This window comes from Brevundimonas sp. Marseille-Q4549 (assembly GCF_976940555.1).
This window is the reverse complement of the sequence record NZ_CDRHXG010000001.1, coordinates 1,390,346-1,446,934: the sequence shown is the minus strand read 5'-3', so window position 1 is coordinate 1,446,934 and position 56,589 is coordinate 1,390,346. Positions and strand designations below refer to the sequence as shown.

Here is a 56,589-nt window from a genome sequence, read left to right as displayed (position 1 = left end):
GGCCGAAGGCGCTGATGGCGCAATAGACCACGCCGGGATTATAGGCGCGCACGGCGTCGTAGCCGACGCCCAGCCGGTCGGCCACGCCGGGACGGAAGGCCTCGACGATCACGTCGGCCTCGGCCGCCAGGGCGTGGAAGACGGCCAGACCCTCGGGCGTCTTCAGGTTCAGGCCCAGGCTGCGCTTGCCGCGATGGGTGTTGCGGAACCAGACCGAGGCGCCGTTCTTGACGTAACCGACATGGCGCGTCGGTTCGCCCTCGCCCGGCGGCTCGATCTTGATCACGTCGGCGCCGTGGTCCGCCATCATCAGCGTCAGCATCGGTCCCGGCAGGAACAGGGACAGGTCCAGAACCTTGACGCCTTCCAGCTTCATCAGGCCGCGCCTTCGTCCAGCAGTTCGGCGTTGTGCTCGCCCATGCGCGGAGCGCGCAGGCCCGGCGCCCGCTTGCCGTCGATCTTGATCGGACAGGCCAGCAGGTGCAGCCCGCCCGCGCGTTCCGGATGGTCGACCACGTCGCGCATGCCGACCTCGGCGACGTAAGGGTTGTCCAGCGCCTCCTTCAGGCCGCGCACCGGGGCGAAAGGAACCTGGCCGCCCAGCAGGATCAGCCATTCGTTGGTGGTCTTCGTCTGCATGACGGCGTCCAGCGCCTCGGTCAGGGCCTCGATGTTCGCGCGGCGTGTCGGGATATCGGCGAAGCGCGGGTCGGCCTTCAGGTCCGGGCGTTCGGCTATGGCGCAGAAGGCGTCCCAGAATTTGGGCGTCTGGCACATCAGCATGGCCCAGCCGTCGGCCGTCCGGACCAGTTGCGACGGAGCGATGGAGGGGTGGGCCGCGCGCGGCATCCGCTCGATCTCATAGCCTTCGTTCATGGCCCAGGTCGCCGGATAGGAGGTCTGGTGCAGGGCCACGTCGAACAGGGAGACGTCCACGTCGCAGCCCGCGCCTGTCCGCCGCGCGCCCAGGATGGCCGAGACGACGCCCAGGGCGAAGACCGAGCCGGTCATGAAGTCGACCATGGACAGGCCGAAGCGGATCGGCGGGCCGTCCGGCTCTCCGGTCAGGCTCATGAACCCGGCTTCCGCCTGCATCAGATAGTCGTAGCCGGGCCAGGTCTTGCGCGAATTGTCCCGGCCATAGGCCGACAGGTGGCCGCAGACGATGGAGGGCTTTATCGCCTTCAGGTCGTCATGGGCGATCTTCAGCTTGGCCGGCTGGTCTCCGCGCAGATTGTTGACCACGGCGTCGGCCGTGGCCACCAGGCGGTCGAAGGCGGCGCGGCCCTCGGGCGTCTTCAGTTCGATCGTCACCGACTTCTTGCCGCGCGAGAAGGTCTGGAAGAAGTGGCTGTCGTTCTCGCCCAGGAAGAAGGGGCCGGTGGCGCGGCTGACATCGCCGCCCATCGACACCGCCTCGATCTTGATGACCTCGGCGCCCAGTTCGCTGAGCAGCTGGGTGCCGTAGGGACCGGCGCCGTATTGTTCGACGGCGATGATACGCACGCCTTCCAGGGGACGGTTCATCAGATCTTGTTCCTGGCGATCAGCTGCTTGGCGATGATGATGCGCTGGATCTCGTTGGAGCCCTCGCCGATGCACATCAGGGGAGCGTCGCGGTACAGGCGCTCGACCACGAACTCCTTGGAATAGCCGTAGGCGCCGTGGATGCGCATGGCCTCGGTGGCGACTTCCAGCGCCGTCTCGGAGGCGAAGAACTTGGCCATGCCCGCCTCCATGTCCACACGCTCGCCCCGGTCGTAGAGGCGGGCAGCGTCCTCGACCAAAAGCTCCGACGCGCGAACCTTGGTCGCCATCTCGCCCAGCTTGGTCTGGATGGCCTGGTGTTCGCAGATGGGCTTGCCCATCGTCTTGCGCTCCTGGGAATAGCGCACCGCCTCCTTCAGGGCGCGGCGAGCCACGCCGACGCCGCGCGCGGCGACGTTGATGCGGCCGATCTCCAGCCCCCCGGTGGCCATGAAGAAGCCCTGCCCCTCCTCGCCGCCGATCAGGCACATCTCGGCGTCGCACTCATAGCCATCGAAGGCGATCTCGCCGGTGTCGACGCCCTTGTAGCCCAGCTTGGGCAGCTTGCGGCCCGCCTGCACGCCCGGCAGGGGCGCGCGGGTCTCGGGGTCGATCTTGGGCGTGATCAGCATGCTCATCCCCTTGTAGCGGGGATTGGCGTCGGGATCGGTCTTCACCAGCAGGGCCAGGCAGTGGCCGTTGACGACGTTGGTGATCCAGGTCTTCGCGCCGTTGACGACGTATTTTTCGCCGACCTTCTTCGCTGTGGTGCGGATGCCCTGAAGATCGGTGCCCGCGTCGGGTTCGGTCAGGCCCAGGCAGCCGCGCAGTTCGCCGGCCGCGAACTTCGGCAGCCAGTAGTCCTTCTGCTTCTGGGTGCCGAACTTCTGCACGACGATGCACATCATCAGGTGGGAGTTGAACACGCCGGTCAGGCTCATCCACTCCTCGCTGATCCGCGCCACGATGCGCGAATAGGTCGTCGCCGACAGGCCCAGGCCCCCGTATTCCGGATCGACCAAGGCGCCGAACAGGCCCAGGTCGATCATGTCCTGGACCAGCTCGGCCGGGTATTCGTCGTCATGCTCCAACTGCATGGCGACGGGGGCGACCTTCTGCTCCAGCCACTTGTCGATGGCGTCCAGGATGGCGCGCTCGTCGGCCTCTGTGATGTGGGATTCGCTCATCAGTAGTGGCCCACCTTGTCCTCGACGGCGTTGCCGCGCGCGGGGATCAGCAGATTGCGCTTGAAAGTGCAGACGACCTCGCCCCGCTGGTTCTTGCCTATGGTGTTGATTGTGACGATGCCCTGGCCGGGACGCGACTTGCTCTCGCGCTTCTCCAACACCTCGCTCTCGCCGTAGATGGTGTCGCCGGCGAAGACGGGGGCGGTGAACTTGACCTCGTCCATGCCCAGATTGGCGATGGCCTTCTGGCTGGTGTCGGTCACGCTCATGCCGATCAGCAGGGCCAGGGTGTAGGGGCTGACCACCAGGTTCTTCTTGAACTCCGAGGCCGCCGCGAACTCCGCGTCGAAATGCATCGGATGGGTGTTCAGCGTCAGCAGGGTGAAGAGGTGGTTGTCGTATTCCGTCACCGTCTTGCCGGGGCGGTGCTCATAGACGTCGCCGACGACGAAGTCCTCGAAATAGCGGCCGAAGGTCTCGCGGTAGCGTTGCGGACCGACCTGTTTGACGTTCTGGACCATGGTTCGTCTCTCAGCTTCTTTTTGCGGTGTCGAGGACGCGCTCGGCGGCCCTCAGGATGGGAAGGTCGATCAGCTTGCCGTTCAGCAGGGCCGGGCCGCCCTGGGCCGCCTCGAAGGTCTCGACGACCTTGTTCGCGTGTTCGACCTGGGCAGGGGTCGGGGTCAGGGCCTCGTGCACGCCCCTGACCTGATCGGGATGGATGCAGGCGCGGCCGGTGAAGCCCATGGCCCGCACCCGGCGCGTGGCGGCGATCAGGCCGTCCGGATCGCGCACATCGAGGAAGGGCACGTCCAGAAGCTGGACACCCGCCCGCGCGCAGGCGGCGACCAGCCGGCCCCGCGCATAGGCCAGCGCGTCCCATTCCATGTCCGAGCCGATGTCGACGGAATAGTCGGCGCCGCCGAACAGCACCCCCTCCAGCCCCGGAGCGGCGGCGATGTCCCAGGCGTTCTTGAGCCCCTCGGTCGATTCGATCACGACCCAGAGGGGGGCGTGGCCCGGCCCCAGCTTCTCGGACAACAGGGCGACCTGTTCGGCGCTCTCGGCCTTGGGCAGCATGATCAGGGTCAGGCCCGCGATCCCCTTCAGAGCCTCCACATCGGCCTCGAACCAGGGTGTGCCGACGCCGTTGATCCGCACCGCCGCCGGACGTTCGGCGACGAAGGCGGCGGTCGCGGCCCGCGCCTCGTCCTTGGACTGCGGCGGGGTGCCGTCCTCCAGGTCGATGCAGGTCACGTCGGCGCCGGCCGCCAGGGCCTTTTCGAAACGCTCGGGCCTGGCGCCGGGGACGAACAGAAGGGAACGGTGGATCATCGGACTCACGCTTAAATGTCCGGACAAACTAGAAGGCAGGATTTGTCCGGTCAAATGGATTTCGCACCGCTCAAGCCGAGGGCGGCGGTACGGCGGCGGCGAAGGCGGCGGCGATCTCCTCGCGCGAGGCGATCCAGACGTCGGGCCGGGTCTTCACGTGGTCGAGGAAGGCCTTGAAGGCGCCGATCCGGCCCGGCCGCCCGATGATCCGCAGGTGCAGGCCCAGGCTCATGTAGCGGGCGCCGATCTCGTTCGCCTCGGCATGCAGTTGCTCGAAAGTGTCGATGGCGTAGTCGGTCCAGTTCTGCGGCGTCAGGGACGGCGCCAGCCAGAACTTCATGTCGTTGGAATCGATGGCGTAGGGCAGCACCACCATCGGCGTCTTCGACCCGTCCGACATCTCGACCAGATCCCAGTAGGGAAAATCGTCAGAATAGTCGTCCATGTGATAGGTGAAGCCCTCCTCCACCAGCAGACGCCGCGTGACGTCGGTATGGAGATAGCGGGACAGCCATCCCGCCGGACGCTTTCCCGTGGTGCGCTCCAGGGAGTCGCGGCCTTTCCTGATATAGTCGCGCTCGGCCTCTTCCTTCATCCAGAACTGGTGCGCCCAGCGCCAACCGTGGCAGCAGACCTCGTCGCCGCGCGCGACGATGGCCTCGGCCAGCCAGGGCGCGCGCTCCAGCGCCAGGGCCGCCGCCGTCCACGTCGCCTTGATCCTCGCCCGATCCAGCTCGCGCAGCACGCGGGGCGCCCCGGCGCGGATGCCGTACTGGTAGTTGCTCTCGTTGCCGTGGACGCGCATCGCCCGCTTGGGCGAGGCCGACAGTTCGTCGACCGGCTCGGGGCCCTTGTCGCCGTCGACGATGTTCTGCTCGGCGCCCTCCTCGACATTGACGACGACAGACAGGGCCAGCTTGGCGCCGTTCGGCCAGGTGAAGCCCTCGGGCGGAACGGCGGGCGTGGCGGGCGGACGGTTCATCAGTGCGGTTCCTCTCCGCCCGAGACGTTGAGGCTCTCGGCGGTGATGTAGGCGGCCTCCTCCGAGCAGAGGAAGGCGACGGCGTTGGCGGTGTCCTGGGTCAGGCCGGGGCGCTGCATGGGGATGCGGGCCGCCATCTTCTTCAGATAGTCCTCGACCGAATCCGCCCCGGTGACCTTGGCGAAATATTTGTTCTGCCAGGCGCCCAGTCCCGTGGTGACATGGTTCGGGCAGACGTTGTTGACGGTGATCCCTAGCGGCCCCAGCTCGATCGCGGCCGAGCGGACCAGACCCACCAGCCCGTGCTTGGACGCGGTGTAGGCCTGGGCGTGGGGAAAGCCGGACTTGGCGGCCTGGCTGGCGATGTTGACGATACGCCCGCCTTTTCCTTGCGCCGCCATTACGCGGGCGGCGGCCTGAAGGCCGAAAAAGGCGCCGGTCAGGTTGACCCCGATCACCGCGTTCCAATCGTCCGGCGTCACCTCCAGCAGGGGCTTCATGATGTAGCCGATGCCGGCGTTGTTGACCCAGATGTCCAGCCCCCCGTGGGTCGCGACCGCATGGTCGGCCAGGGCGTTGACCTGGATGGGATCGCGCACGTCGCAGGCGAAGGTCGAGGCGGAAACGCCCAGGGCGCGCAGGTCGGCGGCGACGGCCTCCATCTCCTCGGTGGCGCCGATCATGGCGCCGGGCGTCGCCGCATCGCGCGAGGCGCCGATGTCGGAAACGACCACCGCAGCGCCTTCCGAGGCCAGTTGGACGGCGATGGCCTCGCCCAGGCCCTTGCGGCGGCCCGAGCCGGTGACGACGGCGACCTTGCCGGTGAAACGGCCCATCAAAGACGCTCGGTCAGAACGAAGACCACGTCGGCCATGCCCTGGAAGTCGCCGGCGATCTTCTGCATCAGGGGCGTCGCCACATCCTGACCGAAGGCCTCCATGTCGGCCACGTCGATGATCTCGAAATAGGCATAGGGCGGCGGCGCGTCCGACCCCAGGACGGCGGTGGAGCGAAACACCTCGAATCGCTCGATGGACGGCAGGCCGTTGACCGTGGGAACGTCCGTCGACCGGGCCCAGGCCTCATAGTCGGCGACCGAAACGCCGGGCTTCAGATTGAAATAGGCGATGATCCGCGTGCCGGCCATCTGCATCCTCCCCTATCGCTCGACAGCCTTGCGCCGCCGTGTCAGAATAAAGATATAAACATAGACCATTTGCTTGGAAAAGCCCGGAAGCGAGGTTTGCATGACCGCCTCCCCCTCTATCGCCAACGCCGGCCCCGCCCAGGCCTATGACGGACCGCCGGATTATCAGGCCGTGGGCCGTCACGCCGTCTTTCCGGAAACGGATCACGACGAGGTCGCACGCCTGAATTTCCTCGCCCACATGAACCGGCACCTGTCGACGCGGGTCATGCCGTTCGTGAAGACGGCGTGGGAACGGCGGGTCGAGCCGGAACTGGTCAAGACGTCCGGACAACCCAGGTCGCGCCACGAGGTGCGCAAGGCTCTGGCTCAGGACCCGATGTTCCAGACCTGGTCCGCCCTGCGCCGCCTGACCATGGAGCAGCGCCAGCAGGCCGGCCGCTGGACCGCCGCCCGCCAGGCCGAGGCGCTGGCCGCCAAGGTGCGCGACCTGACCCGGGACGATCCCCGGCTTCAACTGGACCCGAGCCTGCCGATCCCGCGCTATGTCTCGGCGGTCGATCACCACTGCATGCCCGGCAGCTATCATTCCGAACTGTTCGAGGGCGACGTGACCGTAGCGGCCAGTTACGACCACGGCATCTTCGCCACCACGGGCGGGATGCTGGGCCGCTATCTGGACGGCGGCGGTCAGGCCGTGGCCGCCTGGATGAAGAAGGCCCACCCGGATTTCCGGCCCCGCCGCATCCTGGATATCGGCTGCACCCTGGGCCACAACATCGTGCCCATCGCCCAGGCCTTCCCCGACGCCGAGGTGATCGCCATCGACGTGGGCGCGCCCATGCTGCGCTACGGTCTGGCGCGGGCCAGGTCGCTGGGCGTGGAGAACATCACCTTCGTCCAGGCCGACGGATCGGACCTGTCGCGCTGGGCCGACGGACATTTCGACTGGGTGCAGACCACCATGTTCCTGCACGAACTGTCCTACGCCTCGATGAAGGCGATCTTCGCCGAAAGCCATCGCGTCCTGGCGCCCGGCGGCTTCGTTCTGCACGTCGAACAGCCGCAGTACACGCCGGACATGCCCCTGTTCGAACAGGCGATGCGGGACTGGGACTGTTTCTACAACAACGAGCCCTTCTGGAGCACCTTGCATGAGATCGACCTGGACGGCTGGCTGGTCGAGGCGGGTTTCGCGCGCGACAAGCTGCTGCACGTCGGCGTGACGGCCGTGGTCGACCGGGACCTCTTCCCCGACGCCGCCGACGACGACAGCGAGGACTTCGGCCGCAAGGCGGCCTGGCACGTCATCGGAGCCCGTAAATGAGCCTGCCCCTCGCCCTCGACGTCGCCTCGGCAAAGCCGGCGGGCAAACGCCCCTATTTCCTGGAGCAGGAGGTGGAGCGGGTGCTGGGCATCGCCATGGCGGCGGTCCAGGAACTGGCCGTCGCCCGTCAGCGCATGGATACCCTGGAGCGCATCCTGGAAGCCAAGGGCGTGATGACGCGCGAGGAGATCGACGCCTTCCGCCCCGACGCCGATCAGGCGGCCGAGCGCGGCCTGTGGATGCAGGAATATCTGGTCCGCGTCCTGCGCATCGTCCAGCAGGAGGGCGAAGCCATCGCCGCCGACGCCAAGGGCGACATTCGTTCCGAAGAGGTGGCGGTCGAACTGTCGGACGGCGCCTGATAACGTCGTCACAGCGGCGTGTCGGATTCCACCACCACGACGCGACAGTCGGCCAGACCCTCACGCAGCCTGCGCACCTCGGCGTATTCGGGACTGTTCCAGAAACGCAGGACCGTCTCCTTGTCGGGCCATTCCTCGATGACCACCGAGACCCGATGCGGCCCGTCGCCTTCCAGCACCTGGCCGTCGGGCCGCATCAGCCGGTAACGCGCACCCAAAGATTGAACCAACTCGGCCGCGGCTGCGCCATAACCGTCGAGAAAGGCCTGCCGGTCATGCAAGACGGCCGTGACGATCAGATAGGCGGGCATGACGGCTCCGTCGGGACAACACGTTTCAAATGATCCATCTTCATACCAACTCCGACCGCCGAAAGAGAGACGCCTGATGCGGATGCTGCGCGCCGCCACCCTGACGACGCCCGACCCGAACGCCGCCGCCAAACGCTATGGCGAATGGCTGGGTTATCAGACGGTCGAGAGCGGCCCGATCGATCCGATCCTGGCCGCGAGTTGGGCCGCGCCGGGCGTCGCCGAGCGTCGTCAAGTCGTCTGCCGTCCTGAATCCGGCGCGCCGCTTTTCCTGCGTTTCGTGGAGGGAGAGGCGCCGGCGGACTACCGCCCCCTGCGCAGCTTCGGTTGGGCGGCGACCGAGATCTGCGTCGCCGACGTCCTGGCCGTGCAGGAGCGGATGCAGAAGCGGAACTGCCCGTTCGAGGTGATCGGTCCGCCGCGTCGTCTGGACGGCATGCCGATGATCCACGCCATGCAGGTGCGGGGACCGGACGGCGAGATCGTCTATCTGACCCAGATCGAGGACGATCCGCCGGGGATGCGCCTGCCGCGCGCCGAGAGCCTGATCGACAGGGTCTTCATCATGGTTCTCGCTTGCTCCGACCTCGAAACGTCCAAGGCCTGGGTCGAGGCGGCCCTGGGCGTGGAGACCAGCCCCACGATGGCGATCACCTACACCATGCTGGCCAAGGCCTTCGACCTGCCCGTCGAACACAAGCACCCCATCGCCATGGGTCTGCATCAGGGTGACGGCTTCCTGGAGCTGGATCAGTATCCGCAAGGCGCGACGCCTCGCCCGCGCAAGACGGACGACCTGTTCCCCGGCGTCGCCCTGACCACCTTCGTCCACCCGGACCTGAGTACCGTGCGGGCGCCATGGTTCTCCGCCCCCGTCATGCGCGACGGCGCGATCTACGGCGGCAAGGCCGTCGGGACCCTGATCGGCCCCGACGACACCCTGATCGAACTGGTTCAGGCCTGATCGAACCTGCGATAGCGACCCAGCAGCAACAGCAGCACGGCCGACGCCAGCAACAGACCCGCCGAACCATGCAGCGGCCCGGCGTAGGATCCGCTCTTGTCGAAGCCCGCGCCAAACACCACCGGCCCGAACCCGGCCCCCAGGGCGAAGAAGCCGTAGAGGGCGCCGTAGATGGCTCCATAGCCCTTCATCCCGAAATAGCGGGCGACCAGGAAGGCCATCAGGTCGTATTCCAGTCCCGCCGCGAAGCCGATGACGAAGATGGAGAGGGCCGTCACCGTCGTATCCGTGCCGCCCGAGGCCAGGTGCCAATAGGCCAGGGCGGGAATGGCCAGGAAGATGAAGGCCACGGCCGGCGCCCAGAAGCGGTCGATCAGCCAGCCGCCGAGAATGCGCCCCACGATGACCGACAGGCCGATCAGCGAGGCCAGCCACACGACGTCATCGGCGCCGAAACCGGCCTGGCCCAGGATCTTCTCCATGTTGGGGATCGACCCGCCGACCGCGAAACTGACCAGCAGGAAGGCGACGCCCAGCACCCAGAAACGCCAGTCACGCAGCGTCTGGCCAAAGGTCAGTCCCGGCGTCGCCGCCGACAGGGCCGCCTGGCGCGCGCGTCGCTCGGCGACGGTCTCGCCCGCCCCGCCGTCCTTGTCGCGGAAGAAGAACCACCCGACCGGAAGGGCCAGGATCAGCGGCAGGGCGCCGATAGCCACATAAGCCCCGCGCCACCCGAACTCCGCCACCAGCCAGGCCGTCAGCGGCTTGACCAGGAAGCCGAACAGGCCGGTGCCCAGAAGCGCCACGCCCAGGGCCAGGCCCTTGCGCGTCTCGAACCAGTTGTTGACCGCGCGCGTCCAGGTGATCGGCAGGGTCCCCGCCCCCGCCACGGCCATGACGGCCCAGGTGGCGTAGTAGAGCGGCAGCGACCCGTTCGACAGGGCGAACCCCATGAAGCTGAGGCCGAACAGGACCACCGAGGTCAGGGCCACCGGCCGGACGCCGTATCGATCGGCCAGCATACCCGCCACCGGCGCGGCCAGCAGCACCGTCAAGGTCATCACCGTCAACCCGGCCATGATCTGGCCGAACCCCCAGCCGAAGGCCTGGGCCAGGTGGGGCGCCAGGGCCCCCGTCGTATAGAGGGGCACGGGCGATAGCCCCAGCCCGATCCCCAACATGGCGGCGACCACCACCGGCCAGCCTTGGCGAAACTCGCCATATCCCTTCGCGTCGTCGCGCATCGTGCTCTTCCCCTCGGTGATCTCTGAAGTCAGTCCTTCGCGCAGACCTAAACCGCGCCCTTGTCGACCAGGCCCTGGATCGCCTTGCGTTGTCGCTCGGCATAGAAGGGCGGCGTGGGCGTGACGGGCTGGCCCGCCTCGTCCAGCAGGCTGTTGCGCGGCTGAATGTCGAAGCCTTCATAAGCTTCGCGCCATAGACCCATGGGCTGACGCGAAAGGATGTTGGCCATGCCGGGACGGCGGCGGTAGCGACGCAGACCCGAGATGTCGATCTCGGCGTATCCTGTCATGCTCTCGCCATAGCCCGCTTCCGCCAGCACCAGACCGCGATAGTCGATCACCTTCGAACTGCCGTCCGTCGAGGCGCGGGGTATGGTAATGCCGTCGATCCCGGCGCTGTTGGCCGAAACGACATAGGCCAGATTTTCTATCGCCCGCGCCTGTTTGGCGATGTTCTTGGGGCTGGGGATGGGCGAGGCCGCCTCGCTGGTGGGATGGACGATGACCTCGGCGCCGCGCAGGGCCAGGGCGCGCGCGATCTCCGGATAGAGGATTTCTTCCGACGAAATGGCCGCCAGCCGTCCGATCTCGGTGTCGACGACGGGGAACAGGGCGTCCCTGCCATAGACCTCCACATAGCGATCGTAGACGTCATAGGGACTGGGCGCGAACATCGACACCAGGCGCCGGTTCCGCAGCACCGTCTCCCCCGACGGCGCCACGACGAAGGAAGTCTGGAAATAGAGGCCGGGAAAGTGGGGATCGCGCTCATAGGCGTTGCCGCCGATGAAGACGTCGGCCTCGGTCGCGATCCGACCCAGCGCCTGATATTCTGGCCCGTCGATTTCCAGCGCCGCCTTTTCGGCCCAGACCGCCGCCGGCTCTCCCATGGGGAAGCCGGTCAGGAAGTACTCCGGCAGAACGACCAGACGCACATCCGTCCCGATAAACCGCTTGGAGCCGAGGATCTGTGCACGGATGCGCTCGAGCGAACGGGCCATCCGCTCTCGTGCCGCCTCGGTAGTCTGATCGGAATTCACCGCATCGCAGGCGGTCTGCAAGGCGAGAGCGATATAGGGCGAAGGAATTGACATATATCTATTAAGCCATTTCTGTCATAATGTTATACTTAAAGCACATATGAAGGCCGTGCCGGAACGGTCTCGGGGAGCCTTGGATGAGCGAAAACGAAACCTGGCCTTTGCCCGCGGCGACCCAGTTGGACGAGAGCCTGCCGACGCCGCTCTATCACCAGATCTATCTGGTGCTTCGAGAGCAGATCCGGTCGGGAGCCATACCGCCCGATGCCATGCTGCCAGGCGAGCAGCATCTGGCGCGGATGTTCAATGTCTCTCGCATCACGGTGAAGCGCGCGTTGAACGAACTGGCGGCCGACGGGCTGCTGCACCGGCATCGCGGACGCGGAACGATCGTCACCTCGGCGCCCGCGATTCCAGTGGTCAAGGGATCGTTCGACAACTTGCTGGAAAGCCTCCACATCATGGGGCTGGAAACGCAGATCGAAGTCATCGACGTCGCCAACATCCAGGCGGACGCGACGATCGCGAAATTCCTGGAAATCGAGACAGGCGCCCCCGTTCAGCGCGCGGTTCGCCGACGGATGCTGCAGGGAGAACCCTTCTCCCATCTCGTCACCTACATTCCCGGCGACATCGCCGAGCATTTTTCGATGAAGGACCTGGCGACCACGTCCCTGCTGACCCTGCTGGAACGCGCGGGCGCTGCGGTGTTCGATGCCGAGCAATGGATCACGGCGGTCGGCGCCGAGCCGTTGGTCGCGGCGGCGCTCGGGGTTTCGGGCGGCGCGCCGCTTTTGAAGGTCGAGCGTGTGATGCGCGACGCCCAGGGTCGGCCCGTGCAGCTGATCCATTCGCACTATCGTTCGGACAGGTTCCAGTACCACGTCAAAACTCATCGCAGGAAGCCGGCGGGCGGCGGCTGAAACAGCGGCGTAAACTCGCCGATCACCCTTGCAATGTGACACACATAAAATGATATAGGAATAGATCATTTAAGGGGACGCCGCATGATGCCCGCCACTTCGGACACGCCTCGCGCCATCCGCCTGCGCGACCCGAGAACAGGACAAACCGATGGCGTGATCGAGGCTCATTCCTCCTCCGCTTTGGCCGACATCGCCCGGCGCGCCCGCAAGGCCCAGGTCGATTGGCAAGCGCTGGGCTTCGAAGGTCGCATTGCCGTCCTGCGTCGCTTCGGTCAGGCCGTGGAAGCTCATCGCCCCGAAATCGCCGCCGCCCTGGAACGCGACACGGGACGACGTCGTATCGCGGGCATCGAGGTCGGCAGCCTGCACGGGACGCTGGCCGGCGCAGCCGCCGCGGCCGGCGCCTTCGACGCGCAGGACTGGATCGAGGGACGCGCCTCACCCCACATTCGACACTCGCCACAATGGGCGCCTTATCCCCTGGTCGGCGTGATCAGCCCCTGGAATTTTCCCTTCCTCCTGTCGATGATCGACGCCATCCCCGCCCTGGTGGCCGGCTGCGCCGTCATCGTCAAACCGTCCGAGGTGACGCCTCGCTTTGTGGCGCCGTTGACGGCGGCGATCGCCGAGGTTCCGGAACTGACAGACGTCCTGACATTCGTGCCCGGCGACGGCGCCACGGGTCAGGCCCTGGTCGATCTGGTCGATTGCGTTTGTTTCACGGGCTCCGTCCCTACGGGCCGTCGTGTGGCGATACAGGGCGCGGGCCGGTTGATCCCCGCCTTCCTGGAGCTGGGCGGCAAAGACCCCCTGATCGTGTTTGAAGGCGCCGATCTGGACGCCGCCGCCACGGCGGCCTTGAGAGGCGCAGCGCTATCGACCGGCCAGGCCTGTCAATCCATCGAAAGGATCTATGTCGCGCGTCAGGTGCATGACGAATTTCTGGACCGCCTCACGACCTTGGCCGACCAGGTCCGCCTGAATTGGCCGGACATTTCGCAAGGCGACATCGGCCCCATCATCTTTGAACGGCAGGCCGAGATCCTGCGCACGCAGATCGAGGATGCGCGCGCACGCGGCGCGCGCATCCTGACCGGCGGCGAGATCGAAACCCTCGGCGGCGGCCTGTGGCTGCACCCCACTGTCATTGCGGACGTCGATCACGACATGGCCGTCATGCGCGAGGAGACCTTCGGCCCGATCCTGCCCGTCATGGCGTTCGACGACGAGGCCGAGGCCGTGCGCCTGGCGAACGACGGCGAGTACGGTCTCTCGGGCGCGGTTTTCGCCGCCGACATCGAAACCGCCGCCCGTATCGGTCGTCAGATCGAAGCCGGCGCGATCAGTCTGAACGACGCAGCGCTGACCACCCTGTTCCATGAAGCCGGCAAACAGAGCTTCAAGTCCTCCGGCCTCGGCCCCTCGCGCATGGGCGCCGATGGACTCGCGCGCTTCCTGCGACGCAAGGCGCTGATCGCCAACACCGCCCCGCCCCTGCCCATCCAGGTGTTTTCAGAAGACGCCTGACAATCGAACTAGGCTCAGGACCCATTGATATGAGGCATGCGATCGGAATCAGACTCCTGAAGATTCTGGACCATGAGGGACCTGTATCGGCTGACAGACGAGCAGATGGCTCGGCTGAAACCCTACTCCCCAAGAGCCACGGCACGCCCAGAGTGGATGACCATAGGTGTTGAGCGGGATAGTCTTCGTCAACCACGATCGGCCTGCGCTGGAGGGATGCGCCAGCGGCCTAGGGGCCGCATAAAACGCTCTACAATCGCTGGAAGCGTTGGAATGAAGCCGGCGTCTTTATTCGGATGATGGAGGGACTGTCGGGCGCACAGACCGAGCGTCGCACGGTCATGATCGACGCGACCTATCTGAAAGATCGCCGCATGGCTTCAAGCCTCGTGGTAAAAAAGGGGGTCGGGCGGCCGATCGGTCGTACGCAAGGCGGCATGAACACAAAGCTTCACGCCGTAACCGATGCGAGTGAACGTCCGATCAGCCTGTTCATGATGGCGGGTCAGGTCAGCGACTACATCGGCGCCGCTGCTCTTCTGGACAGCCAGCCCAAGGTGCTATCGGTCTAACGCTAAATTGTCTCCACTTCACCTGGCGGAAGCCGCTGACCGGAGGGCCTGTTTGGTGAAACCACTGTCGTTCAAGCGCCACCGCGTCCCCGCGGCGGGCTGGTCCCCCCAACCGCGCATACAGCGACACAGCACCGTCTCATGCAGGCCCAAGTACCCTGGCCACTGCCCCGGCAGTCAGCCCGCTGTTGGCGACCCGATCAACGGCCTCACGCTTGAACGAATCCGGAAACACCTGAACACTCATCAGACATTCCTCTCCAGCTCCAAAAAGCTAGGGTCAGGCCCATACGGCCTCCCGCTTGAACGATTCCGGAAACACCCGGCGTTGAACACTCATCAGACATTTCCTCTCTCCAGCTCGAAAAAGCTAGGATGGGTATCCACTCAAACGAGGGAGGATCACTTGGCCATAAGGCCACGCTGTCCGACCCAGTCGGACGCGCAAGGGCTTTGGGCTGACAATACTATCTGAGGGAATTTAGGATGGGGAAGCTTTGCCTTAGGTGCGCTTAACCTGACAGCACCCCTGCCTCTACCGCTCGGAACGGGCGACGAAATAGGGCAGCAAGCCCGCTACGACACGGCGGCTGGCGTGGTCGTCTTGATGGAGCATGTCTCTGAGCGGCTCTCCGATCAGAGCTTCACCAAAGGCGCTCAGGGCGATGAAGAGGACGGCGGAGGACAGGCGTATCTGGCTGTCGTCCGAGGGATCGCCGAGCTTTTCCTGGATGGCGTGAACCAGCCCGTTCACCGCACTGCGAACGGGCTCTAGGTGCGACAGGTCGCCTTTCAGCACGATCCAGGCCGCCAGCTTTCCCGCTCCCCCTTCTGAAAAGGCGTCGAACACGGCGTTGACCAGTTCCAAGGGCGCCCCGTCATCCGTACGTAATCGAGCGATCGCTGTGTCCAGTGCGTGAGACAGGTCAGCGACCATGGACCCCATCAAGGCGGACTGAAGGCCTTCGGCGGAACCAAAATGATGGATGAGGTTGGCATGGGTCATGCCCAAGTCGTCGGCCACGGCCTTGAGCGTGACGGAGTCGGGTCCGCCTGCAAGCAAACGCGTACGTGCGCAGGCCAACGCCTCCTGGCGGGCCTCATCAGGGGTGCGCCGACGACGACGAACGCGCTCTATTGACATTGTTGTCAGTTACATCCATGTAGATAGCAAGTTGGTTAATCGTAGCGGGCGGAGAGGGCAAGTGGCAGCAGAACTATTGATCGACGACGGAGCATTCCAAGCCCCCGCTCGGAAAGCCGGCCGGCTTCAGCCCCGGCGTGTCGAACCGCTGCGAGCTCTGCGCGCCCTGCGTCGGCTGATCGCCAACAAGGAGGACACCACTCAGGTGTTCGAGATCATGAACGCCTTGGCTGGAAGCTCGGTGCGTCACGGCTATCACAAGATGCTGGATCAGCCCGAAGGCTCGCGACAGGCCTTCAAGATGGTCGAACTGGCCGACCGCCTGCATGATCGGCCTTGGCTGGAATCGATGCCCGAGGGATCGGTGGGCAGTGCCTATCTCCAGTTCATAGACGAGCGCAATCTCTCGGCCTATGGCCTCGCAGGCGAAAGCCAAAAGGTTGCCGACAGCGACATCGAGGCCGCCCACCCCTATGCTTGGTATGCGCGCCGTCTGCGTGATGTTCACGACCTGTGGCACATCCTCACCGGTTATCGCACGGACGCGCTGGGCGAGGCCTGCGTGGTCGCCTTTTCCCTGCCCCAGACACGGAGCGCCGGTTTTGGATTGATCGCCGCCGGCGTCGCGATCGAGGCAGCGAGGGCCCGCACGGGCTATCCCTGCGCGCGCGCCATTCTTCAGGCCTGGCGTCGGGGACGCAATGCGGCCTGGCTGCCGGGGCTGGATTACGAAGCGCTGATGGCCGAGCCGCTGGATCAGGCCCGCGCGCGCCTGGGCTTAGCCGGACCCACGCTTTACGATCAGATCCCCGTCGAGTTGCGCAACACCCTGCTGGCTCCCGCCTGATGTTACGCGTCGCGACCGCCCTGATCGTCGCCTGGATCGCGGCGGCGCCTGCTTCAGCCCAGGATGCGTTACTGGTCGGCAGATGGCGCACCGCCGCCCAGAACGGGGTGGTGGAAATCCATGCCTGCGGCCCCGCCCTGTGCGGCCGGATCGTCGACGCCGCGCCGCTGCGCCGCAATCCGGGCCAGAAGGACGTCCGCAATCAAGATGCGAGCCTGCGTGATCGACCCTTGCGAGGCTTGCGGGTGCTGGATGGCTTCACCGGCGGTCCGGCGACCTGGAACGGGGGGCCGCTATATGATCCCAACAGCGGCCAGCGCGCCCCGCGCGGAACCCTGACGCTGGTCGGGCGTGATCGGCTGTCGGTGCGCGGCTGTATCGCGCCGTTGCTGTGCCGCACCCAGACCTGGACGCGCGCCGACTAGCTTGTCGACGCCAAAGCCGAGGTAGGTGCAGGCCGCCGAACGACCAATAGGCTTGGCCGCCCACGTTGGCGGCGTCCTCTTGATCCACCGGCGCCCCGCGACGCACGGCCTGGACCAGTTCGTTCGCGGCGACCGGACGGGTCGGCCCGCCCCAACGATTATGGCGTTATAGGCCCTTTCGCCCATCCTGCTCCGCGCCAGCTTCACAGCGAAAAACACCTGAAATCCAGCCTCACTACGGACAATCATCAACCAACATCTCTGTCAATAGGTATTGACATGACGGTGAGTAGTGCGAAGTTGGCCGCAACCGTCGGTGGCCCCGCCCTGCCGAACGGACAATACAGGCGGGAGGAAACGCACATCATGCGACGGTTAGAAGCCGGCGCGCTCAGGGAGGACTTCATGGATTCAGCGGCCTGTATTCGCACGCGCCTCACGCTTTCTGCATCGGCGACCGCCCTCCTGATGATCGGCGCACCTGCATTCGCGCAGACGGCGACACCCGAGGCGAACCCGCCGGTCGCCGTCGTGGACGACATTGTCGTCACCGCCCAGAAGCGCGAGCAGTCCGTTCAGGACGTGCCGATCGCCGTCACAGCCCTCTCATCCGAAGCGCTGGAGTCGCGGCAGATCGAAGGTGGCTCCGAACTGCTGCGCGCCGTGCCGAACGTTACCTTCTCCAAGGCCAACTTCAGCATGTACAACTTCTCAATCCGCGGGATCGGGACCAAGGCCGTGTCCGCCTCCAGCGACCCTGCGGTCGCCGTCAGCTTCAACAACACGCCGCTGATCCGCAACCGCCTGTTCGAGCAGGAGTATCTCGATGTCGACCGCGTGGAGGTGCTGCGTGGTCCGCAAGGCACCCTCTATGGTCGCAACGCCACGGGCGGCGTGGTCAATATGTTCCCTCAACTGCCGCGCTTCGAGCGCGAAGGTTTCGTCACCGGCGAACTGGGCAACTACGAGAGTCAACGGGCCCAGGCCATGGTCAACATCCCGCTGGGTGAAACCTTCGCCGTCCGCGGCGCCTTCGCCCTGACCAAGCGGGACGGCTTCGACTACAACAGTTTCAACGATACCCACGTCAACGACCGCGACCTGTTCACCACCCGCCTGTCGGCCCGCTGGGAACCGACCGCCCGGTTCCGCGCCAATGCGATCTGGGAACATTTCGAGGAAGACGACAACCGCTCCCGTACCGGCAAGCAGTTGTGCACACGCGATCCAGGACCGAACCAGGTCGGTTCGGTCCTCGTGCCTGAGGGATTCTTGCAGGACCAATTAAGCCAGGGTTGCTTGCCGGGATCCCTGTATGACGACGACGCCTTCGGTACGCCGAATGGCGGATCGTTTGGCCCTGTTCGACTGCTGGCGATCGCCCCATCTCTCGGTCTGGACCTCGACTTCAATACGATCACCATCGTGCCGCTGGGCAGCGACCCGTATGAAGGCATCGTCCAGTCGAGGAATCTCAGAGAGATCGCGACCAACTTCGATCCGGTTTTCCGAGCCAAGAATGACATCTTCCAGGTCAATCTTGAGTTCGACCTGACCGACACCCTGACCCTGTATTCGCAGACGGCCTATGCCAAGGACGACTACTACGCCTCTCAGGACTATGCGCGTTATGTTTCCAATCCAGCCTTCGTCGACAGCAACCAAGTGTTTAACTTCTTCGGCGATCCGATCCCGTCGACGGCGACTCCGGGCGGTGTTTACACGGATCCACAACTCGGCCCATCAGATCGCATTCTCGCTGTCGACTTAAGCCGCTCCGACAACCGTCAATGGTATCAGGAGTTCCGGCTTCAATCTGACATGGAAGGCCGCTTCAACTTCAGCATCGGCGCTAATTACCTGGACTTCAAAACGCAGGATGACTATTTCGTATTCAACAATACGTTTTCTCTGATTGCGGAATATTTCTACAACTTCGCCAACCTGCCTGGCGGCGGCATTGGAACCGCGCCCTGCACTGATACACGACCGGGCGAGTGCGTTTACGTCGACCCCAATCCATTGGGAGAGATCAATGAAGAAGGTCACAATTACTTCCGCAGCAAGAACGTCGTCCACACCCGTTCGTGGGCTGTGTTTGGCGAAGGCTATTGGGACCTGACTTCTGACCTGAGATTGACGACCGGGCTGCGCTATACGGAAGACCGCAAGGACACGACCCCATATCCCAGCCAACTACTTCTGGGTTCAAGACCCAACGGTCTGCCCGGGCTAGGGACGGGAGGCTATGTGCGCCGGGGCTACTACGCGCTGCCGGATATCGAGCAGAAATGGGAGGCGGTCACAGGTCGTATCGTTCTGGATTGGTCGCCCACACTGTCGTTCACGGACGACACCTTGATCTACGGATCGCTTTCGCGGGGCTACAAGGGCGGCGGCACCAATCCACCCCGGTTGGATCTGAACCCCGCCGTTGTGCAATATCAGCCCCTCGCCAGCACCTTCGAGCCGGAATATGTCACGGCTCTTGAAATCGGCACGAAGAACACCCTGCTGGACGGCGCGCTGAGGCTCAACGCCACGGGTTTCTACTACGATTACAAAGACTACCAGGTTTCTCAGATCGTCGATCGCATCTCGCTGAACGAAAACTTCGACGCCACGATCTGGGGTTTGGAACTGGAAGCGGTCTACAAACCGACCCCCAATTTCCAGATAGACGGCAATCTAGGGTATCTGAAAACCCGCGTCGCCGATGGCGAAAGCTCTATCGACGTGATGAACCGGACTCAAGGGAATGAGGACTGGATCACCTTACGCCCCTGGATCCAGGTTCCGTCGAACTGCGTCGCGCCTCGTGAGCTGGCGGAGCGGATTCTGGACACCAACCTCGGCGACGCCCTGACGACATTCGCGCTCAGCGCGTTGTGCTCCGGCTCGTCACGGTTCGGCACCTTCAACCCCGCCATCAGTTCCAGCCTGCCGTTCTACAACTTCTATGGTTTCACCTACGATCCGCTGACCCAGGCCCCCAATGGCGGGCGCGGCTTCGAAGCCGATCTGAGCGGCAACGAATTGCCCAACTCGCCTAACTGGACCGCCAACATCGGGGCCCAATACACCTGGTTCATGGGCGATTGGAATCTTACAGTTCGGGGCGACTACTATCGCCAGGGTGAAAGCTTCTTCCGAGTCTACAATACCGAATATGATCGGCTGGAGGGCTGGGACAATCTCAACCTTTCCGTGAAGCTGGAAGACACAAGACGGGGCCTGACACTTCAAGCCTACGTCAAGAACGTCTTCGACGACGCGCCGATCGTCGATGCCTTCACCAACTCCGACGACACAGGCCTGACCACCAATGTTTTCACTCTGGATCCGCGGCTGTTCGCCGTGCGCCTGACCAAGAGCTTCTAAAGGCGCAAAACGCCTCGTCGGCACGCCGGCGAATTCGACTTGACCCGACCGCACTCGCGGTCGGGTCTTCCGCACCATCATGCTTTTACTATATTGAAAAATAACAATTTTTATTCTTGACTCATCAGTCTTTACGGCGTTGTTAATAGGCGTCCACACCTCGGACAGTCCAAATTTCACAGGGCCGATAAAGGCCCGCACTAGGGAGGACTATCATGATCAAGACCCTTTCCTTCGCCGCCGCAGCCCTTGCGACGGTCGCCCTCGCATCGCCATCGTTCGCCCAGTCGTTCTCACCCAGCACGGGGAACCTGTCGGGCTCGGGCGTTGTCCAGCTTCAACAGACGACCAATGTGAACTGCAACGTCTCCATCACGGCGTCGCCTGGTGCAACGAGCCGGCCTATCCCGACACGGAGCATCAGCGCCGGCGATTTCCTATGCATCGCCGTGGCGCCCTACGGTTCCTGGTCAGCGAATGTCGTGCCGGGATCGACCACGTCGATCTCGCTGACCATCGGCGCCAACACGGTCGCCAACGATCCCTGCTACGGCACGGTCGTGGTCGCCTGGGACAATGCGACCCGCACGGCCACCTTCAACAACAATGTGCTGCCGCCCGTGAATTCCGGCGGTCTGAACTGCACCATCGTCAGCGGCTCCATTCGCATCCCCGGCCTGCAGATCCTCTAGCCCCGACGCTGTCTGGCACTCTCTGCAACCTGAAAAGCCTTGGCCGGGCGTCTCTGACGTCCGGCCTTTTTCGCCTTCTCGATGCGCCATGCCAATGCGTATGGCCCGCATAGGTCACGCCGGATCAATGTTCCCGGCTTGATGCCCAGCAGATCTTGGTGATCGCGTAGATGCTGTCCTGCCTGTCGATCGTCGCCTTGACTGCGTTCGCGCAAGATGCCGAGGCCGCCACCCCGGCGCAACTCGACGAAGTCGTCGTGGTCGGGCGGCGGGGCGCCGCCAGGCTGGCGCCTGAGCGCGAGTTGGGAACCGAGGAGATCGACAACCTCGGCGCCTACGACATCGGACAGGTCATTAACCGTATCGGCGAAGACCTGGGTCTCCAGCAGCCGCCGCTGGTTATCGTCAACGGTCGTCGAGTGGTCGATGCCCGCAACTTCCTCGGCTTTCCGCCGGATGCCTTGGCCCGGCTGGAAATCCTCCCGCAACAGGCGAGCGCGGTCTATGGCGGCGACCCAGCTCGGAAGGTCGTGAACATCGTCCTAGTCCCCGAATTCAGAAGTCACGATGGCCTGGTTCGGGCATCGCGTCCCACCGCCGGAGGAACCTCGACACTGGCGGTCGACGCCCGCCAGTCTCAACTGAAAGAGACCGACACGCTCCTGTTCAGCGTCGAGGCGGCGCGGACGACCCCGCTCAGGGCGAACGAGCGATCAGGCGTCCTCGGAAACAGTCCCGCGCGTGAAGGCAGCACGTTGCGCCCCGCAACCCTAACAGCCGCAGCGAATTTGTCGATGACGGGCGCCATCGGCGGCTGGGCGACATCGCTGACCGCCAGCGCACAGGAACAGCGCAGCCGGTTTTCATCGCAGGTCAGGGGAACCGCCCTCGATACGCGACAAGCGACCAGCATCCTAAACGCGAGCGGCGGCGTCAGCGGTTCAGCCTATGGCTGGTCGGTCCGGATGGGGCTGGACGTCGTCGCCAGCGAAAGCCAACAAAAAGGCATTCTGGACCTTGCCGCCCGAACTCTGTCGGGCGTGGCGACCCTGTCCGCCGACCAAACATTGATCGACCTGCCGGCGGGGCCGATGCTGATGACGGTGGATGCGCAATATTTGCGCGCCCGCAACGAGGCCGCCGCGCCAGGCCTAGACGCGGCGCAGTCATCGCAGGCGCTCGACGTGAGGTCGGGCCTGACGCTGCCGATCTGGTCGGCGCTACAAGGCGAGCGAGCGAGCGGTTGGGGCGACCTCCTCGTCACACTGGGTGGGCGGCTGAGAACGATGGACACCGCAGGCGCAGACGGTCAGGGGCTTAACGCCGGCTTCGCCTGGACGCCATGGGGCCGGTATCGCTTTACGGGGCAATGGTCTCGCGCGACCGACGCTCCCACCAGCGATCAGAGGTTCGCCCCGCTCCTCTATGGCGCGCCGCAGACCGTCTATGATTTCCGATCCGGCGAAGCTGTGGAAGTCCTGAGCCTCACAGGCGGGAACCCAGACCTTCGGGGGCAGGAAACACGATCGGCGTCGATCGGAGCCTCGGCCGGACCGTTCGGCCGCTGGGGCATACAAGGCAGCCTCAATCTCCAGAGCACGCGATCGACCGACGCCATTGGCGCCCTGCCCGCCCTGACCCCGGCGACCGAAGCCGCCTTCCCCGACCGATACCTTCGAGACGCGAGCGGGCGTCTGTTCGCTATCGACCAGCGCACGATCAATCTGCAGGAGATCGCATCCGACACCCTCTCATCCGGCCTGACCGCCAACATCCCCATGGGCGACGCTGCGACATCCAGGCGAGGCTCGGTCCAGGTCTCGCTCACCCACACCTGGCGCCTTGCAGATCGTCTGACTATCCGCAACGATCTTCCCGCTTTCGACCAGTTGGCCGGAGATGGCGGCGGGGTCTCCCGGCATCAGGCGACATTGAGAATGGACGGCCGTCTGGGGCGCTGGGGTGCGAACCTGAATGCCGCTTGGCGCAGCAGCGCCCGCATTCGCCGCGACGTCGGCCAAGACGGGCCGCAAGACCTCCTCCTGTCGCCCTTGACAACCATCGACCTCAAGATCAGCACCGTGCTGGAGACGAAGCAGGCAGTGACGACGGAGACAGGCCGGCGTCGAAACGACGGTCTCCGCCTAGAACTGGAGATCGAGAACCTGTTCGACGCCCGACCGGATGCACGTCTCGGCAATGGCTCCCCCGCTCCAGGCTATGGCCGCAACGACCGAGACCCGCTAGGCCGCACTATACGCATCACGGCGAGCCGCCGCTTCTGATATCGGGGCGGCACCGGCAGTCTAACGCTATCTTGTCTCCACTGAATAGCCAAAAGGCAAAGTGGAACAGAGCGTTATGGGCAATTTCTCATTCAAGAGTCATCGGCACAAGCCAGGCGTCATTCGGCAGGCTGTCTGGCTCCGGTGCTGTCAGTCTAACGCTAAAAGTTCTCCACTTTGACGGCTGTAAGCCGATGGTGGGAAAGGCGTTTTTATGAGGCCTCTATCGTTCAAACGCCATCGGTTTCCGCCCGATGTGATCCGGCATGCGGTGTGGCTGTATTTCCGGTTCAGCCTCAGTTTCCGTGACATCGAAGAGTTGATGGCCCAGCGAGGCATCGACGTCACCTACGAGACGATCCGGTGCTGGACTATCAAGTTCGGAACGTTGATCGCCAGGCGATTGAGGAAGAGACACGGGCCTCCGACAGGACGCTGGCATCTGGACGAAATGGTCTGTCAGATCGGCGCAAAGCGTATGTATCTGTGGCGCGCCGTCGACGCCGGAGGCGTAGTTCTGGACGTTGTCGTCCAGCGACGACGGGATACTGGCGCTGCGTTGAAGCTGCTGAAGAAGCTCCTGCACAACCAGCCAGTCGAACCCGAAAGCATCACGACGGACGGACTGGCGTCGTATGGCGCGGCTCTGGATCTGCTGAAACTGCGCCATCTTCACCGACCGGGCCGGCTTCGAGACAACAATCGCGTTGAGAACGCGCACCTGCCGATCCGACGACGAGAACGCCAGCAGCAGGGGTTCAAGTCCCAGGCCTCAGCCCAGCGTTTCCTCACCACCCATGCGGCGATCTACAACACCTTCAATCTTCAACGCCACCTGATCAGCAGGCCCACCCTTCGGCGCTTCCGCGCCGACGCGGATGCCGCATGGACGGTGGCCGTCGTCTGAAACTAGACGGGGTAGGGGCCTTTCAACTTGGAAAAGTTATCCTGACAACACCTCAAGCTGTCATTTCTCCTGCAAGCGGCTCAGGCGCGCGCGCGTTCCACTTCTTGTTCCAGCCGGGTCAGAATACCTTGCCGGAGCCGTTTTCTTTTCCTGTTTATCGCTACAAATGCGCCGATTGCGGCAAATGGCCACCCAAAATAGGCAAGCACACCAAGGACTCCCGCCAGCAAAGCGCTCAATGGGTGGGTCAGATAGACAAGGGGGGACGCCAAACCCATAGAGACCATCATCGTCCCGATAAAAATCCCGACGAACCAAAGGCATCCCAATGGAGCCGGGCTGAGCCAGCTTACGCGCGACGCAAGCACCTTCGACTTGCCCGTCGTGTGGTTAACCACCGCTATCGGGTATCCGCGCCTTGATGCCTGATCTCCGGCATGAACAATGGAGACGCGGTGTCCTTCGCGAACCCCAAAACCCAGATCGGGGAGCGAGGCCTCGAACTCGCCGCCATCATCTTCGCGAACGAATATACGCACCATTTCGGTCGAACTGGTGTGCGTCGTCGTGGATGGGCCGGAGATATTCCCGGTGCCATTGACGACCGTACCACTGCCGCCGGTGGTCGTCACCGTGGTGTTGGTCTCCACCCAGTGTTGCAGGGCGGCGACGAACCCGCTTCTCTCAAAGACGTAGAGCTGATCGAGCGAGGCGATCTTCCCAACGTCGGTCATGGCTTGCACCATGTCATGCTGCGCCCGTTCTCGCTGAAGGTTTTGGGGCCGGTGACGGTGATGGTCAGGCCGCTGCCATGACCGAGCGCCCAGCGGTTGCCGTCGACGTTGCGGAACGGGCCGATCGGCGTGTCGCCGTCGATCTCCGACCAATAGGTCCGCGACAGGCCAAGGTAATCATTGGCCGCCGCCGCGTCGGCGCAGCTCTGGTTGACGGCGTATTTCCCGAACGGGACGGGCAGGACCGAGGCTGTGCCGGGCCGGACGCCCCCCGAGGCGGGAGGCGTCGGCGGAGGCGCAACAGGCGTCACGGGGCGCGGCGCTGCCGCAGCCTCTCCATCCACGCAGCGGGCGAGCGCGTCGAGCGCAGCACCTGAGCCCGCGAGGTTGTAACGCCCGATGCTCACGACCTCGCCTTCGATCCCCCCGACATAGGCGTAAACCGAACGCCCGATGCGCAGATTGCGGATGGGCGAGAATTTCGGGTCGTCGCTTTCTTTGAGAACAGTGACGAAGCCCAGCCCGCGCGGCCCTTGCCGCACGATGGCGTCCGGGCCTTCCGAGCCTGCAATATCGTTGATGACGATCACGAGGCCATAGGGTGTGCCATCCGGCCCCGGCACGTCCTCGCCCTTCTGCCCTGGCCGATAGGTGATCTTCGGGCTTTCCAGCCGCAGGATCAGTTGTCCCGGCAGGCCGCGCGCCTGCATGACCTCCATCGCGTAACCGCCGCCGTAGGTTCGCAGGGCGGAACAGACAGCGCCGCCCTGCGCGTCACCGATCCGGGTGATTGTCCAGTCACCGACGCCGTTCGCAGCCACCTGCGCGGTGGCCGGGCTGGCTTGCAATATCGCAGCCAGAAGAGCCGGGAGCAGCGCCCTTCTCACGACGCAGAAACCTCGGTGCCAGCATTGCGCTGAAACTCCGCAAACACCTCGTCAATGACGCGGATGTTCTGCTTGGGCCGGGACCGGATGTAGAGACCAAACGGCACCAGCATCGCCGTGGCGATCAGCCCGATGATGGTCAAGCCCAGCAGCGCGCCGATCGCGATGAAGCAGAGACCTGCCATCTTGGCGGTATTCTGCGTCGCGATCAGGCGGGAGCGGACGGACGTCAGCACGTCGATATCTGTCGATCCGGCGCGCTTGAACTCGCCGCGCACGATGGCGTGATCCAGTTTTCGGGGAAACAGGGGATGTTCCATGGTGATGCCCTCGCCGTTGCTCTCATTGGGCGGGGCAGCTCTGTCCGATCCCCCGCTTCGACAGCGAGGCATAGAAACCCAACGCGCTCCGCGTCTTGAAGCTGTTCTCAAGAATTTCTAAAGACGTATCGGAGGGGGAACGACATGCACGGCAGCAACGCATCGCGGCGACGCAGGCGGCTTTGGCGGTTTGCCGGAGCCGAGTTCGATGAGGCGAGCTGGACGCTGCGCATCGACGGCCAACCGGTGCCGTTGGAGGGCAAGCCGCTTGAGGTGCTGCACGAACTGCTGCTGCGGGCGGGCGAAGTCGTCACCAAGGACGAAATCCTCGACGCGGTATGGCCGGGCGTGGCGGTGGTCGAAGGCTCGCTGCCGACCGCGATCTCCAAGCTGCGCAAGGCGCTGGGCGAGCGGCAGGACAATATCATCGAGACGGTGCCGCGCGTCGGCTACCGCCTGACCTGTTCGGTCAAGATCGAGGCGGTCGAATCTCCCCTCGCGCCCCGTTTCACCTTTGTCGCGGGCGACGCGGTGCCGGGGCGCAAGCAGTGGCAGCTTGTGCAGCCCCTCGGCGATACCGGGGCGGAGGATGTGTGGCTGGCGCGTCAGATCAAGACGGGCGAGCAGCGGGTCTTCAAGTTCGCCGACGCGCCCGATCGCCTTCGTGCGCTCAAGCGCGAGGCGGCGCTGTCGCGGGTGGTTTTCGCGGCGCTGGGCGCGGCGGCTCCGCTTCCGGCGCTGCTGGAATGGAACTTCGACGGCTCGCCCTTCTTCCTCGAATACGCCTATGGCGGCCCGGACCTGATCGCCTGGGCGGCTCAGTCGGGCGGCCTTGCCGCCATTCCGCTCGACCGGCGGCTGGCGGTCGCGGCCCGCATCTGCCGCGCGGTGGCCGAGGTCCATGGGTTGGGCGTGCTGCACAAGGATTTGAAGCCCGCCAATATTCTGATCGCGAACGGCGACGCCGCGCCGGTCATCCGGCTGGCTGATTTCGGCAGCGGACGGCTGCTGGACGACACCGTTCTCGACAGCTTCCAGATTACCGACCCTGGCTCGCTCGACGCCGGTTTGGAGGACGGCGAGCCGCGTTCGGGCACGCTGGCCTACCGCGCGCCCGAACTGACGGGCGAGGCCATCCCGACCGTCAAGAGCGACATCTACGCGCTCGGCCTCATCCTCTACCAGCTTGCCGTTGGCGACTTCTCCGCCACGCTCGGGCCGGGATGGGAGGACCATATCGCCGACCCCGTGCTGCGCGGCGATATTCGCGCGGCGGCCGAAGTCTCCCCCGAACGTCGCCTCGCCAGCGCGGATGAACTGGCCGAACGGATCGAGCGGATCGAGGAGCGCCGTCAGGATGCCGCCCGCGATGCCGAACGGGCGACATGGCTGGCGGAACAGGAACGGCAGGCCGAACGGCGGCGAGTGCGCCGCCCGTGGGTGCGCGCGGCCGTTGTCGCCGCCTTGATCGGCCTCGTCGGCACATCCGCGATGGCCTGGCTTGCCTCCCGCCAGCGCGATCAGGCGCGGCAGGCACAGGCGCAAGCGGAAGCGAGCTACGCCTTTCTCGCCGATGATATTCTCGCCAGTCCCGACCCCTCAAACGCGAACGGCGCCAATGAGCGGCTGGTCGATGCGGTTCGCCGCGCCAGCGCGGGTATCGACCGCCGCTTCGCCGACCAGCCGCTGGTGGCGGCGCGTCTTTATGCGACACTCGCCCGCGCCTTCGACCAGCGGTCGGAATATGTCGCCGCACGCGACTATTACGATCGTGCGTGGCAGTGGTTTACCCGCGCGGGCGCGACGGCGAGCGTTGAGGCGAACATCATGCGCCTGCAACGCGCCTCGGCAGAGGCGTTCTCGACCCATCCCGGCTCGCTCGACCGCGCCCGCGCGCTCGTCGCGGCGGCCCGTCGCGATCTTGGCGAACGCACCAGGTCGGGCGAGCCGGCGGTCTGGCTGGACCTTGCGGAAGGGACGATCGCCATGGTGGCCGAGCAAGTCCCTGTGGCGCGCGACCATTATGCGCGCGCGGCGGCGCTCGCCGACAAAATGCCCGACCAGTTTGACGAACGGCAACGCCTGAACATGCACCAGCGGCACGCTTTCGCGCTGGCGCGGTTGGGTGAGACGGCCAACGCCGTGCGCGAACTGACTCCGCTTGTTGCCGCGATGAGCAGGCTTCAGGGGCCGGACAGTCCCGATACGCTGCTGTTGCGCCTCAACCTCGCGCAGACGAAAGCCAACAGCGGCGACTTTGCGGCGGCGTTGGCCGACATCAACAGCCTCCTGCCAAGCCTTGAAGCACGCCTGGGGCCTGAGCATCGCCATACGCTGCTGGCGTTGAGCGTGCGGCAGCTCGCGCTCGGCTCGCTCGGGCGGTATCGCGAGGCGGCAGTCGATGGCGAGCGTGTCTGGCGCGCCGCTGCCGCCAAGGACGGGGCGACCTCCTTCACGGCGGTCGCCATGCGGTCGGACCTCGGCACCACGCAATGCCGCGCGGGTGACTATGCGAAGGGCGAGGCCAACACGCGCGCCGCGTATCAGGCGGCGCGCGCCGCCGCGCCCGAGGAAACCGCGCTCGCGCAAGCCATCCGCGTCGCGGTTGCGGATTGCCTGATCCCCCAGCACAAGGAGGCTCAAGCTGCGCCGCTGCTCCGCAACGTCGACCGGGTGCGGGTCAATCAGCTTGTGGGCGATGCTCATTGGGATGCGGGTCTGGACCTTTCCCTTGCGGAAGTGGCGTTCGCGAGCGGAGATCGCCAAGAGGCAATGTCCCGGCTGCGGGCCGTCAATGCGGTCTACACCAAACCGCCTGCTGATCGTTACGTCGCAGAGCGGCTTGAGAGATTGCGCAGGGCGCTTGGTATGTGAGGCGCATGGCTGCGCCGTTGTAGCGATGAAATAGTCATTGTCGCCAGTGCTGTCAGTCCAACGACAACTTGTCTCCAGTGAACGGACTGGTGGCGGAGTAGGCGCCATCAGGAGGCGAGCGCCTTCCACTCGGCCAGGGCGGCCAAGCGTTGGGTTTTGTAATTTGCTCTATTTGTGAGGTGGCGATCCAGATTGAAGTGATTGTGGAAGGCGGCGTGGACGGCGCTGAATTTCTGCAGGGTCTTCATCTGGCGGAACCGCTGCATGGCCCGTTCTCGTCGTCGAAACGGCAGGTGTGAGTTTTCGATGCGGTTGTTGAGCCAGCGGCCCATTTTCTGTTTCTCGGCGCCGCCGATCTGATTCAAAACAGCCCTGTAGGATCGCAATCCATCGGTGAGGATCGCTTTGGCGGGACCGTGCCGGCGCATGGCTTTCTTGAGGAATTTCAGAGCTGCGGCCTTGTCCCGTGTCCTGGTGACAAAGGATTCTAAGATCTCACCTTCGTGGTCGACGGCGCGCCAGAGGTAATGGCGTTCGCCGTTGATCCGGACGAACATCTCGTCGAGATGCCAGCGCCAATGGGTAAAGTGGCGCATGGCCTGGACTCGCTTCCTGCGGATCTCGCCGGCGAACATGGGGCCGAACCGGTTCCACCAAAGCCGGACCGTCTCATGGCAAATATCGATTCCGCGCTCGGCCAGCAGATCTTCGACCTGACGGAGCGAAAGCGGGAAACGGACGTACATCATGACGACGGTTCGGATCACCTCCGGAGAGCTGTCGAACCATCGAAACGGGTTGTCGGACTTCGCCATATGGCCACGCTATCTGACCTGATCGGGGATACAACCCGTTTGGGCTGACAAGACCCACCGGCCGGCTTTGGGAAAACAATCGGGCGGAGAACTCCCACCTGCCGATCCGACGGCGAGAGCGACAGCAGCAGTTGTTCAAGTCCCAGGCTTCAGCCCAGCGTTTCCTCACCACCCACGCCGCGATCTACAACACCTTCTACACCCAACGTCACCTCGTCAGCCGGCCCACGCTTCGACGCTTCCGCGCCGGAGCCGACCAGGCATGAATGGCGGCTACAGCCTAAGATTTCGCCGCGTGGGGCAAGTTGCCGGCTTGGAGCACTTAGCCTGACAGCGCTGTTCCAAGTTGTCAGTTCCAAATGACTTGATGACGCAAGCGATTCATATATTTTGGAATTAAGTCCCAATAATTGGGTCGTCATGAATCATAGGGAAACGGTCGGTTTGTTTCGCAACGCACCACTTCGCGGATTGATGGCAAGTGCGAGCATCAACTTCCTCATGGCCTCGGCGTTCGCCAATGCTGAAGTTCCACGTTTGGAGCGGTTGGATCGGTCCGTCGTCAGCACACAGGCCCACGACGGCGGAACGTTGCTTCAATGGCGGCTGCTGGTGACGGACGCTTCAGATACTCGCTTCGAAGTGTTCAGGAATGGCGCCAAGATGGCCAGGACAGCCGCTGCTGACGCGACGGAATGGCATGACGTAAACGGCGACCCGCTGGCGCGTTATGCGGTGCGCCGCGTGGGCGACGAAAGCCTTACTGACGCGCTGGACCTGCGTGAGGGCTATCTCACAATCCCGCTGGATCGCCCAGATGGCGGCGTGATGCCCGACGGGGTGGCCTATGAATACGAGGCCAACGACGGGACGGTCGGAGATCTGGACGGCGATGGCCGATACGAAATCATACTGAAATGGCAGCCGACGAACGCCAAGGACAACGCCTTCGCCGGCTTCACCGGCCCGACGCTGATAGACGCCTACACGCTGGACGGGCGGCGGCTGTGGCGCATCGACCTGGGGCGCAACATCCGTTCGGGTGCCCACTACACCCAGATAATCGTGCAGGACTTCGACGGCGATGGACGGGCTGAGGTTGTGCTGAAGACCGCAGACGGCACGATCGACGGCGCCGGTCGGATGATCGGCGACGCCGAAGCCGACTGGCGCGAGGATGACGGCGAAATCCCCAGCCGCGACCGCACCGGCGCCGAGCAGAAGCCGGACGGAACCCTGGCGGCGGGCCTGACCGGCCGCATCCTGTCCGGGCCGGAGTTCATCACCGTATTCGACGGCCGCACCGGCGCGGCCCTGGCCACCGCCCCCTATGTCCCCTCGCGCGGTCGATCCGGAGACGAAGCGACGCCGGAAGAGATGGCGGCCCTCTGGGGCGACGGCTATGGCAATCGATCCGAGCGTTACCTGGGCGGCACGGCCTATCTGGATGGTCGTCTCCCCAGCATCGTCATGGCGCGCGGCTATTATGGACGCACCGTTGTCGCGGCCTGGGACTGGCGCGACGGGCGGCTGAGCCAGCGCTGGGTGTTCGACAGCGACCAGGCGCCCGAAGGTTACGCCGGTCAGGGCAATCATCAGTTCAGCGTGGCGGACGTGGACAACGACGGACGTCAGGAGATCGTCTATGGCGCCATGGCGCTGGACGACGACGGAACGCCGCTGTGGACCACGCGGCTGGGCCACGGCGACGCCATGCACGTCGGCGATCTGGACCCGACGCGGCCGGGGCTGGAGAAGTTCGGCGTCCATGAGAACGTCGGCGGCAACGGCGGCGTCGGCTCGGCCATGGTTGACGCCCGCACCGGAGAAATCCTGTGGCGGACGCCCGGCCAGCACGACGTCGGGCGCGGCGTAGCCCTGGACATCGACCCCCGCTATCCGGGCGCCGAGGTCTGGGCGTCGAACGGCGGCGACCTGTATTCGGCGGACGGACGGGTCATCGGCCACACCCGGCCGCAACAGATGAATTTCGGCGTCTGGTGGGACGGCGACGCCCTGCGCGAACTGCTGGACGGGACGCGCATCTTCAAATGGGACTGGCAGAACCAGCGGTCCGTCCCCCTGCTGAGCACCGAGGACGCGGCGTCGAACAACGGCACCAAGGCCAATCCGGTTCTGGTCGCCGACATCCTGGGTGACTGGCGCGAGGAGGTCGTGTGGCGAACGCCGGACAGTTCGGCGCTGCGCATCTATGTGACCCCGCATCCGACCGCCATCCGCCGCGTCACCCTGATGCACGACGCGCAGTATCGATCGCAGGTGTCGGGTCAGAACTCGGCCTACAACCAGCCCTCGCACCCCGGTTTCGCCTTCGACGCCGTCCCGCCGGCGGAGCGCGGGCGATGAGGGCGAACCGACGCGGGGTTCTGCTGGGCGCCGCCGGTCTGGCGGGGTGCGCGAGCCTGCCCCGATCCGGCGCACGGCGTCTTTACGCCGACGACTTCCGCCACGGCCTTGGTCAGTGGCTGGTTGAACTGGAGCAGAGACAGGGAACGGTGCGGGCCGCCGACGGGGCGATGATCTTCGACGTGCCCAAGGGGGCGACCGCCTGGTTCCGGCCCGAACTGACCTCGCCGGTCGAAATCCGCTTCACGGCCGAAGCCGTGTCGGGCGGCGGCGCCCATGACCGGGTCAGCGATCTGAACTGCTTCTGGATGGCCGACGATCCGCGCAGTCCCGGCGCCCTTCTGGCGCGGCCCCGGTCGGGGGCCTTTGCCGACTACGACACCCTGCGGACCTACTATGTCGGGCTGGGCGGCAATTCGAACACCTCTTCGCGCTTTCGCCGCTATGTCGGGAACGGAGAAAGGCCGCTGCTGCCCCAGCACGATCTGTCGGCGCCGGACGACCTGATCGCGGCCAACCGGCCCTATCGCATCCGCCTGATCGCCGACGGGTCGCGCATCGAATACTGGCGCGACGACCGGCGCATGTTCGCCCTGGACGACCCCGCCCCCTATCGTCGCGGCTGGTTCGGCCTGCGCACCACCTGGAATCACATGACCGTCCGGGACTTTTCGGTCTGGACCGTCGCCTAGTTTGAGGAAGCCGATGAAGAAGCATGCCCTGATCCTGGCGCTGGCCCTGGCGGCCCTGACGCAGACAGCCCTGGCGCCCTGCGCCCAGGCCGAAACCTACTGGGCGCGAAGCTGGAACGCCTCGCCCGTGGCCGCCGCACCCGACCGCCGCCCTCCGACGCTGAAGGATGTCACCGTGCGTCAGGTGGTCCGCGTCAGCGCGGGCGGCGACCGCTTCCGCCTGCGCCTGTCCAACGAATACGGCCCCGTCGTCGCCCGGATCGAACGGGTGCGGATCGTGCAGTTGGCCGACGACGGAAAGCCCGTGCCCGGCACGGCGCGCGACCTAACCTTCGACGGATCGGCGGGCGCCGTCCTGGCGCCGGAAGCGCCCCTGCTCAGCGATCCGGTCGATCTGGCCCTGCCCGCGCTGGCCCGCCTGTCGATCAGCCTTTATCTGCCGGACGAGGTGGCCGATCCGACCATCCACCTGCTGGGCCTGTCGTCCGGCTGGATCGCGCCCGGCGATCAGACGGCGGCGGCCGAACTGACGGACCCGGTGCTTGTGACCCAACGCATCCTGATCTCGGGCATAGACGTGCAGCGGGCCGAGCCGGGGCGGGTCATCGTCACCCTGGGCGATTCCATAACCGACGGCGCCAACGGCACGCGCGACGCCGACCGGCGTTGGCCCGACCTGCTGGCGGCCCGCCTGCAAGCGGCGGGTCTGACCTCGGTGGCGGTCGCCAATGCCGGGATTTCCGGCAACCGCATCCTGAAGCCCAAGCCCGGCCTGGGTGTCGCCGCCCTGGCCCGGTTCGACCGCGACGTGCTGGCCGTGCCCGGCGCGACCGATGTGATCGTGCTGGAGGGCGTCAATGACTTCGGCATGGCCTGGCGCGACCACGATCCGCAGCCGCCGACCCCCGCCGACCTGATCGCCGGCTATCGCCAGATCATCGCCCGCGCCCATGCGGGCGGGCTGAAGGTCAGGCTGGCGACCATCCTGCCCTACAAGGACGCCAACTACTGGTCCGAACAGGGCGAGGCGACGCGCCAGGCCCTGAACGCCTGGATTCGCACCAGCGGAGAGGCGGACGGCGTCATCGACTTCGACGCCGTGATGCGCGACCCGGCCGAGCCGCTGAAACTGGCCGCCGCCTATGACAGCGGCGACCATCTGCACCCGAACGACGCCGGTTTCCGCGCCATGGCCGACGCCATCGACCTGACGCCCTATCGGTGAGACGCGAACGGCGGCCTGACGTGGATCAGGCCGCCAGCATGTCGCGCGTCATGCCCGCGACGGACTTGGCCCCGGTCAGGGTCATGGCGACGCGCATTTCCTTTTCGATCAGGTCCAGCAGGTTCTCGACCCCCGCCTGCCCGTCCGCCGCCAGCGCATAGACGAAGGCCCGGCCCAGCAGGACGGCGTCGGCGCCGAGCGAGATCGCCCGCACCACGTCCAGACCGTTGCGAACGCCGGAATCGGCCAGGATCTTCAGATCGCCCTGAACCGCATCGGCGATGGCGGGCAAGGCGCGGGCCGAGGACAGAACGCCGTCCAGTTGGCGCCCGCCGTGGTTCGACACCACGATCCCGTCGGCGCCGAGGCTGACGGCGTCGCGGGCGTCCTGCGGGTCAAGCACGCCCTTGATGATCATCGGCCCGTCCCAGAAGTCGCGGATCCATTGCAGATCCTTCCACGAGATCGACGGATCGAAGTTGTTCGCCAGCCAGCCGATGTAGTCGGCCAGCCCTGTCGGCTTGCCCAGATAGGCAGAGACATTGCCCAGATCGTGCGGCGTGCCGCGCAGGCCCACGTCGAAGGCCCACATCGGATGGGTCATGGCCTGGATCATGCGGCGCAGGGGCGCGTTCGGCCCGCTCATGCCCGAATGGGCGTCGCGGTAGCGAGCGCCGGGGGTCGGCATGTCGACGGTGAAGACCAGGGTCTTGATCCCCGCCGCCTTCGCCCGCTCCAGCGCATTCTTCATGAAGCCCCGGTCGCGCAGGACATAGAGCTGGAACCACATGGGCCGGTCGATGGCGGGCGCCACCTCCTCGATCGGGCAGACCGAGACGGTGGATAGGGTGAAGGGCACGCCGCGCGAGGCCGCAGCCCTGGCCGCCTGAACCTCGCCCCGGCGCGCGTACATGCCCGTCAGACCGACCGGCGCCAGCACGACCGGCAGGCGCAGCGTCTCGTCGAACAGCCGGGTTTCCAGGCTGAGGCTGGTCATGTCCTGCAGCACGCGCTGGCGCAGGGCGATGGCCTGCCAGTCCTCGACGTTGCGCCTCAGCGTCTGCTCGGCGTATGCGCCGCCGTCGATATAGTGGAACAGGAAGGGCGGCAGCTTGCGCCGCGCGGCCTCGCGATAGTCGCTGGGGGACGAGATGATCATGGCCGCGCCTTACTGGAAGTTGGCGAAGGCCCCGCCGTCGACCAGCAGGGCCGCGCCGGACATGTAGGACGCCATGTCCGAGGCCAGGAAGGCCACGACCGAGGCGATGTCCTGGGGCCGGCCCAGCCGACCCAGCGGAATGCGGCCTTCCATATACTCGCGCTTCTTCGGATCGGCGAGGTCGTCCTTGTTGATGTCGGTGGCGATGGTGCCGGGCAGGACCGAGTTGCAGCGGATGCCGTGACGCCCCAGGGCCACGGCGCAGGACTGCATAAGGCTGTGCACCCCCGCCTTGGTGGGGGTGTAGTGGGTCTGCATCTCGCCGCCGACCAGGGCCGAGATCGAACTGATCGCCACGATGGCGCCGCCGTCGCCCTGTTTGACCATCTGATTGGCCGCCGCCTGCACCATGAAATAGGCGCCGTGCAGATTGACCTCCATCGTCCGGCGCAGGGTCTTGGCCGGCATGTCGAGGAAGGCGTGGAAGGGGCAGATGCCGGCGTTGGAGACGAAGACGTCGACCCGGCCCAGCGCCTGAACGGCGGCGTCGACGAAGGCTGCGGCGCTGTCGGGCTGGGCCACGTCGCCGTCGACGGCGATGGCGCGGCGGCCCAGGGCCTCGATCTCGGCGACCACTTCGGCGGCGGCCGCATCGTCGCGATAGGTGTTGAGGGCCACGTCGGCGCCCTGACGCGCGGCCTCGATGGCCGTCGCTCGTCCGATGCCCCGCGATGCGCCCGTGACCAGGACGACCTTGTTCTCAAGCAGCATGGGGACTCCCGCGATGGTTCGGCTTCAGGGTTTGGGCGACCAGCCCAGATCGGCGCTGATGGCGTCGGCGGCTTCGGTCACGGTCTTGGTCAGTTCCGTCATCCGGGCGTCGGACATATACTGGGCGGCGGAAGACACGCTGAGGGCGGCGACGATCTGGCCGTTGACCGAACGAATCGGGGCGGCGACGCAGCGGATCTGATCTTCGTTCTCTTCCAGGTCGAAGGCGTAGCCCTTCTGGGCGTAGCCATGCATCCGCTCCAGCCAGACGGCGCGGGCGGCCGAGTCGAACTTGGCGCCAGGCTCGGCGTAGAAGTCGATCCAGTCCGCCTCGGTCTTGTCCAAGATCAGCGCCTTGCCCAGGCCGGTCGAGGCGATGGGGTGGCGTTCGCCCAGGCGCGAACCGATGTTGATGCGACGTCGTCCCGAGACCTTGTCAAGATAAAGCGCATGGCGGCCGTCCAGCACGCCCAGATGCACGGTGTCGTCGGTCACGGCCGACAGCTGCTCCAGCCATGGCCGGGCCACGCGCGGCAGGTGCATCTGCTGGCTTGCGGCATGGCCCAGCTCCAGCAGCTTCGGCCCCAGCGAATAACCCTCGCGCGGACGAAACGACAGCAGCCGACGCTCCACTAGGGCCGAGGCCAGACGGTGGGTGGTGCTGCGCGTCAGCTCCAGCTTTTCGGAAAGTTCGGCCAGCGGCAGCGAGCCCTCAATCAAGGCGTCGATGACGTCCAGACCACGCAGCAGGGTCTGGCTGCCGGACGCCTTGGCCCCCGCCTCTTCTTCCCCATCGACCTGCACGGTCTTGATTGACGACGATCGTCCCATTTCGTAATCCTCATTCTCAGAATGTAGCAAAACGCGCAAGTCGTCCGTTGCCACGCGGGTGACATTGACGTGACGCACGGAGGAAAGCCAGTGAAATCCCGCATTATGGGAGCAGATCGCCATTTTTCGGTGATTGCGCGATGAGCCGCGTGCCTCGCATCAAACACGTCCGCGCCTTTGTCGTGAAAAACGACGGAAACGGCGGCGGCGCCGACTATCACGACCAAGGCGACGGCCACTGGATCGACGACCATATCGCCACGCCGATGGCGAAATATCCAGAATATCGCCAGAGCCGCCGAAGCTTCGGCATCAATGTGCTGGGCACCCTGGTCGTCGAGATCGAGGCCGAAAACGGCGTGGTTGGCTTCGCCGTGACGACCGGCGGCGAACCGGCGGCCTATATCGTCGAGAAACATCTGGCCCGCTTCCTGGAAGGCCGCGATCCGTCCGAGGTCGAGAAGATCTGGGACCAGATGTATTTCTCCACCCAGTACTACGGCCGCAAGGGTCTGGTGGTGAACGCCATCTCCGGCGTCGATTTGGCGCTGTGGGACTTGCTGGGCCGCCTGCGTCAGGAGCCGGTCTTCGCCATACTGGGCGGTCCAGTGCGCGACGAGCTGACCTTCTACGCCACCGGCGCTCGGCCCGACAAAGCCAAGGAACTGGGCTTCATCGGCGGCAAGATGCCCCTGCACCACGGCCCGGCTGAGGGCGAGGAGGGTCTGCACAAGAATCTCGCCGAGCTGGAGGCCATGCGCAACGCCTGCGGCGACGACTTCTGGCTGATGTTCGACTGCTGGATGGCGCTGGACCTGAACTACGCCACACGCCTGGCGCACGAAGCCCACAAACTGGGTCTGAAGTGGATCGAGGAGGCGCTGAGCCCCGACGACTACTGGGGCTATCAGGCGCTGAAGAAGAACGTCCCCAAGGGGATGCTAGTCACGACCGGCGAGCATGAGGCCACCCGCTGGGGCTTCCGCATGCTGCTGGAAATGGAATGCTGCGACATCATCCAGCCGGACGTCGGCTGGTGCGGCGGCGTGACCGAACTGATCAAGATTTCCGCCATGGCCGACGCCAAGAGCGTGCTGATGATCCCGCACGGCTCATCGGTCTATTCCTATCACTTCGTGGTGACGCGCCATAACAGCCCGTTCGCCGAGTTCCTGATGATGGCCCCAGGCGCCGACGAGGTCGTGCCGATGTTCCATCCGCAGCTGATCGGCGAACCCGTCCCCGTAAACGGCCGCCTGAAAGTTCCAGATACCCCCGGCTTCGGCGTCGAGCTGAACCGAGACATCGCCCTGCATCGCCCCTACGCGCGTTAAGACGAAAGCCCTTCCTCCACCATGAAACTGCTGCGTTACGGCCCCAAGGGCCAGGAAAAGCCGGGCACGCTGGACGCCGAAGGGCGTATCCGCGACCTGTCGGGCGTCATCGCCGACATCACCCCGGATCAACTGCATGGCCCCGCCCTCGACGCCCTGAAAGCCATCGACCCCACCACGCTTCCTCTGGTCGAGGGCGAACCGCGCTATGGCGTGCCGGTGAACGGCAGCCGCAAGTTCATCGCCATCGGCCTGAACTTCGCGGATCACGCGGCGGAATCCAACCTGCCGATCCCGGAAGAGCCGGTCGTCTTCACCAAGGCCATCACCTGCCTGAACGGGCCGAACGACGACGTGGTCATTCCGCGCGGTTCGGAGAAGACCGACTGGGAGGTCGAACTGGGCATCGTCATCGGCAAGCCCGCCTCCTACGTCGCCAAGGAACAGGCCCTGGATCACGTCGCCGGCTATGTGTTGATCAACGACGTGTCCGAACGCGCCTTCCAGACCGAACGCGGCGGCACCTGGGACAAGGGCAAGGGCTGCGACACCTTCGGGCCTGTCGGCCCCTGGCTGGTCACGACCGACGAGGTCGGCGACGTGCAGAACCTGGACATGTGGCTGGACCTGAACGGCCAGCGGATGCAGACCGGCAACACCAGGACCATGATCTTCGGCGTCGCCGAGATCGTCTCCTATCTGTCGGAGTTCATGACGCTGGAGCCTGGCGACCTGATCACCACCGGCACTCCCCCCGGCGTGGGCCTGGGCCAGAAGCCGCCGCTGTATCTGAAGCCGGGCGACACGGTGCGTCTGGGCATCCAGAAGCTGGGCGAACAGGGCCAGACCTTCGTGGAGTGGACGCGATGAACGCCTATCGGGACCGTTTCGCGGGCCGCGTCGCCGTCGTCACCGGCGGCGCCTCGGGCCTGGGCAAGGCCGCCGCCGCCCGCATCGTCGCCGAGGGCGGCAAGGTGGCCCTGTGGGACCTGAACGCCGACGCGCTGAAGGCCGCCGCCGAAGAGATCGGGGCCAGCCATGTGGTCGCCCTGGACGTCGCCGACGCCGATGCGGTGGCCGCCGCCGCCGAACAGACGCACGGGCTTCTGGGCGGCATCGACATCCTGATCGCCTCGGCCGGCATCACCGGGGCCACCGTGCCGGTGCAGGACTTCCCGCTGGACAGCTGGCGCCGGGTCATCGACATCAATCTGAACGGCGTCTTCTACTGCTGCCGCGCCATCACCCCCTTCATGCTGAAGGCGGGCTATGGCCGCATCGTCAACGTCGCCTCGGTCGCGGGCAAGGAAGGCAATCCCAACGCCTCAGCCTATTCCGCCTCCAAGGCCGGGGTCATCGGCTTCACCAAGTCGCTGGGCAAGGAACTGGCCGGCAAGGGCGTCATCGCCAACAGCCTGACCCCCGCCACCTTCGAAAGCCCCATCCTGGAGCAGCTGCCCCAGAGCCAGGTCGACTATATGCGCTCCAAAATCCCAATGGGACGCCTGGGCGAAGTCGAGGAAAGCGCCGCCATGGTCTGTTTCATGGCCTCCGAGGAATGCAGCTTCACAACCGCCTCCACCTTCGACACCTCCGGCGGAAGAACGACATACTGAGACCGGGACACGACATGGGCGGCTGGATTTTCGGATGTCGGCGCGCCCGTGTCGCGACCGGAGCGGCGGCGGTCATTCTGGCGCTCGGCGGCCTGCTGTCGCCGGTCGCGCGGGCCCAGACCGCCGACGCCCCATCCAGTCTGGCCCAGGACGATCTGCTCCAGACCCGAACCTACGGGTTGAGGCCGGGCGAGGACGACGCATCCCTGACCCTGTTCGCGCCGCAGAACGGGCGACGCAGCGGCGCGGCGGTCATCATCGCGCCCGGCGGCGGCTATGTGAACCTCGCGGGCAATCTGGAGGGGCGGCAGGTCGCCGACTGGTTCGCCGCGCGCGGGATCAGCGCCTTCGTGCTGAAATACCGTCACGGCGCGGGCCGTCCCCTGCCCCAGCCGATCGAGGACGGAGAGCGCGCGGTTCGGTTCGTCCGCGCCAACGCCCGCGCCTTCGGCCTGGACGCCGACCGGATCGGCCTGATGGGCTTTTCCGCCGGCGGCCATCTGGCGGCCATGACGGCCAGCCTGTCGGACGACGGCGACGCCGCCGCCCCCGATGCGGTCGAGCGGGTCTCAAGCCGTCCCGATTTCCTGATCCTGGCCTATCCCTGGCTTGAGGCGACCGATCTGAACGCCGAGGGCGGCTCCGAATACTGCCGCTTCGCCCGCATGGCCCGTTGGGATTGCGCCCCTCGGGACTATGTCGCCTATACCCCCCTGCCGGGCGTCGTGGCCAAGGCCCCGCCGACCTTCATCTATCACACCACCGACGACGCCTTGGTCCCGGTTCGGGGTTCGGTCGATCTGTATTCGGCCTTGGCGACGGCGGGCAAGGACGTGGAGATGCACCTGTTCGCCCACGGGTCGCACGGCTCGGGCCTGGGCGGCGCCGACCCCGCCCTGACTCTGTGGCCGCAGGCGCTGGACGCCTGGCTGCGGGCGCGCGGTTATTTCAGCAAGGAGGCGCAGCCCGCGTCATGACGTCCGGTCTTCGCATCATCGACAGCCACGTCCACCTGTGGGACCTGTCGCGCGCCCGCTATGGCTGGCTTCAGGACGATCCCCTGCCGAACAATCCGGCGGGGGACATGACGCCCATCGCGCACCGGGACTATCTGCTGGACGACTATCTGGCCGATACGGCGGGCTGGCGCGTGGACAAGATCGTCCATGTCGAGGCCGGACAGCCCAGGGGCCGGCAACTGGCCGAGACCGACTGGCTGCAAGCCCTCGCGGACCAGCGCGGCTATCCTCACGGCATCGTCGCCGGGGCCGATCTGCTGGACCCCGATCTAGACGCCCTGCTGGAGGCCCACGCCGCGCGGCCGAACGTGCGGGGCGTTCGCCAGATCGTCTGCTGGCATGAAGACCCGCTGAAGACCTATACCGACCGCGACCTGCTGCTGGACCCGCAATGGGTCGCGGGGTTCGCCAGACTGGCCCGGCATGGGCTGTCGTTCGATCTGCAGCTCTATCCATCGCAGATGGCGACGGCGGCCGCGATCGCCGCGCGCCATCCCGACATTCCGTTGATCGTCAATCACGCCAGCCTGCCGACCGATCGCGACGCCATCGGCATGGAGCGCTGGCGCGCCGGGCTGCGCCTGCTGGCGGCCCAGCCGCAGGTGTCGATCAAGATTTCCGGCCTGGGCATCACCGACCGCGCCTGGACGCCGGATTCGATCCGTCCCATCGTCCTGGAGTGCATCGACGCCTTCGGGACCGAACGGGCCATGTTCGCCTCGGACTTTCCCGTGGAAAGCGTCCACGGAACCTTCGACGCCTTCTATTCCGCCTTCGACGCCATCACGGCCGACTTCTCGGCCGAGGAGCGGGATCGGTTGTTCGCCGGCGCCGCCGAGACGATCTACCGCCTCTGACGCCGGCGCGCAGCGGCGATCACGACCTGTAGCCCAGACGCGCCGCCGCCTCTTCCAGACTGTCGCCGATCAGGGCCAGATTCTCGATGGCGGCCAGGCTCCATTGCGCCGCGTCGTTGGTCGACACCTGCGGGTCCTCGTGGATTGGACGCAGCACCTCGGTCCCGCCGACCGTGTCGCCACGTGCGTTCAACAGGGCGCGCAGCTTGGCCGGATCGTTGCCCAGGAACTCGCTCCAGGCGCGCTGGGCCAGGGCCGCGTCCCGCTCCTCGTGCGCGGCGTAGGCGGTCAGGCGCGAATGGGCCTCGGTCAGCGACCGCCCCGGCGGGACCTGGCCCAGGAGGCCCGAAATCTCCTGCGGCGAGGCGTTGTAGTAGCGGCAGTACTCCAGCCACGCGCGGCGGTAGGACGGCACGTCCAGCAGGTCCAGCAGCTCGGCGTTCATCTCCGCCACGCCGAAGACGGCGTTCAGATGCGACACGGCGACATAGTCGCCCTGGCCCTGATAGCGGCCGGTGGCCAGGTCGAATGGCGCCTCCCCGGCGAACCAGCGGCGCTTCAACCCGCCGATGGTGGTCATGCCGTTGACGATCCGGTCGCGCCAGCGCCGGTCGCCCGTCCGCTCCCATTCCGTCAGCCAGGCGGCAATGAAGGCGCCCCACGACGTGCCGAAGCCGGACACCACCTGCCCCTCGGGCACGACGCGACCCGGCGCGGGCGGCAGCTTGCGCGAAATGTCGACGTTCTGAAGCGCATGGTCCGAGGTGTTCAGTTCGCGCATCAGGTCGCCGACCCGCTCGTCCGCCGTCAGGAAGTAATAGATACGGCGATAGGCGACGTTCGAGACGCGCGGCTGTTTGGACGAATCCGACCAGTGCTGCACCCCGTGGCGCGTGCCGAACCCCTTGAACCGGCCCAGGTGATAGACGTCCACCTCGCCCGTGTGGCGCGTCATGGCCTCGGCCATCTTGAACAGATCGGCCCGGCCCGTCCGCAGATAGCTGGTCCACAGCCACAGGTCGGTCGAAAGCTCGGAGTTGTCCCAGGCGTATCCGCCCACGTCGTAGCGCCACATATGACGATCCGGATCGTAGGTGTGCATCACGTCGCCATAGGACCAGAAGCCGTACCAGCGCCGCTGATCGACCTCTTGAACATAATGATCCAGCAGATGGGTCAGACGGCCTTCCAACGCGGCGCGGATCGGCGTCGACGTATCGGGCAAGGACCAATCGCCGAACACGCCCGCCACATGCAGCCGCTCCGGCTCGACCGTCAGACGCGCCGGATCCGCGACCTGTTGCGCCATTGTGGAGAAGACGTCGTGCGACGGGGTCGCGCCCAGCGCCCACAGGGTCAGCTCGGACGTGCGGGCGATGCCGTGCGCGTCGTCCCAGCCAGCCTCATAGTCCTCATAGGTGATGTCCAGACCGACCAGCTCCTCGGCCGTCGTGTCCATGCCGTTGGCGCTGCGATAGGGGCGCAGGTCCATGGCCGGCGCCTCGGGCGACCACATCCAGGCGGTCAGCTGGGCCGTGTCCGTATGGGCGTTGCGGATGTCCAGCGCGACCGGCGCCCGCTGCCAGAAGTCCTTCAGGCCCAGGGCGACCCCGCCCGAGACGCCGCCGACATAGGCCAGGCCCCGGCTGCGTTTGCCGGCATTGGAATCGATCCAGGCGTGCCCCTCGCTGGTCCGCTTGCGCAGGGTGAAACCGTCGGGCGACAGCTGGTTGAAGGCGAAATCGCCCCATTCCGGCACCCATTGCAGGCCGTCGTTCTTCAGGATGTCGGGCAGGTCGGCGAAGGCCACCGCCCGGCCCTCGATCTGGGCCTGGCGCACGGCGGCGGTCGGATTGGCGCGGGTGCGCAGGCCCGTCAGGGTGCGGACCGCCTCGCCCCACACGCCCTCGCCCTCACCGGCGATACGGATGTGGCGGTTATAGCTGGCGTCCGTCATCGGCGTGTCGGCGACGACGCCCAGGCCGCGAATGAAGTCCGTCTTCGGATCGCCATCGAAGATGAAGCTGTGAACGATCCGCACGGCGTCGGACCCGGCGTAGAAATACAGCCGCACCGACACCGGCAGCCACTCGCGCGTCCCATCGGTGTGGACGCCGTCCAGCTTGATCACCGCGCGCACGGGGCCGGACTGCTCCACCACCGCCTGACGGATGCGAACGCCGTAGCGCGAGGACTTCACCGCCCCGCCCGCCTCCAGTTCCGGCTTGTCCTGCGACAGGGCGACCAGCGACAGCTTGCCGACCACGGGCCGACCCGCGCGCGTGGCGCCGGAGACCAGGGCGTCGCCCGACTTGGGCACCCGCCATTCCAGGTCGCCGACCGTGACGACGATCTGCTGGCCCTGATCGGCGGCGCGAACCGGCTGCGTCGGCGCGGCCGGGGCGCCGGGAACCAGCGTCAGGCCGTCCATCGCCGCATCGCCCGTCACGGCGTGGGCCGACCATTTCAGCGAGCCGTCGGGCCAATAGGCGATGGGCCAGGACTGCACCGGCGTCGCACGACCCGCGCCGTCACGCACGCCGAACGACTGATTGGGACGAAGCGCGCCGCGCGGCCACGGCACGCCGAAGGTCGTTCCGTCCAGACGTGCGGGCTTCTCGCCATCCAGCCAGCGCAGCGGCGTGGCGGGCGCGGCCTGGCGCGGCGCGGCGATCGCGGCGCCCGACATGGCCTGAGCCGCCGCGAGGGCGCCCGCGCCCATCAGCAGGTGACGCCGAGAAGGTTGGAACGACATGGTCAACTCCCGCCGCCCCAGCGGCGATTAGGCTCTGAAAAACAAACGGCCGCCGCCCGCTGGGGCGACGGCCGTGATCGCCGCGACGATCAGTATTTGTAGGTCGCGCCGAGGAAGAAGCGACGGCCCGAATAGCCCCGATTGATCAGACGGATGTCGCCGGCGTAGGTCGACTCGTCCTCCTCGGTCAGGTTCTTGCCTTCCGCAAAGAGCGTCAGCCCCTTCAGACCGGGCTTCCACGAAATCTTGCCGTCCAGATAGCCGGTCGGTTCCTTGATGACCGGGTTGCCCGACTGGTCGGCCGCCGTGACCAGATACTGAGACCTGTAGTTATAGGCCAGACGCGCGTTGATCGGCCCCCGCTCGTACCACAGGGTCGCGTTGTAGCTGTCGCTGGACAGGCCGGGGTAAGACAGTTCTGAACCATCCAGTTGGCTGTAGACGCCCACGTCCGACGCTTCCTGATAGGTGTAGTTCAGATCGACCCCGAAGCCCGACAACAGCCCCGGCAGGAAGGTGAAGGCGGTCTTGGCCGTCAGCTCGACGCCCGAAATCTTGGCGCCTTCGCCGTTGATGAAGCTGTTGTAGTAGTACAGGACCCCGTCACCGAAGACGTCCCGTTGCCCCAGGCTGGTGCGCGACGGCAGGTAGAAGGTCTGGATGTCCTTGTAGAAGAAGCCCGCCGAAAGCTGGGTGTCGCGGTTCGGATAGAACTCGAACGACAGGTCGTACTGCGACGCCTCATAGGGCTTCAGATCGGGGTTGCCCGCCGAGCAGCTGTCCGGACCATCGTCCGCCGTCCCATCGTTGGCGTAGTTGATGGTGCAGGTCATGTTCGGGATCAGATAGTTGTACAGCGGCCGCGCCATCAGCTTGGCGTAACCCACGCGCATGCTCAGCTTGTTGTCGATCAACCAGGCGTTGACGTTGAAGCTGGGCAGCCACTTCGTATAGTCCCGAGTCTGCTCGACCAGGGTGTTGGACACCACGGCCGTGGTCGCGACACCGTTGACCAGGCGCGTCTCGCTGCGGGTGAATTTCCCGGCCGTCTGGGTCTGGGTGTGAACCCGTCGCAGTCCTAGATTCCCGACAAGATCCAGGCCGAAGATCGGCAGGGCCCAATCCAGGCGGACATATTGGGCGTCCGTCTGCTCCTTCACCCGGTAGGGGATTTGGTCGTAGGTTTTTCCGTCATTGCCGACGCCGGAATACAGATTGTCCAGATTGAAGTGGGTGGTGTCTAGGTTTTGGGCGATGGCGTTAAAGTTCGGATACAGCCAGTTCGCAGGCAAACCACCGCCAGCGTAATGGAAATCGGACGGCAGCGGCGTCATCGCCGAGGCGAAGACCGAGTTCGAGAAGGCCCGCGACCAAGTCTCGGTCGTGTTCCAGTAGCTGGTCTGATACGGGTTGCCATACACCGGCGCGGTCTGGTCGATCGTCGCCGCGTTATCCACCCGCGCCGTCGAGTTGATCGAATTGGCGTAGATGACGATGTTATCGATTTCTGACGCCAGATTGGCTCCAGGGCTGACGATGAAGCCGCCGTAGTCGTAACCCTGAGTTTCTGCGTTGGAGTAGCGACCGCCGAACTTGATGTTGGTCAGGAAGGTGGTGCGGGGATCAAAGTCAACGTCCAGCTTGTACTGATCTTCGCTGTTCGACGACTGCGAGGGCCGGTACTGGATTTGATACTGGCTGACGGCGGCGGCGTCGGCGGGCGAAGCGCCCGGAGCGAAGGTGAAGATCGGCGCCGAGGTGCCCGGCTCCAGGCTGACGACCAGACCCGGCGTGTTGAAGCTGACCGAAACGTTGTTCGTCTGGCTCAGCGTTTCACTCTTGGCGTTGGCGCCCAAGAAATCCACCTTGAAGCGGTCATTGTACCACTTCAGTCCATAGGTAATGTAGTCGGAGGTGGTTTCGTACTGGAAATCACGCGACGAGATGCTGAAGGACGTGTCGCCGCCTCGTCCGGAGGTGCCGAGGCAGCTGCCCACCCTGTACTGGATGACGTTGTGGTTCGCATCCACGACCACGCCCGGCACACTTTCCGCCGTGGTCGTCGTCACCCGCGGGCAGCCGGCGGCGTAGTTCAGGCGATCAAGGCTGGTGAAATCCGTGCCATAGTTGATGTCGTTCAGCTGCTGCGTCCGCTTGTTCGTCTGATAGGTGACGAAACCACGCAGATTATCGGCGAACTTGTACTCCGCCGTGAATTCACCCGAAGTGCGCTCATCTTCCCGCGTCCAGACGCGGTAGCGGGGGATGCGCGGATTATAGTCGTACCATTGGCTTTGACAGGCGGTGCGCGCCTGGGCCGTGGTCAGCGTGTTTGCGTCCGGCGTGGTTATTGTGGCGCAGGCCGCTTCGCTGCCGATGGACGCGATGTAGTCGTTCACCGCGCGGCTGTAGGACTGGTTATAGTAGTTGACCGTCTTCTCCGGCGAATTGTCGAAATCGGCCAGACGCGCCCAGGAGTGGTCGTCGTAGAAGTCGCCGCGCGTCAGGACGCTGTCATAGGTGACATTGGCCATCAGGCCCAGGCGACCGTCCAGCAACTGCGTAGCGCCAAAGAAGCTGGCGCGGGGCTTCCAGTCCGGCAAGGTGTCCAGCTTTTGACCCGACACGGTCATCGAGAAGGTGGGGTTACGGAAATCCAGGGGCTTGCGGGTCTGCACCGACACCGTGCCGCCCACCGCGCCTTCGGTCATGTCGGCGGTGAAGCCCTTGAAGACGTCGATCGACTTGACGATTTCGGCCGGCAGTTCGCGGAAGTCGTTGGAGCGGCCGCCGCCGCCATAGACGTTCAGATTGCCCGCCGTGGACAGGACGCTGACGCCGTTGATCTCGACCCGGTTCAGGTCCGGCTCGACGCCGCGAATGGAGACGGCGTTGCCTTCGCCGAAGTCACGCGACAGCTGAACCCCGGTGACGCGGCCCAGGGCCTCGCCCACGTTCTTGTCGGGAAACTGGCCGATGTCGTCGGCGACGATGGAGTCCGACACGGTGCCGGCCGAACGCTTGCGGTTCATGGCCGACTGAAGGCTGGAGCGCGTGCCGACCACCACGACTTCGTCGACGGTGGAGACCGGAGCGGTCGAAGCCTGGCTCTGAGCCGTGTCCTGCGCGGTCGCTGCGCCCGCGGCGCCCAGCATCAGGGCGGCGGCGCCGGCGGTGTACATGAAGCGGCGAGCCAAACGCCCGTTCGATTGTGTCGTCACTGAAAATCCTCCTCCGGCCTGGGGCCTTATTGTTTTGATCGACGCCTTCGCGGCCGCTCCCCGGCGGTTCATTCTCTGAAGGCGGTGTCGCGGGCCATGATCGCCCGCCGTGTCCTCTCAGGTCGTCGCCGCAGACCGGCGGCCCTGCGGACCCCGCTCCTCCCGGCGCGCCTTGCGCGCTTCCCTCCTGCAAGCGGTCCTTTTGCGGACTCGAATTCTTGTTGCGAGAACAGCTATAGCACCTGCAGCGATTTGTGCCAAATATGAATTTGTCGTCTCATATTTTGAGAAATTAGGCTTGGAGCGTAAAAAACGCCGTCAGGACAGCCTGTTGCGGCCCCACAGTTTTTCGAAGGGCCAGCCGGTCAGGCTCTCGACCACCGATTTGGCTTCAGGCGTGGAGGGTTCGGTCGCTCCCGCGCGCAAGCGGTCGATCTCGCTCATCAGAATCTTGTGGCTGGGTTGATCCAGACGGAAAGACCAGGACAGGATCGCGCCCGCCCCCATGACCAGGATCGGCCCTGCGACCAGCAGCCCAGCCACCGTCGCGACTGCGCCCGGCGTCTGAACCACGGCGACGCCCGCCGCCCCGGCCTTGGGCGAGACATAGCCCCCCGCCTCTATGATCCAGCCCGTCAGGATGATGGCGCCGGACTGCGCGACCTTGCGCACCAGCGTCATGACGCCGGCGAAAATGCCTTCGCGCCGCTGCCCCGTGACCGCTTCATCGACATCCGGCAGATAGTTGTAGACCGACCACGGCACGAAGTTCAGCGTGCCCCGACCCAGCCCCGCCAGAACAATCGGTCCCAGCAGCCAGAAGGCGGCGCCCAGGTTGAACCCGCCCGAGACCGGATTGATCAGGGCGAACAGATCCTGACCGCCGATGCTGGGCCGCACGAAATAGAAGGCCAGCAGCAGCACCAAGGCGCTGGCGAAGAAGCCCGCCGCGATCCGGTAGGCGATCACCGGACCGATGCGGATGACCAGGTGGATCGCCGCCATGACCGAGAGCAGCTGGGCGACATACATCACCGTCATCATCTGCGAGATCATCACCGTCGCGCCCCGCATCACCGTGGCCACGAAGATCGGGAAGGCGGTGTTGAAAATGTCCTGCGAGATATAGCCGCCCAGATAGATCGACAGATGCTGGCGGAAGGCGCGGATGCGCAACGTCGAGAACAGGTCGCGGAACATGTTGACCGGGATCAGGGCCGCCCGGCGCAGGTTCAGCGGCTCGGCCTTCATCGCCTTTTCGTCGTTGGTGAAGGGCCGTTCCCAGGTGAAGATCACCACCAGGATCACCACGGCGCTGAACAACAGGCCGAAGATGGCCGCCATGATCAGGAAGGTCTGGGCCGAATCCTTGCCGCCGAAGTTGTTGATGATCAGGGTCGGCAGATAGGAGGCCAGGATGGCCGAGCTTTGCGCCACCAGCATCCGCGCCCCGGCGAACTTGGCCTTCTCCTTGTAATCCTTGGTCATCTCGGCCGCGAGCGTCTCCCACGGAATGAGAAACATCGTGTACAGCAGCTCAAAGAAGATGAAGGTCGTCAGATAATAGACGAAGGTCTGGCCGCTGATGAAGATCAGGGCGAAGCTGGGCAGCAGCGGAATGGTGATCAGCAGGAAGATCTTCCTGCGCCCCACCGTTCGCCCGATCCAGGTGTGGCGCAGATTGTCCGACACATAGCCGATCAGCGGACAGGTGATGGCCTCCAGCAGGCGCGGCAGACCCAGAATCAGGCCCGCCTCAACCGGCGTCAGGTCGCAGAAGGTCGTGAAGAAGTAGAACAGCCAGCCGGTGATGACGGCCTGCGCCCCCGCCCCCAGCATGTCGCCGGAGCCCCAGCCCCAGTAGTTGTACCAGCGCGGGCTGCGGGGGGACGATTGCGTGGACGTCATCTCGACTTCTCCAGACCGCGCCGCGTCAGATGTACTGACGCAGGAATTCACCCAGGCACAGGATCGCCAGGGACTGGCCGTAGGGCATGGAGGTCAGGGGAATGTCCTTGTAGCCCTGCAGATCGTCGAAGACCGGGGTGCCGAACGACACCTGCTGCAGCTCGCCGTCGTCCGAAATGTTGGCCAGGACGCCCTTGACCGCCTTCAGCGCCATCGGGGCGTATTCGGCGCTGATGTAGCGTTTGCGGACCGCCTTCAGGATGCCGTAGGCGAAGCCGGCGGTGGCCGACGCCTCCAGATAGCTGTCGTGGTCCGGGATCAGGGTGCGCCACAGGCCGCTCTCGTCCTGATGCTGGGCCAGGGCCTTCACCTGGGCCTCCAGCGTCTCGATCAGGAAGCGACGCAGGCTGTCCTCGGGCGGCAGGTCCAGCAGTTCGATGAACTCCGGGATGGCGATCGTGACCCAGCAGTTGCCGCGCGCCCACAGGGCGTCGGCGAAGTTGTGCCGTCCCAGGAAGGTCCAGCCGTGGAACCACAGGCCAGTCTTGCGGTCGAACAGATATTTGATGTGGATGAGGAACTGCTTCTTGGCCTCCTCGACATAGTGCGGGCGGTCCAGCACCAGGCCGATCTTGGCCAGCGGCAGGACGCTCATCATCAGTGTGTCGTCCCATAGTTCCTGCGGGTTCTCGTCATTGAAGACGATGTGCTGGAAACCGTCCTCTTCGGTGCGGGGCAGGCCGTCCATCAGCCATTCCGCCCAGGTGTCGAGGTAGGGAATGAAGGTCTGGTCGCCCGTCTGTTCGTACAGATAGGCCAGGGTCAGGAAGGGCGAGACCGTGTTGATGTTCTTGGTCGGCGTCCCGGCGGCGAAACGGTCGCGGAACCAGTTGAGCATGATGTCCAGCGCGGCCGGATCGTTGGTCTGCTCATACAGTTTGTAGATGCCATAGAGGCCGATGCCGTGGGTCCATTCCCAGTCGTTCCAGCCCTTGGTGTCGATCACCCGGCCGTCTTCCAAGCGCAGCAGGAACTCGCCGGTGTCGTCCTTGATGTTCACCAGATTGTCCATCAGGCGCGCGATGGCGTCACGGACGTCGGCGTAAGGCAGGTCGTGGATCAGGTTCGGCATCGCGGATTCCCAAGGCGCCGGGGCGCCGTCATTCACATCAGGGCGGAGATGATCAGGCAGGGATTTCCACGGGCGCGACGGCGACAAGCCGTCACGCGCGCCCTTGGCCTTCCCGACAGTTTCCACCCTATTCTCGAAAACGACGCCTAGCAACGCCGTCCCATTTCTTATATGCCACTCTCATTATGTGAGCATAAATGCCCCGTCAAGAACGGGGCCGAGACTCTGTAAAGCCTTCGGGGCGGCCGTTCGGAGAGGACGGGCGTCGCGACCAACCTGTTCGAGGCCAAAGACCATGTCCGACCCCATGTACGACAAGATTTATCAGGCGACCCACCCGGACATGATGGACGGCGCGACGAACCAGCAGCTGCGCGACCGCTATCTGGTCGGCGGCCTGTTCACGCCGGACAAGGTCAGCCTGAACTATTCGCACAATGAGCGGATGGTGCTGGGCGGGGCCATGCCGGTCGCCGGCGCCCTGAGCCTGCCGACCCATTCCGAGCCGGCGTCCCTGGCGGGCAAACCCTTCCTGCACGCGCGCGAACTGGGCGTGGTCAACATCGGCGGCGCCGGTTCGATCACCGTCGACGGCGAAACCGTCGAACTGGCCTTCCGTGACGGCCTGTATGTGCCTATGGGGTCGAGCGACGTCACCTTCGCCTCGAAGGACGCGGCCGAACCGGCCCGCTTCTATCTGATCGCCATGCCGGCCCACGCCCGCTACGACCTGACCAAGATCTCGATCGAAGAGGCCGTGCCGCTGGAGATGGGGTCGCTGGAGACATCGAACGAGCGCACCATCTATCAGTACATCGTCCCGGCCAAGGTGAAGTCCTGCCAGCTGCTGCTGGGCGTGACGGTGCTGAAGCCCGGTTCGGTGTGGAACACCATGCCGCCGCACCTGCACGACCGCCGCTCGGAAGCCTATCTCTACTTCGGCCTGGGCGAGAACGACCGCGTCTTCCATTTCATGGGCGAGCCGGACAACGCGCGCCACATCGTCATGGCCGACGGCGAGGCGGTGATCAGCCCGCCCTGGTCGATCCACATGGGTTCGGGCACCTCCAACTACACCTTCATCTGGGGCATGGGCGGCGAGAACCTGGACTATACCGACATGTGCAAGCTCGACATCTGCCAGCTGCGCTGATCGGGACAGGGGAGAGACACACCATGAGCAATCCGTTTGATCTGACCGGCAAGGTGGCGCTGGTCACGGGCGGCAATGTGGGTCTGGGTCAGGGCATCGCCCTGGCCCTGGCCGAGGCGGGCGCCGACATCGTTTCGGTGGCCCTGTCCGATTCCGACGACACGGTCGCCCAGGTGAAGGCCATGGGCCGCCGCGCCCACGCCGTCGGCGCCGACCTGACCTCCATCGAGCCGGTCGAGCGCGTGCTGGCCGAGGCGCTGGAGGCGATGGGCCGGGTGGACATCCTGGTCAACAACGCCGGCCTGATCCGCCGCGCCGACGCCGTGGACTTCACCGAGGCCGACTGGGACCTGGTGATGAACATCAATCTGAAGACGGTCTTCTTCATGAGCCAGGCGGTCGCCCGCCTGTTCATCAAACAGGGCGACGGCGGCAAGATCATCAACATCGCCTCCATGCTGTCCTTCCAGGGCGGCATCCGCGTGCCCTCCTACACCGCGTCCAAGTCGGGCGTCGCCGGCCTGACCAAGCTGATGGCCAATGAATGGGCGCCGCACGGCATCACCGCCAACGCCATCGCCCCCGGCTATTTCGCCACGGCCAACACCCAGGCCCTGCGCGAGGACCCGGTGCGTTCGGCCGAGATCCTGGGCCGCATCCCCGCCGGCCGCTGGGGCCAGCCCTCGGACCTGGGCGGCGCCGCCGTCTTCCTGGCCAGCCGGGCCTCCGACTATGTCCAGGGCGCCATCCTGCCGGTCGACGGCGGCTGGCAGGCGCGCTGACGCCGGGTTAGCGTTCGCACATGACCAACATCGCCTCGGATTCTTCGGCCGCCGCCGGTACGATCCTCTGCTTCGGCGAGATGCTGCTGCGGCTGTCGCCGAACCAGAACGAACTGCTGCTGCAGTCCCCCGCCCTGACCGTGCGTCCGGCGGGAGCCGAGGCGAACGTCGCCGTCTCCCTGGCCCGGTTCGGCGTGCCGACCCGCATGGCCACCGTCCTGCCCGACAACGCCCTGGGCCGCGCCGCCCGCGATGCGGTGCGCCAGCACGGCGTGGACACCGCCCCCATCGTCTTCACGCCGGGCCGGATGGGGCTGTATTTCCTGACGCCCGGCGCGGTGCGGCGTCCGTCCGAGGTTCTCTACGACCGCGCCTGCTCGGCCTTCGTCGAACAGGTGAATAACGTCTTCGACTGGGATCGGCTGTTGGACGGCGTGGAATGGCTGCACGCCTCGGGCGTCACCCCCGCGACCAGCCCCAACGGCTCCGCCGCCGCCGTCGCCCTGATCGAGGCCGCCGTCAGCAAGGGCGTCAAGGTCAGCTATGACGGCAACTTCCGGGGCAAGCTGTGGGAGCAGTGGGACGGCGATCCGCCCGCGACCCTGGGCCGGATGCTGGCGGGCGCGACCGTCGCCTTCGCCGACGACCGCGACTTCGCCCTGGTGCTGAAGACCGCCTTCGACAATCCCGACCCGGCCGAGCGCCGTCGTCAGGCCGCCAGGGCCGCCTTCGCCGCCTTCCCTCGCCTGGAGCGCATCGCCTGCACCCACAGGGTCCAGGACAGCGTCGCCGACCAGGCCCTGTCCGCCATCCTCATGACCCGCGACGGCGATCGGATCGTCGAGACCCTGGCCCCGCCCATCCAGTTGACCGGCGTCGTCGACCGCGTCGGCGGCGGAGACGCCTTTGCGTCTGGGGTTCTGTTCGGCCTGTGGAGCGGATGGACCGACCAGCAGGCGCTGGACTTCGGCCTCGCCGCCGCCGGCCTCAAACACGCCATACCCGGCGACTTCAACCTCGCCTCCGCCGAAGACGTGCACGCCGCCATGAACAACGGCGGTTTCGACATCCGGCGATAGGCCGGACCCTGACAAGGAAAGACCCGCGATGCTGACGGCGATCCTCATGGCGGCGGCGATCTCGACCTGGCGGTTCGATCTGGCGGCCCAGCCGACCGCGCCGGACCGGATCGCGGTCCAGCCGGACCAGACCTATCAGCCGAACGCCTATGGGTTCGAGCCGGGCGGCGCGTCGGACGGCTATCTGTTTTCGGCCGCCGTGCCCGAAGGCGTCTATCGCGTCACCGTCCGCTTCGGCGGCCCGCAGGCCGGGCGCACCACCGTCAAGGCCGAGGCCCGCCGGTTGATGTTGCGCGACGTCGTCACCGCGCCCGGCGCCTATCAGACCCGCAGCTTCCTGGTCCATGTGCGCGGCCCCGCCCTGCCACTGCCGCCCGCCAATGCGCCGGGCGGAACGGCCGTGGTGCTGACGCCGCAGGAGCTGGCCTCGCGCACCTGGGACGACCGGCTGACGCTGGAGTTTCTGGATAGCCCGCAGGTGGCGTCCATCGACATCGAGCCGGTCGAGGCGCCGGTGGTCTATCTGGCGGGCGATTCCACCGTCACCGACCAGCCGTCGGAACCGGCGGCCAGCTGGGGGCAGATGCTGCCCGCCCTGCTGACGCCCGACATCGCCGTGGCCAACTACGCCCAGTCTGGCGAGACGCTGAAGTCCTTCATCAGCGAACTGCGCCTGGCCAAGATCCTGACCACGCTGAAGGCCGGCGACTGGTTGCTGATCCAGTTCGGCCACAACGATCAGAAAGCCCAGTGGCCCCAGACCTATGTCGATCCCGAGACCACCTATCCGGCCTATCTGAGGGTCTTCATCGCCGAGGCGAAGCGGCGCGGCGCCCATCCCATCCTCGTCACCTCGCCCGAGCGCCGCAACTTCCGCGACGGGCGCATCCAGGACACGCTCGGAACCTACGCCGAGGCCGCGCGTCGGGTCGCGCGCGAAGAGGACGTGCCCCTGATCGACCTGAACGACGTCTCGCGCCGCATCTATGAGGCGCTGGGCCCCGATCAGGCGCCGCGCCTGTTCAACGACGGCGGGGCGGATCGCACTCATCATGACAACGCCGGCGCCTGGCTGCTGGCCCGCGCGGTGGCCGCCCAGATCGCGGAAAAAGCGCCCGATCTGGCGGCCCACATCGCGCCGGACTTCCACACCTTCACCCCCGACGCCCCGCCGATGGCCGAGATCGACATCGCGCCGAGCCTGAGCGCCAGCCGCGAGCGGCCGCGCGGCGATTGATCGCGCCAAACCCGGTTTGACGCGCCCGCCGAGAGGGACTACCAAATAATGAAATAAAGTACCGAATAATCGGAACCGGAGGAAACATGGGCACGCTTCACGCCTTCCGCATGCAGCTCAAGCCGGGCGCCGTCGCCGAATACAAGGCGCGGCACGACGCCATCTGGCCCGAACTGGCCGAACTGCTTACCGCCAGCGGCGTCAGCGACTATTCGATCTTCCTGGACGAAGAGACCCTGTCGCTGTTCGCGGTTCTGCGCCGCGCGGACGACCACACGCTGGACGACCTGCCCAACCATCCCCTGATGCGCAAATGGTGGACCTATATGGCGCCGCTGATGGAGGTCGAGCCGGGCGACAAGCCGCGCGAATGGCCCCTGCAACTGATGTTCCATCAAGCCTGATGCGCGCGCTTCTCCTCGCGGCCGCCGTCGCCGCCGCTCCGCTGGTTCAGGCCTCGACCGCCGTCGCCCAAACGGCCCAGGCCACCGCCGACTTCACCGCCCCCGCCCAGACCTTCGGCCGGGTCTCTTACGACGCCCGCTCCCTGATGATCGACGGCAAGCGCCTGGTCATCTGGTCCAGCGAGATGCACCCCTTCCGTCTGCCCAGCCCCGAGCTGTGGCGCGATGTGCTGCAGAAGATGAAGGCCAGCGGATTCAACACCGTCGCCTTCTATTTCGACTGGGGCTACCACAGCCCCAAACAGGGGGTTTACGACTTCACCGGCATCCGCGACCTCGATCTGTTGCTGAAGATGTCCGAGGAAGAGGGCCTGTATGTCATCGTCCGGCCCGGCCCCTACGCCAACGCCGAACTGACGCGCGGCGGCTTCCCCGGCTGGCTGGTCAATCAGCGCGCGCCGTCGCGCACGGATTCGCCTGAGTATCTAGCCGCCGCCGACGAGTGGCTGACTCACGTCAACGCCATCATCGCCCGCCATCAGATCAACGGCGACGGTCGGGGCAACCAGGGCTCTGTCATCCTCTATCAGATCGAGAACGAGCTGGCGGTCACGACGCCCGCGCACCGCCGCTACATGGATCATTTGTACGCCAAGGCGCGCGCGGACGGCATCAATGTGCCGATCTTCCATAACGATCAGGGCCGCAACGGCTATTGGGCGCCCGAGAGTTCGCCCGTCGACAAGGTGGTCCACGGGCCGGTCGATCTGTACGCCTTCGACGGCTATCCGGGCGGCACCTGCACGGTCGGCGGCCAGACCACGCGCGGCGCGGCGGCCCCCGACTGGGGCTTCTATGGTCCGGGCGGCGCCAAGGGGGGCGCCTCAGCCTCGCCTTCCACGCCCGGCTTCATGGCCGAGATCGGCGGCGGCTGGTTCGACTACTGGGGCTCCAACGGCGGCTACGAATGCAACGCCCGCCAGCGCGGCGAGCGGTTCCAGCGCGTCTTCTATGGCGTGAACCTGGCCAACGGCATTTCGCTTCAGAGCATCTATGTCGGTTTCGGCGGCACCAGCTGGGGCTGGCTGGCCGCGCCGGTCGTCTTCACCAGCTACGACTATGGCGCGGCCATCTCCGAAGCGCGGGACCTGCGGCCCAAGGCCGAGGAGATGAAGCAACTGGCCGACCTGCTTGAGTCGGTCCCCGATCTGGCCGGCATGATCCCCGCCGGGCCTGTCGAGATTTCCTCGCCGAACATCCAAGTCTATCATAACCGCAGCCCGGA

The 56,589-nt window shown here is 65.6% G+C and carries 49 protein-coding genes and 3 pseudogenes (2 of these 52 only partly in view); 28 read left to right on the top strand and 24 right to left on the bottom strand.

Going from position 1 to position 56,589, the window contains the following annotated elements; genetic code table 11:
* The 8 genes from ACWPV3_RS07165 to ACWPV3_RS07130 form a co-directional block, all read right to left on the bottom strand.
* Positions 1-376, bottom strand: the 5' end (the start) of a protein-coding gene (locus tag ACWPV3_RS07165; RefSeq protein WP_453977398.1) for a CaiB/BaiF CoA transferase family protein. 734 nt of this gene lie to the left of the window's left edge; only the first 376 of its 1,110 coding nucleotides appear in the window; it begins with the start codon at positions 374-376; its stop codon lies beyond the left edge, outside the window.
* Positions 376-1,527, bottom strand: coding sequence for a CaiB/BaiF CoA transferase family protein (locus ACWPV3_RS07160; protein ID WP_453977397.1), 1,152 nt, complete (start codon positions 1,525-1,527; stop codon positions 376-378). Before ACWPV3_RS07160 ends, ACWPV3_RS07165 begins: the two co-directional genes overlap by 1 nt.
* Positions 1,527-2,714: an acyl-CoA dehydrogenase family protein gene (locus ACWPV3_RS07155; protein WP_453977396.1), complete on the bottom strand. Its 1,188-nt coding sequence runs from the start codon at positions 2,712-2,714 to the stop codon at positions 1,527-1,529. The genes ACWPV3_RS07160 and ACWPV3_RS07155 overlap by 1 nt, the downstream gene beginning before the upstream one ends.
* Positions 2,714-3,235 carry a MaoC family dehydratase gene (locus tag ACWPV3_RS07150; protein ID WP_024352617.1) on the bottom strand — a complete coding sequence of 174 codons (522 nt, stop codon included), beginning with the start codon at positions 3,233-3,235 and terminating at the stop codon, positions 2,714-2,716. The genes ACWPV3_RS07155 and ACWPV3_RS07150 overlap by 1 nt, the downstream gene beginning before the upstream one ends.
* 10 nt (positions 3,236-3,245) lie before the next feature.
* Positions 3,246-4,049, bottom strand: a complete 804-nt coding sequence (locus tag ACWPV3_RS07145; protein ID WP_453977395.1) for an HpcH/HpaI aldolase/citrate lyase family protein — start codon at positions 4,047-4,049, stop codon at positions 3,246-3,248.
* A 70-nt stretch (positions 4,050-4,119) separates the two neighbouring features.
* Complete coding sequence (locus tag ACWPV3_RS07140; protein ID WP_453977394.1) at positions 4,120-5,031, bottom strand: polysaccharide deacetylase family protein; 912 nt, start codon at positions 5,029-5,031, stop codon at positions 4,120-4,122.
* Positions 5,031-5,867, bottom strand: coding sequence for an SDR family NAD(P)-dependent oxidoreductase (locus ACWPV3_RS07135; protein ID WP_453977393.1), 837 nt, complete (start codon positions 5,865-5,867; stop codon positions 5,031-5,033). Before ACWPV3_RS07135 ends, ACWPV3_RS07140 begins: the two co-directional genes overlap by 1 nt.
* Positions 5,867-6,178 (bottom strand): hypothetical protein, encoded by a 312-nt coding sequence (locus ACWPV3_RS07130; protein ID WP_453977392.1) that lies wholly within the window; start codon positions 6,176-6,178, stop codon positions 5,867-5,869. Before ACWPV3_RS07130 ends, ACWPV3_RS07135 begins: the two co-directional genes overlap by 1 nt.
* A gap of 100 nt (positions 6,179-6,278) precedes the next feature.
* Here ACWPV3_RS07130 and ACWPV3_RS07125 point away from each other — a divergent pair, with 100 nt between their 5' ends.
* Both ACWPV3_RS07125 and ACWPV3_RS07120 read left to right on the top strand, forming a co-directional pair.
* Complete coding sequence (locus tag ACWPV3_RS07125) at positions 6,279-7,505, top strand: class I SAM-dependent methyltransferase (protein ID WP_453977391.1); 1,227 nt, start codon at positions 6,279-6,281, stop codon at positions 7,503-7,505.
* A complete protein-coding gene (locus ACWPV3_RS07120) occupies positions 7,502-7,867 on the top strand; it encodes a hypothetical protein (RefSeq protein WP_453977390.1) in 366 nt (121 codons plus the stop codon). Before ACWPV3_RS07125 ends, ACWPV3_RS07120 begins: the two co-directional genes overlap by 4 nt.
* An 8-nt stretch (positions 7,868-7,875) precedes the next feature.
* Here ACWPV3_RS07120 and ACWPV3_RS07115 read toward each other — a convergent pair whose 3' ends face one another.
* Positions 7,876-8,178, bottom strand: coding sequence for a DUF1330 domain-containing protein (locus tag ACWPV3_RS07115; RefSeq protein WP_453977389.1), 303 nt, complete (start codon positions 8,176-8,178; stop codon positions 7,876-7,878).
* A 76-nt stretch (positions 8,179-8,254) separates the two neighbouring features.
* On the opposite strand from ACWPV3_RS07115, the gene ACWPV3_RS07110 reads away from it, so the two are divergent.
* The gene (locus tag ACWPV3_RS07110; protein ID WP_453977388.1) at positions 8,255-9,142 is read left to right on the top strand and encodes a hypothetical protein; all 888 of its coding nucleotides are present in this window, start codon (positions 8,255-8,257) and stop codon (positions 9,140-9,142) included.
* Here ACWPV3_RS07110 and ACWPV3_RS07105 read toward each other — a convergent pair.
* Together ACWPV3_RS07105 and ACWPV3_RS07100 are read right to left on the bottom strand one after the other, a co-directional pair.
* On the bottom strand, positions 9,133-10,386 hold the full coding sequence (locus tag ACWPV3_RS07105) for an MFS transporter (protein WP_453977387.1): 1,254 nt from the start codon (positions 10,384-10,386) through the stop codon (positions 9,133-9,135). The two genes, ACWPV3_RS07110 and ACWPV3_RS07105, sit on opposite strands and share 10 nt — an antisense overlap.
* 47 nt (positions 10,387-10,433) lie before the next feature.
* Positions 10,434-11,387, bottom strand: a complete 954-nt coding sequence (locus ACWPV3_RS07100; RefSeq protein WP_292176411.1) for a nitrilase-related carbon-nitrogen hydrolase — start codon at positions 11,385-11,387, stop codon at positions 10,434-10,436.
* Between the two features lie 176 nt (positions 11,388-11,563).
* Between ACWPV3_RS07100 and ACWPV3_RS07095 the strand changes: the two genes are divergently transcribed.
* From ACWPV3_RS07095 to ACWPV3_RS07085, 3 genes and pseudogenes are all read left to right on the top strand, one after another.
* Positions 11,564-12,349, top strand: a complete 786-nt coding sequence (locus ACWPV3_RS07095) for a GntR family transcriptional regulator (RefSeq protein ID WP_453977386.1) — start codon at positions 11,564-11,566, stop codon at positions 12,347-12,349.
* Between the two features lie 84 nt (positions 12,350-12,433).
* Positions 12,434-13,879 carry an aldehyde dehydrogenase family protein gene (locus tag ACWPV3_RS07090; RefSeq protein WP_453977385.1) on the top strand — a complete coding sequence of 482 codons (1,446 nt, stop codon included), beginning with the start codon at positions 12,434-12,436 and terminating at the stop codon, positions 13,877-13,879.
* A gap of 72 nt (positions 13,880-13,951) precedes the next feature.
* A pseudogene (locus tag ACWPV3_RS07085) lies at positions 13,952-14,436 on the top strand (IS5 family transposase); the annotation flags it as partial.
* 96 nt (positions 14,437-14,532) lie between these two features.
* Here ACWPV3_RS07085 and ACWPV3_RS07080 read toward each other — a convergent pair.
* Together ACWPV3_RS07080 and ACWPV3_RS07075 are read right to left on the bottom strand one after the other, a co-directional pair.
* A pseudogene (locus tag ACWPV3_RS07080) lies at positions 14,533-14,698 on the bottom strand (IS3 family transposase); the annotation flags it as partial.
* A 288-nt stretch (positions 14,699-14,986) separates the two neighbouring features.
* A complete protein-coding gene (locus ACWPV3_RS07075) occupies positions 14,987-15,457 on the bottom strand; it encodes a TetR/AcrR family transcriptional regulator (protein WP_453977384.1) in 471 nt (156 codons plus the stop codon).
* A gap of 199 nt (positions 15,458-15,656) precedes the next feature.
* Between ACWPV3_RS07075 and ACWPV3_RS07070 the strand changes: the two genes are divergently transcribed.
* The 6 genes from ACWPV3_RS07070 to ACWPV3_RS07045 all read left to right on the top strand — a co-directional run bounded on the left by ACWPV3_RS07070 (position 15,657) and on the right by ACWPV3_RS07045 (position 24,132).
* Positions 15,657-16,442, top strand: coding sequence for a Coq4 family protein (locus tag ACWPV3_RS07070; protein WP_453977383.1), 786 nt, complete (start codon positions 15,657-15,659; stop codon positions 16,440-16,442).
* Complete coding sequence (locus ACWPV3_RS07065; RefSeq protein WP_453977382.1) at positions 16,442-16,867, top strand: DUF2147 domain-containing protein; 426 nt, start codon at positions 16,442-16,444, stop codon at positions 16,865-16,867. The genes ACWPV3_RS07070 and ACWPV3_RS07065 overlap by 1 nt, the downstream gene beginning before the upstream one ends.
* A 300-nt stretch (positions 16,868-17,167) precedes the next feature.
* Positions 17,168-20,248 carry a TonB-dependent receptor gene (locus ACWPV3_RS07060; RefSeq protein WP_453977381.1) on the top strand — a complete coding sequence of 1,027 codons (3,081 nt, stop codon included), beginning with the start codon at positions 17,168-17,170 and terminating at the stop codon, positions 20,246-20,248.
* Between the two features lie 215 nt (positions 20,249-20,463).
* The gene (locus tag ACWPV3_RS07055) at positions 20,464-20,940 is read left to right on the top strand and encodes a hypothetical protein (protein ID WP_453977380.1); all 477 of its coding nucleotides are present in this window, start codon (positions 20,464-20,466) and stop codon (positions 20,938-20,940) included.
* A 170-nt stretch (positions 20,941-21,110) separates the two neighbouring features.
* Positions 21,111-23,225, top strand: coding sequence for a TonB-dependent receptor (locus ACWPV3_RS07050; protein WP_453977379.1), 2,115 nt, complete (start codon positions 21,111-21,113; stop codon positions 23,223-23,225).
* A 214-nt stretch (positions 23,226-23,439) separates the two neighbouring features.
* A complete protein-coding gene (locus ACWPV3_RS07045) occupies positions 23,440-24,132 on the top strand; it encodes an IS6 family transposase (RefSeq protein ID WP_453977378.1) in 693 nt (230 codons plus the stop codon).
* Positions 24,133-24,212: 80 nt separating this feature from the next.
* Here the strand turns inward: ACWPV3_RS07045 and ACWPV3_RS07040 are convergent, their stop codons facing one another.
* From ACWPV3_RS07040 to ACWPV3_RS07030, 3 genes are read right to left on the bottom strand one after another with little or no spacing between them, the layout of a single operon-like run.
* Complete coding sequence (locus ACWPV3_RS07040) at positions 24,213-24,866, bottom strand: hypothetical protein (RefSeq protein WP_453977377.1); 654 nt, start codon at positions 24,864-24,866, stop codon at positions 24,213-24,215.
* Positions 24,863-25,714 (bottom strand): hypothetical protein, encoded by an 852-nt coding sequence (locus tag ACWPV3_RS07035; RefSeq protein ID WP_453977376.1) that lies wholly within the window; start codon positions 25,712-25,714, stop codon positions 24,863-24,865. The genes ACWPV3_RS07040 and ACWPV3_RS07035 overlap by 4 nt, the downstream gene beginning before the upstream one ends.
* A gap of 35 nt (positions 25,715-25,749) precedes the next feature.
* Positions 25,750-26,073: a hypothetical protein gene (locus ACWPV3_RS07030; protein WP_453977375.1), complete on the bottom strand. Its 324-nt coding sequence runs from the start codon at positions 26,071-26,073 to the stop codon at positions 25,750-25,752.
* Positions 26,074-26,217: 144 nt separating this feature from the next.
* Between ACWPV3_RS07030 and ACWPV3_RS07025 the strand changes: the two genes are divergently transcribed.
* Complete coding sequence (locus tag ACWPV3_RS07025) at positions 26,218-28,947, top strand: protein kinase domain-containing protein (RefSeq protein WP_453977374.1); 2,730 nt, start codon at positions 26,218-26,220, stop codon at positions 28,945-28,947.
* Between the two features lie 107 nt (positions 28,948-29,054).
* Here ACWPV3_RS07025 and ACWPV3_RS07020 read toward each other — a convergent pair whose 3' ends face one another.
* Positions 29,055-29,762, bottom strand: a complete 708-nt coding sequence (locus ACWPV3_RS07020) for an IS6 family transposase (protein WP_453977373.1) — start codon at positions 29,760-29,762, stop codon at positions 29,055-29,057.
* 59 nt (positions 29,763-29,821) lie between these two features.
* Here ACWPV3_RS07020 and ACWPV3_RS07015 point away from each other — a divergent pair.
* The 4 genes and pseudogenes from ACWPV3_RS07015 to ACWPV3_RS07000 form a co-directional block, all read left to right on the top strand.
* Positions 29,822-30,028 (top strand): annotated as a pseudogene (locus ACWPV3_RS07015) (DDE-type integrase/transposase/recombinase); the annotation flags it as partial.
* 154 nt (positions 30,029-30,182) lie between these two features.
* Positions 30,183-32,129: a rhamnogalacturonan lyase gene (locus ACWPV3_RS07010; RefSeq protein WP_453977372.1), complete on the top strand. Its 1,947-nt coding sequence runs from the start codon at positions 30,183-30,185 to the stop codon at positions 32,127-32,129.
* Positions 32,126-32,821 carry a DUF6250 domain-containing protein gene (locus ACWPV3_RS07005; protein WP_453977371.1) on the top strand — a complete coding sequence of 232 codons (696 nt, stop codon included), beginning with the start codon at positions 32,126-32,128 and terminating at the stop codon, positions 32,819-32,821. Before ACWPV3_RS07010 ends, ACWPV3_RS07005 begins: the two co-directional genes overlap by 4 nt.
* Positions 32,822-32,834: 13 nt before the next feature.
* Positions 32,835-34,046, top strand: a complete 1,212-nt coding sequence (locus ACWPV3_RS07000; protein WP_453977370.1) for an SGNH/GDSL hydrolase family protein — start codon at positions 32,835-32,837, stop codon at positions 34,044-34,046.
* Positions 34,047-34,071: 25 nt separating this feature from the next.
* Here ACWPV3_RS07000 and lldD read toward each other — a convergent pair whose 3' ends face one another.
* From lldD to ACWPV3_RS06985, 3 genes are read right to left on the bottom strand one after another with little or no spacing between them, the layout of a single operon-like run.
* A complete protein-coding gene (gene lldD / locus ACWPV3_RS06995; protein ID WP_453977369.1) occupies positions 34,072-35,205 on the bottom strand; it encodes an FMN-dependent L-lactate dehydrogenase LldD in 1,134 nt (377 codons plus the stop codon).
* Between the two features lie 9 nt (positions 35,206-35,214).
* Positions 35,215-35,976 (bottom strand): SDR family NAD(P)-dependent oxidoreductase, encoded by a 762-nt coding sequence (locus tag ACWPV3_RS06990; RefSeq protein ID WP_453977368.1) that lies wholly within the window; start codon positions 35,974-35,976, stop codon positions 35,215-35,217.
* Between the two features lie 24 nt (positions 35,977-36,000).
* Positions 36,001-36,807: an IclR family transcriptional regulator gene (locus tag ACWPV3_RS06985; RefSeq protein WP_453977367.1), complete on the bottom strand. Its 807-nt coding sequence runs from the start codon at positions 36,805-36,807 to the stop codon at positions 36,001-36,003.
* Positions 36,808-36,947: 140 nt separating this feature from the next.
* On the opposite strand from ACWPV3_RS06985, the gene rhmD reads away from it, so the two are divergent.
* From rhmD to ACWPV3_RS06960, 5 genes are read left to right on the top strand one after another with little or no spacing between them, the layout of a single operon-like run.
* Positions 36,948-38,141, top strand: coding sequence for an L-rhamnonate dehydratase (rhmD, locus tag ACWPV3_RS06980; protein WP_453977366.1), 1,194 nt, complete (start codon positions 36,948-36,950; stop codon positions 38,139-38,141).
* A 21-nt stretch (positions 38,142-38,162) separates the two neighbouring features.
* On the top strand, positions 38,163-39,011 hold the full coding sequence (locus ACWPV3_RS06975) for a fumarylacetoacetate hydrolase family protein (RefSeq protein WP_453977365.1): 849 nt from the start codon (positions 38,163-38,165) through the stop codon (positions 39,009-39,011).
* Entirely contained in the window at positions 39,008-39,757 is a 750-nt protein-coding gene (locus ACWPV3_RS06970) for an SDR family NAD(P)-dependent oxidoreductase (RefSeq protein WP_453977364.1), read from the top strand. The genes ACWPV3_RS06975 and ACWPV3_RS06970 overlap by 4 nt, the downstream gene beginning before the upstream one ends.
* 14 nt (positions 39,758-39,771) lie before the next feature.
* Positions 39,772-40,734 carry an alpha/beta hydrolase gene (locus ACWPV3_RS06965; RefSeq protein WP_453977363.1) on the top strand — a complete coding sequence of 321 codons (963 nt, stop codon included), beginning with the start codon at positions 39,772-39,774 and terminating at the stop codon, positions 40,732-40,734.
* On the top strand, positions 40,731-41,633 hold the full coding sequence (locus ACWPV3_RS06960) for an amidohydrolase family protein (RefSeq protein WP_453977362.1): 903 nt from the start codon (positions 40,731-40,733) through the stop codon (positions 41,631-41,633). The genes ACWPV3_RS06965 and ACWPV3_RS06960 overlap by 4 nt, the downstream gene beginning before the upstream one ends.
* Before the next feature lie 19 nt (positions 41,634-41,652).
* Here the strand turns inward: ACWPV3_RS06960 and ACWPV3_RS06955 are convergent, their stop codons facing one another.
* The 4 genes from ACWPV3_RS06955 to bglB form a co-directional block, all read right to left on the bottom strand.
* The gene (locus tag ACWPV3_RS06955; RefSeq protein ID WP_453977361.1) at positions 41,653-44,388 is read right to left on the bottom strand and encodes an exo-rhamnogalacturonan lyase family protein; all 2,736 of its coding nucleotides are present in this window, start codon (positions 44,386-44,388) and stop codon (positions 41,653-41,655) included.
* Between the two features lie 89 nt (positions 44,389-44,477).
* Positions 44,478-47,609, bottom strand: a complete 3,132-nt coding sequence (locus ACWPV3_RS06950; protein ID WP_453977360.1) for a TonB-dependent receptor — start codon at positions 47,607-47,609, stop codon at positions 44,478-44,480.
* Positions 47,610-47,927: 318 nt separating this feature from the next.
* Entirely contained in the window at positions 47,928-49,517 is a 1,590-nt protein-coding gene (locus tag ACWPV3_RS06945; RefSeq protein WP_453977359.1) for an MFS transporter, read from the bottom strand.
* A 25-nt stretch (positions 49,518-49,542) separates the two neighbouring features.
* Positions 49,543-50,649 (bottom strand): beta-galactosidase BglB, encoded by a 1,107-nt coding sequence (bglB, locus tag ACWPV3_RS06940; RefSeq protein WP_314434949.1) that lies wholly within the window; start codon positions 50,647-50,649, stop codon positions 49,543-49,545.
* 307 nt (positions 50,650-50,956) lie between these two features.
* Here bglB and kduI point away from each other — a divergent pair, with 307 nt between their 5' ends.
* The 6 genes from kduI to ACWPV3_RS06910 form a co-directional block, all read left to right on the top strand.
* Positions 50,957-51,802, top strand: coding sequence for a 5-dehydro-4-deoxy-D-glucuronate isomerase (gene kduI / locus ACWPV3_RS06935; protein WP_453978507.1), 846 nt, complete (start codon positions 50,957-50,959; stop codon positions 51,800-51,802).
* Between the two features lie 23 nt (positions 51,803-51,825).
* Entirely contained in the window at positions 51,826-52,584 is a 759-nt protein-coding gene (gene kduD / locus ACWPV3_RS06930) for a 2-dehydro-3-deoxy-D-gluconate 5-dehydrogenase KduD (RefSeq protein WP_453977358.1), read from the top strand.
* A 20-nt stretch (positions 52,585-52,604) separates the two neighbouring features.
* Complete coding sequence (locus ACWPV3_RS06925; RefSeq protein ID WP_453977357.1) at positions 52,605-53,663, top strand: PfkB family carbohydrate kinase; 1,059 nt, start codon at positions 52,605-52,607, stop codon at positions 53,661-53,663.
* 28 nt (positions 53,664-53,691) lie between these two features.
* The gene (locus tag ACWPV3_RS06920; protein WP_453977356.1) at positions 53,692-54,900 is read left to right on the top strand and encodes a rhamnogalacturonan acetylesterase; all 1,209 of its coding nucleotides are present in this window, start codon (positions 53,692-53,694) and stop codon (positions 54,898-54,900) included.
* Between the two features lie 86 nt (positions 54,901-54,986).
* Positions 54,987-55,304 (top strand): L-rhamnose mutarotase, encoded by a 318-nt coding sequence (locus tag ACWPV3_RS06915; protein ID WP_292086377.1) that lies wholly within the window; start codon positions 54,987-54,989, stop codon positions 55,302-55,304.
* Positions 55,304-56,589: the start of a beta-galactosidase gene (locus tag ACWPV3_RS06910; protein WP_453977355.1), read on the top strand. Its footprint extends 1,702 nt past the window's final position; the window shows 1,286 of its 2,988 coding nt (coding positions 1-1,286); it begins with the start codon at positions 55,304-55,306; its stop codon lies off the right edge, out of view. The genes ACWPV3_RS06915 and ACWPV3_RS06910 overlap by 1 nt, the downstream gene beginning before the upstream one ends.

What these genes read in the sequence shown, in the direction of transcription:
- ACWPV3_RS07050 (WP_453977379.1), top strand. Translation starts at nt 21,111, where the DNA reads ATGCTGTCCTGCCTGTCGATCGTCGCCTTGACTGCGTTCGCGCAAGAT.
- kduD (WP_453977358.1), top strand. Translation starts at nt 51,826, where the DNA reads ATGAGCAATCCGTTTGATCTGACCGGCAAGGTGGCGCTGGTCACGGGC.
- ACWPV3_RS07150 (WP_024352617.1), bottom strand. Translation starts at nt 3,235, where the DNA reads ATGGTCCAGAACGTCAAACAGGTCGGTCCGCAACGCTACCGCGAGACC.
- ACWPV3_RS07075 (WP_453977384.1), bottom strand. Translation starts at nt 15,457, where the DNA reads ATGACCCATGCCAACCTCATCCATCATTTTGGTTCCGCCGAAGGCCTT.
- ACWPV3_RS07155 (WP_453977396.1), bottom strand. Translation starts at nt 2,714, where the DNA reads ATGAGCGAATCCCACATCACAGAGGCCGACGAGCGCGCCATCCTGGAC.
- rhmD (WP_453977366.1), top strand. Translation starts at nt 36,948, where the DNA reads ATGAGCCGCGTGCCTCGCATCAAACACGTCCGCGCCTTTGTCGTGAAA.
- ACWPV3_RS07065 (WP_453977382.1), top strand. Translation starts at nt 16,442, where the DNA reads ATGTTACGCGTCGCGACCGCCCTGATCGTCGCCTGGATCGCGGCGGCG.
- ACWPV3_RS06965 (WP_453977363.1), top strand. Translation starts at nt 39,772, where the DNA reads ATGGGCGGCTGGATTTTCGGATGTCGGCGCGCCCGTGTCGCGACCGGA.
- ACWPV3_RS07020 (WP_453977373.1), bottom strand. Translation starts at nt 29,762, where the DNA reads ATGGCGAAGTCCGACAACCCGTTTCGATGGTTCGACAGCTCTCCGGAG.
- kduI (WP_453978507.1), top strand. Translation starts at nt 50,957, where the DNA reads ATGTACGACAAGATTTATCAGGCGACCCACCCGGACATGATGGACGGC.
- ACWPV3_RS07045 (WP_453977378.1), top strand. Translation starts at nt 23,440, where the DNA reads ATGAGGCCTCTATCGTTCAAACGCCATCGGTTTCCGCCCGATGTGATC.
- ACWPV3_RS07125 (WP_453977391.1), top strand. Translation starts at nt 6,279, where the DNA reads ATGACCGCCTCCCCCTCTATCGCCAACGCCGGCCCCGCCCAGGCCTAT.
- ACWPV3_RS07140 (WP_453977394.1), bottom strand. Translation starts at nt 5,031, where the DNA reads ATGAACCGTCCGCCCGCCACGCCCGCCGTTCCGCCCGAGGGCTTCACC.
- ACWPV3_RS07030 (WP_453977375.1), bottom strand. Translation starts at nt 26,073, where the DNA reads ATGGAACATCCCCTGTTTCCCCGAAAACTGGATCACGCCATCGTGCGC.
- ACWPV3_RS06925 (WP_453977357.1), top strand. Translation starts at nt 52,605, where the DNA reads ATGACCAACATCGCCTCGGATTCTTCGGCCGCCGCCGGTACGATCCTC.
- ACWPV3_RS07105 (WP_453977387.1), bottom strand. Translation starts at nt 10,386, where the DNA reads ATGCGCGACGACGCGAAGGGATATGGCGAGTTTCGCCAAGGCTGGCCG.
- ACWPV3_RS06985 (WP_453977367.1), bottom strand. Translation starts at nt 36,807, where the DNA reads ATGGGACGATCGTCGTCAATCAAGACCGTGCAGGTCGATGGGGAAGAA.
- ACWPV3_RS07135 (WP_453977393.1), bottom strand. Translation starts at nt 5,867, where the DNA reads ATGGGCCGTTTCACCGGCAAGGTCGCCGTCGTCACCGGCTCGGGCCGC.
- ACWPV3_RS07010 (WP_453977372.1), top strand. Translation starts at nt 30,183, where the DNA reads ATGAATCATAGGGAAACGGTCGGTTTGTTTCGCAACGCACCACTTCGC.
- lldD (WP_453977369.1), bottom strand. Translation starts at nt 35,205, where the DNA reads ATGATCATCTCGTCCCCCAGCGACTATCGCGAGGCCGCGCGGCGCAAG.
- ACWPV3_RS06945 (WP_453977359.1), bottom strand. Translation starts at nt 49,517, where the DNA reads ATGACGTCCACGCAATCGTCCCCCCGCAGCCCGCGCTGGTACAACTAC.
- ACWPV3_RS06975 (WP_453977365.1), top strand. Translation starts at nt 38,163, where the DNA reads ATGAAACTGCTGCGTTACGGCCCCAAGGGCCAGGAAAAGCCGGGCACG.
- ACWPV3_RS06960 (WP_453977362.1), top strand. Translation starts at nt 40,731, where the DNA reads ATGACGTCCGGTCTTCGCATCATCGACAGCCACGTCCACCTGTGGGAC.
- ACWPV3_RS06990 (WP_453977368.1), bottom strand. Translation starts at nt 35,976, where the DNA reads ATGCTGCTTGAGAACAAGGTCGTCCTGGTCACGGGCGCATCGCGGGGC.
- ACWPV3_RS07000 (WP_453977370.1), top strand. Translation starts at nt 32,835, where the DNA reads ATGAAGAAGCATGCCCTGATCCTGGCGCTGGCCCTGGCGGCCCTGACG.
- ACWPV3_RS07160 (WP_453977397.1), bottom strand. Translation starts at nt 1,527, where the DNA reads ATGAACCGTCCCCTGGAAGGCGTGCGTATCATCGCCGTCGAACAATAC.
- ACWPV3_RS07025 (WP_453977374.1), top strand. Translation starts at nt 26,218, where the DNA reads ATGCACGGCAGCAACGCATCGCGGCGACGCAGGCGGCTTTGGCGGTTT.
- ACWPV3_RS07055 (WP_453977380.1), top strand. Translation starts at nt 20,464, where the DNA reads ATGATCAAGACCCTTTCCTTCGCCGCCGCAGCCCTTGCGACGGTCGCC.
- ACWPV3_RS07145 (WP_453977395.1), bottom strand. Translation starts at nt 4,049, where the DNA reads ATGATCCACCGTTCCCTTCTGTTCGTCCCCGGCGCCAGGCCCGAGCGT.
- bglB (WP_314434949.1), bottom strand. Translation starts at nt 50,649, where the DNA reads ATGCCGAACCTGATCCACGACCTGCCTTACGCCGACGTCCGTGACGCC.
- ACWPV3_RS07110 (WP_453977388.1), top strand. Translation starts at nt 8,255, where the DNA reads ATGCGGATGCTGCGCGCCGCCACCCTGACGACGCCCGACCCGAACGCC.
- ACWPV3_RS07095 (WP_453977386.1), top strand. Translation starts at nt 11,564, where the DNA reads ATGAGCGAAAACGAAACCTGGCCTTTGCCCGCGGCGACCCAGTTGGAC.
- ACWPV3_RS06955 (WP_453977361.1), bottom strand. Translation starts at nt 44,388, where the DNA reads ATGTCGTTCCAACCTTCTCGGCGTCACCTGCTGATGGGCGCGGGCGCC.
- ACWPV3_RS07040 (WP_453977377.1), bottom strand. Translation starts at nt 24,866, where the DNA reads ATGACCGACGTTGGGAAGATCGCCTCGCTCGATCAGCTCTACGTCTTT.
- ACWPV3_RS07120 (WP_453977390.1), top strand. Translation starts at nt 7,502, where the DNA reads ATGAGCCTGCCCCTCGCCCTCGACGTCGCCTCGGCAAAGCCGGCGGGC.
- ACWPV3_RS07005 (WP_453977371.1), top strand. Translation starts at nt 32,126, where the DNA reads ATGAGGGCGAACCGACGCGGGGTTCTGCTGGGCGCCGCCGGTCTGGCG.
- ACWPV3_RS06920 (WP_453977356.1), top strand. Translation starts at nt 53,692, where the DNA reads ATGCTGACGGCGATCCTCATGGCGGCGGCGATCTCGACCTGGCGGTTC.
- ACWPV3_RS06970 (WP_453977364.1), top strand. Translation starts at nt 39,008, where the DNA reads ATGAACGCCTATCGGGACCGTTTCGCGGGCCGCGTCGCCGTCGTCACC.
- ACWPV3_RS07130 (WP_453977392.1), bottom strand. Translation starts at nt 6,178, where the DNA reads ATGGCCGGCACGCGGATCATCGCCTATTTCAATCTGAAGCCCGGCGTT.
- ACWPV3_RS07115 (WP_453977389.1), bottom strand. Translation starts at nt 8,178, where the DNA reads ATGCCCGCCTATCTGATCGTCACGGCCGTCTTGCATGACCGGCAGGCC.
- ACWPV3_RS07090 (WP_453977385.1), top strand. Translation starts at nt 12,434, where the DNA reads ATGATGCCCGCCACTTCGGACACGCCTCGCGCCATCCGCCTGCGCGAC.
- ACWPV3_RS06915 (WP_292086377.1), top strand. Translation starts at nt 54,987, where the DNA reads ATGGGCACGCTTCACGCCTTCCGCATGCAGCTCAAGCCGGGCGCCGTC.
- ACWPV3_RS07100 (WP_292176411.1), bottom strand. Translation starts at nt 11,387, where the DNA reads ATGGCCCGTTCGCTCGAGCGCATCCGTGCACAGATCCTCGGCTCCAAG.